This window comes from Bradyrhizobium sp. WSM1417 (genome assembly GCF_000515415.1).
Taxonomy (GTDB): Bacteria; Pseudomonadota; Alphaproteobacteria; order Rhizobiales; family Xanthobacteraceae; genus Bradyrhizobium.
Map to the genome: position 1 here is coordinate 1,898,844 of NZ_KI911783.1, position 57,671 is coordinate 1,956,514.

The 57,671-nt window shown below is 59.9% G+C and carries 42 protein-coding genes, 6 pseudogenes and 1 riboswitch (1 of these 49 only partly in view); of the genes and pseudogenes, 27 read left to right on the forward strand and 21 right to left on the reverse strand.

Translation table 11 applies throughout. The features are described from left to right. Positions 1-51, forward strand: a pseudogene (locus BRA1417_RS39710) (aspartate-semialdehyde dehydrogenase) (it extends 977 nt beyond the left edge of the window). Between the two features lie 646 nt (positions 52-697). On the opposite strand, the gene BRA1417_RS46145 reads toward BRA1417_RS39710, so the two are convergent. The 8 genes and pseudogenes from BRA1417_RS46145 to BRA1417_RS0109205 form a co-directional block, all read right to left on the reverse strand. Further along, positions 698-1,291, reverse strand: a complete 594-nt coding sequence (locus tag BRA1417_RS46145) for a GNAT family N-acetyltransferase (protein ID WP_371259981.1) — start codon at positions 1,289-1,291, stop codon at positions 698-700. A 232-nt stretch (positions 1,292-1,523) separates the two neighbouring features. Further along, a complete protein-coding gene (locus BRA1417_RS45350) occupies positions 1,524-1,988 on the reverse strand; it encodes a hypothetical protein (protein ID WP_245286160.1) in 465 nt (154 codons plus the stop codon). Positions 1,989-2,087: 99 nt separating this feature from the next. Further along, a complete protein-coding gene (locus BRA1417_RS45355; protein WP_245286161.1) occupies positions 2,088-2,456 on the reverse strand; it encodes a hypothetical protein in 369 nt (122 codons plus the stop codon). A gap of 83 nt (positions 2,457-2,539) precedes the next feature. Beyond that, positions 2,540-3,163: a coproporphyrinogen III oxidase gene (locus BRA1417_RS45360; protein WP_245286162.1), complete on the reverse strand. Its 624-nt coding sequence runs from the start codon at positions 3,161-3,163 to the stop codon at positions 2,540-2,542. Positions 3,164-4,588: 1,425 nt separating this feature from the next. After that, positions 4,589-4,831, reverse strand: a pseudogene (locus tag BRA1417_RS43695) (transposase); the annotation flags it as partial. Positions 4,832-5,597: 766 nt separating this feature from the next. Further along, positions 5,598-7,247 carry a chaperonin GroEL gene (gene groL / locus BRA1417_RS0109185; protein ID WP_027515570.1) on the reverse strand — a complete coding sequence of 550 codons (1,650 nt, stop codon included), beginning with the start codon at positions 7,245-7,247 and terminating at the stop codon, positions 5,598-5,600. A gap of 88 nt (positions 7,248-7,335) precedes the next feature. After that, positions 7,336-7,650 carry a co-chaperone GroES gene (locus BRA1417_RS0109190; RefSeq protein ID WP_027515571.1) on the reverse strand — a complete coding sequence of 105 codons (315 nt, stop codon included), beginning with the start codon at positions 7,648-7,650 and terminating at the stop codon, positions 7,336-7,338. 1,473 nt (positions 7,651-9,123) lie between these two features. After that, on the reverse strand, positions 9,124-9,840 hold the full coding sequence (locus tag BRA1417_RS0109205; RefSeq protein ID WP_027515574.1) for a hypothetical protein: 717 nt from the start codon (positions 9,838-9,840) through the stop codon (positions 9,124-9,126). A gap of 722 nt (positions 9,841-10,562) precedes the next feature. Here BRA1417_RS0109205 and BRA1417_RS45365 point away from each other — a divergent pair. Next, positions 10,563-10,854 (forward strand): annotated as a pseudogene (locus BRA1417_RS45365) (hypothetical protein). 372 nt (positions 10,855-11,226) lie between these two features. After that, positions 11,227-11,556, forward strand: a complete 330-nt coding sequence (locus tag BRA1417_RS0109215) for a GcrA family cell cycle regulator (RefSeq protein ID WP_027515575.1) — start codon at positions 11,227-11,229, stop codon at positions 11,554-11,556. Between the two features lie 193 nt (positions 11,557-11,749). Here the strand turns inward: BRA1417_RS0109215 and queD are convergent, their stop codons facing one another. The 5 genes from queD to fixL all read right to left on the reverse strand — a co-directional run bounded on the left by queD (position 11,750) and on the right by fixL (position 15,910). Continuing rightward, positions 11,750-12,112, reverse strand: a complete 363-nt coding sequence (gene queD, locus BRA1417_RS0109220; protein WP_027515576.1) for a 6-carboxytetrahydropterin synthase QueD — start codon at positions 12,110-12,112, stop codon at positions 11,750-11,752. A gap of 392 nt (positions 12,113-12,504) precedes the next feature. Then, a complete protein-coding gene (locus tag BRA1417_RS0109225; protein ID WP_027515577.1) occupies positions 12,505-13,203 on the reverse strand; it encodes a helix-turn-helix domain-containing protein in 699 nt (232 codons plus the stop codon). A gap of 84 nt (positions 13,204-13,287) precedes the next feature. Continuing rightward, positions 13,288-13,728, reverse strand: a complete 441-nt coding sequence (locus BRA1417_RS0109230; protein WP_027515578.1) for a response regulator — start codon at positions 13,726-13,728, stop codon at positions 13,288-13,290. A gap of 43 nt (positions 13,729-13,771) precedes the next feature. Then, complete coding sequence (gene fixJ, locus BRA1417_RS0109235; protein ID WP_027515579.1) at positions 13,772-14,389, reverse strand: response regulator FixJ; 618 nt, start codon at positions 14,387-14,389, stop codon at positions 13,772-13,774. Between the two features lie 3 nt (positions 14,390-14,392). Then, entirely contained in the window at positions 14,393-15,910 is a 1,518-nt protein-coding gene (gene fixL, locus BRA1417_RS0109240) for a sensor protein FixL (RefSeq protein ID WP_027515580.1), read from the reverse strand. 407 nt (positions 15,911-16,317) lie between these two features. Here fixL and BRA1417_RS0109245 point away from each other — a divergent pair, with 407 nt between their 5' ends. Then, positions 16,318-16,764 (forward strand): CBS domain-containing protein, encoded by a 447-nt coding sequence (locus BRA1417_RS0109245; protein ID WP_027515581.1) that lies wholly within the window; start codon positions 16,318-16,320, stop codon positions 16,762-16,764. Positions 16,765-17,885: 1,121 nt separating this feature from the next. Here the strand turns inward: BRA1417_RS0109245 and BRA1417_RS39725 are convergent. From BRA1417_RS39725 to BRA1417_RS46150, 4 genes and pseudogenes are all read right to left on the reverse strand, one after another. Next, a pseudogene (locus tag BRA1417_RS39725) lies at positions 17,886-18,515 on the reverse strand (cyclic nucleotide-binding domain-containing protein). A 457-nt stretch (positions 18,516-18,972) separates the two neighbouring features. Continuing rightward, positions 18,973-19,191: a hypothetical protein gene (locus BRA1417_RS41665; protein WP_027515582.1), complete on the reverse strand. Its 219-nt coding sequence runs from the start codon at positions 19,189-19,191 to the stop codon at positions 18,973-18,975. Positions 19,192-19,964: 773 nt separating this feature from the next. Beyond that, positions 19,965-21,320, reverse strand: a complete 1,356-nt coding sequence (gene hemN, locus BRA1417_RS0109275) for an oxygen-independent coproporphyrinogen III oxidase (RefSeq protein WP_027515584.1) — start codon at positions 21,318-21,320, stop codon at positions 19,965-19,967. Between the two features lie 66 nt (positions 21,321-21,386). Beyond that, positions 21,387-21,746, reverse strand: coding sequence for an SUMF1/EgtB/PvdO family nonheme iron enzyme (locus tag BRA1417_RS46150; protein WP_156949169.1), 360 nt, complete (start codon positions 21,744-21,746; stop codon positions 21,387-21,389). Positions 21,747-22,747: 1,001 nt separating this feature from the next. Here BRA1417_RS46150 and BRA1417_RS0109285 point away from each other — a divergent pair. Beyond that, positions 22,748-23,341: a hypothetical protein gene (locus tag BRA1417_RS0109285; protein ID WP_027515586.1), complete on the forward strand. Its 594-nt coding sequence runs from the start codon at positions 22,748-22,750 to the stop codon at positions 23,339-23,341. Between the two features lie 681 nt (positions 23,342-24,022). Then, the gene (locus tag BRA1417_RS0109295; protein WP_027515588.1) at positions 24,023-24,445 is read left to right on the forward strand and encodes a hypothetical protein; all 423 of its coding nucleotides are present in this window, start codon (positions 24,023-24,025) and stop codon (positions 24,443-24,445) included. Between the two features lie 102 nt (positions 24,446-24,547). Here the strand turns inward: BRA1417_RS0109295 and BRA1417_RS0109300 are convergent, their stop codons facing one another. Further along, a complete protein-coding gene (locus BRA1417_RS0109300; RefSeq protein ID WP_027515589.1) occupies positions 24,548-25,237 on the reverse strand; it encodes an IclR family transcriptional regulator in 690 nt (229 codons plus the stop codon). Positions 25,238-25,400: 163 nt separating this feature from the next. Here BRA1417_RS0109300 and BRA1417_RS0109305 point away from each other — a divergent pair, with 163 nt between their 5' ends. The 9 genes and pseudogenes from BRA1417_RS0109305 (at position 25,401) to BRA1417_RS39740 (ending at position 35,042) form a co-directional block, all read left to right on the forward strand. Then, the gene (locus tag BRA1417_RS0109305) at positions 25,401-26,192 is read left to right on the forward strand and encodes an ABC transporter ATP-binding protein (RefSeq protein WP_027515590.1); all 792 of its coding nucleotides are present in this window, start codon (positions 25,401-25,403) and stop codon (positions 26,190-26,192) included. After that, positions 26,176-26,946, forward strand: coding sequence for an ABC transporter permease (locus BRA1417_RS0109310; RefSeq protein WP_027515591.1), 771 nt, complete (start codon positions 26,176-26,178; stop codon positions 26,944-26,946). The genes BRA1417_RS0109305 and BRA1417_RS0109310 overlap by 17 nt, the downstream gene beginning before the upstream one ends. 55 nt (positions 26,947-27,001) lie before the next feature. Then, entirely contained in the window at positions 27,002-28,000 is a 999-nt protein-coding gene (locus BRA1417_RS0109315) for an ABC transporter substrate-binding protein (RefSeq protein ID WP_245286163.1), read from the forward strand. Positions 28,001-28,056: 56 nt separating this feature from the next. Next, positions 28,057-29,322, forward strand: coding sequence for a CaiB/BaiF CoA-transferase family protein (locus BRA1417_RS0109320; RefSeq protein WP_027515593.1), 1,266 nt, complete (start codon positions 28,057-28,059; stop codon positions 29,320-29,322). 55 nt (positions 29,323-29,377) lie between these two features. Continuing rightward, complete coding sequence (locus tag BRA1417_RS0109325) at positions 29,378-30,205, forward strand: citryl-CoA lyase (protein WP_027515594.1); 828 nt, start codon at positions 29,378-29,380, stop codon at positions 30,203-30,205. Continuing rightward, positions 30,202-30,435 carry a hypothetical protein gene (locus tag BRA1417_RS46155; RefSeq protein ID WP_027515595.1) on the forward strand — a complete coding sequence of 78 codons (234 nt, stop codon included), beginning with the start codon at positions 30,202-30,204 and terminating at the stop codon, positions 30,433-30,435. The genes BRA1417_RS0109325 and BRA1417_RS46155 overlap by 4 nt, the downstream gene beginning before the upstream one ends. Before the next feature lie 1,092 nt (positions 30,436-31,527). After that, a complete protein-coding gene (locus BRA1417_RS0109335; RefSeq protein WP_027515596.1) occupies positions 31,528-32,742 on the forward strand; it encodes an EAL domain-containing protein in 1,215 nt (404 codons plus the stop codon). A gap of 596 nt (positions 32,743-33,338) precedes the next feature. Beyond that, a complete protein-coding gene (locus BRA1417_RS42305; RefSeq protein WP_084462458.1) occupies positions 33,339-33,542 on the forward strand; it encodes a 4Fe-4S binding protein in 204 nt (67 codons plus the stop codon). 131 nt (positions 33,543-33,673) lie between these two features. Next, a riboswitch (cobalamin riboswitch) is annotated at positions 33,674-33,874 on the forward strand. 101 nt (positions 33,875-33,975) lie between these two features. Further along, positions 33,976-35,042 (forward strand): annotated as a pseudogene (locus BRA1417_RS39740) (hypothetical protein). Between the two features lie 803 nt (positions 35,043-35,845). On the opposite strand, the gene BRA1417_RS46160 reads toward BRA1417_RS39740, so the two are convergent. Further along, positions 35,846-36,256 (reverse strand): cytochrome c peroxidase, encoded by a 411-nt coding sequence (locus BRA1417_RS46160; protein WP_371259982.1) that lies wholly within the window; start codon positions 36,254-36,256, stop codon positions 35,846-35,848. Beyond that, positions 36,171-36,545, reverse strand: coding sequence for a cytochrome-c peroxidase (locus BRA1417_RS46165; protein WP_371259983.1), 375 nt, complete (start codon positions 36,543-36,545; stop codon positions 36,171-36,173). Before BRA1417_RS46165 ends, BRA1417_RS46160 begins: the two co-directional genes overlap by 86 nt. Before the next feature lie 2,766 nt (positions 36,546-39,311). Between BRA1417_RS46165 and BRA1417_RS39750 the strand changes: the two genes are divergently transcribed. Next, positions 39,312-39,680, forward strand: coding sequence for a helix-turn-helix domain-containing protein (locus BRA1417_RS39750; protein WP_027515600.1), 369 nt, complete (start codon positions 39,312-39,314; stop codon positions 39,678-39,680). Between the two features lie 520 nt (positions 39,681-40,200). On the opposite strand, the gene BRA1417_RS42315 is transcribed toward BRA1417_RS39750, so the two are convergent. Continuing rightward, on the reverse strand, positions 40,201-40,320 hold the full coding sequence (locus tag BRA1417_RS42315) for a superinfection immunity protein (RefSeq protein WP_084462147.1): 120 nt from the start codon (positions 40,318-40,320) through the stop codon (positions 40,201-40,203). A gap of 725 nt (positions 40,321-41,045) precedes the next feature. Here BRA1417_RS42315 and nifD point away from each other — a divergent pair. From nifD to gltB, 11 genes and pseudogenes are all read left to right on the forward strand, one after another. Beyond that, on the forward strand, positions 41,046-42,548 hold the full coding sequence (nifD, locus tag BRA1417_RS0109375) for a nitrogenase molybdenum-iron protein alpha chain (RefSeq protein ID WP_027515601.1): 1,503 nt from the start codon (positions 41,046-41,048) through the stop codon (positions 42,546-42,548). An 81-nt stretch (positions 42,549-42,629) separates the two neighbouring features. After that, positions 42,630-44,189 (forward strand): nitrogenase molybdenum-iron protein subunit beta, encoded by a 1,560-nt coding sequence (gene nifK / locus BRA1417_RS0109380; RefSeq protein ID WP_027515602.1) that lies wholly within the window; start codon positions 42,630-42,632, stop codon positions 44,187-44,189. A 117-nt stretch (positions 44,190-44,306) separates the two neighbouring features. Further along, complete coding sequence (nifE, locus tag BRA1417_RS0109385; RefSeq protein ID WP_027515603.1) at positions 44,307-45,950, forward strand: nitrogenase iron-molybdenum cofactor biosynthesis protein NifE; 1,644 nt, start codon at positions 44,307-44,309, stop codon at positions 45,948-45,950. Positions 45,951-45,959: 9 nt separating this feature from the next. Further along, a complete protein-coding gene (nifN, locus tag BRA1417_RS39755) occupies positions 45,960-47,366 on the forward strand; it encodes a nitrogenase iron-molybdenum cofactor biosynthesis protein NifN (RefSeq protein WP_051448292.1) in 1,407 nt (468 codons plus the stop codon). Then, entirely contained in the window at positions 47,363-47,758 is a 396-nt protein-coding gene (gene nifX / locus BRA1417_RS0109395; RefSeq protein WP_027515604.1) for a nitrogen fixation protein NifX, read from the forward strand. Before nifN ends, nifX begins: the two co-directional genes overlap by 4 nt. Before the next feature lie 10 nt (positions 47,759-47,768). Then, positions 47,769-48,239 carry a NifX-associated nitrogen fixation protein gene (locus tag BRA1417_RS0109400; RefSeq protein ID WP_027515605.1) on the forward strand — a complete coding sequence of 157 codons (471 nt, stop codon included), beginning with the start codon at positions 47,769-47,771 and terminating at the stop codon, positions 48,237-48,239. Positions 48,240-48,246: 7 nt separating this feature from the next. Then, complete coding sequence (locus BRA1417_RS0109405) at positions 48,247-48,447, forward strand: CCE_0567 family metalloprotein (RefSeq protein ID WP_027515606.1); 201 nt, start codon at positions 48,247-48,249, stop codon at positions 48,445-48,447. Positions 48,448-48,460: 13 nt separating this feature from the next. After that, positions 48,461-48,745 carry a ferredoxin III, nif-specific gene (gene fdxB / locus BRA1417_RS0109410; RefSeq protein ID WP_027515607.1) on the forward strand — a complete coding sequence of 95 codons (285 nt, stop codon included), beginning with the start codon at positions 48,461-48,463 and terminating at the stop codon, positions 48,743-48,745. Between the two features lie 142 nt (positions 48,746-48,887). Further along, a pseudogene (locus tag BRA1417_RS39760) lies at positions 48,888-50,718 on the forward strand (prolyl oligopeptidase family serine peptidase). A gap of 817 nt (positions 50,719-51,535) precedes the next feature. Then, positions 51,536-52,654, forward strand: coding sequence for a TlpA disulfide reductase family protein (locus BRA1417_RS39765; RefSeq protein ID WP_245286164.1), 1,119 nt, complete (start codon positions 51,536-51,538; stop codon positions 52,652-52,654). Positions 52,655-52,786: 132 nt separating this feature from the next. After that, positions 52,787-57,520, forward strand: coding sequence for a glutamate synthase large subunit (gltB, locus tag BRA1417_RS0109425; protein ID WP_027515608.1), 4,734 nt, complete (start codon positions 52,787-52,789; stop codon positions 57,518-57,520). Positions 57,521-57,671: the final 151 nt, after the last annotated feature.

The window sequence follows — 57,671 nt, forward strand, 5'->3', positions numbered from 1 at the left end:
GGCGCCGCGCTGAATGCCGCGCAGATCGCGGAGCTGTTGCTGGGCCTTTAATCAGGCGCACGCCGAGTCGACAGCTCTAGCTTGGGTGAAAACAAAACGCCTCGGGTCAGCATCGTGAGCCTCAATCCTTAGAAGCGGGCCGCAAACGACAGGACGCGTCGGGGGCCAGTCTCGACCACCTCCCGCCGTTAAGCTGAGTACTGCACTTATAGCCGTCCATAAGGACTGTTACGCGCCAGTTTGACTAGTCCGACAAGGCGGCCGTCGCCGGAGGGAAACGAAGACAGAGTAAGTTCTGCGAAATGATCCGCAAAGCCTCGGATCGCGGGTAGCCGCCGCGCAGCGGGAAGAGCCGCGACGAAGATGGATGTCCCGTACTGGCGCGCGAAGTCGCACCTCGCCCCGCGTCTCCGAAGCGTCAAATGCCATAGGCGAACCGAACTGCGTGTGTGGGCTCGCATCTCGCCGGTCAGCTCGCAATCCACAAGGTAGGCTCAGACCGCGGCTCTTACCAGGCTTCGACCTCGAGAGCTTGATCGGCCTCCGGCTGACATCCAAGCGGAGCCGCCTTGCCTTCCGGTACTGATGGGAGCGGTCGACGCAATGTTGAAATGGATATACTTACCGCGGTTCCGCGGCGCCGGTTTCTCCCTTGGTGGTCGCGCCGAAATACACCGTTTCCGCCCTCTTCAGCCACTCACGAACCTGGTCCACAGCGCAAAACTGGATTATTCGGCTCACGACCCTCATTTGGACACGTGGGGTCATTCTGGCCGATGAGCCGCTTCTCGTAGAACAACACTGCATATCCGTGCAATATCCCCTCCCTGCGGTGGACATAGCCAGCGGTCTCATAGGGCCTTTGAGCCCCTACTTGGATCGTTGTTGTGTCGAGCATTATCCACTCGAAACCGAGAGCGACAGCTCGCGACTCCAATTCACGAAGAACTCTTCTTCCAAACCCTCGTCGCTGAAAGACGGGATCGAGCCGCATACGTTTAGGTTCTGCGACATCATCATTAAAACGTTTCAGCCCACCCATAGCAGCGAGCCGGGGGCCAATATGCGCAACTACGAAGTCTCCGCCCGACCCCATGTATACTTCCCCGATATTACGTAAATCATCCTCCCAGGCCCCTTCCGGGCCACACACACCAACGTCCTGCGATGTGCTTCTGTGCAGATGCCATACACCATCGCTATCCCCGGACTCGAAGCGACGAAGGATCAGTTCGTCTTGAGATATGACTACGATCTCGCGACCGGTGTCGGACGTCCGCGCCCGTGGCATCGTTGTCTGTTTTTAGCTAGGCAGAGACGACCGTCAGCTCACCGACACACCTCTGTCAAGAGCCGCTGGGAAAGGACAGCCTCAACATTCTCCGATACCTCGACTCCGACAATTGGACGACCCGGCTCAACCGTATATTTTAAGGCCGTACTACGGTGCATCCGGGTAAACCGATCCAGTGCACAAATACAGGACGCGCGCAACGTTCGGATTTCGCCGCCGTGATGCTCCATCACTGGCGAAATGGTCGCAGCCCTGGGAAGTCCGCTTTCCCTTCTAGCCAACCTGGCTTGAGCGGCGCACTCCCCTTGTCTGACGACAGCCAGTGGAATACCTCATGAAGGCATCTCTGCGGATAATATTCAGAAAGCCGATATAGATCCCTATAAAATTGCGGTTTCTGGTTGAAGAGTTCTTCACCGACCAATAGCACCGAGACTGCCACGATCCGGGCAGAGAAGCGGCCGCTTGGACCAAGCGTGTTCTTATAAGGATTCTTTCCGTAAAACACGCGAAATTGGCCAAATAAGTCCGGCGACATATGTTCATAGAAGCGCGTCAGAACACAGTTTGCTGACTCAAGGCGCGCCAAGCATAGCTCAAGACATTGCCCCGCATCGACATCGGCCACATCACGCAAATTAAGCAGAGCGTCCATTGCTGACTGCAATTCGCTCTCGATGATCTGATGGCCCAAGCAAAAATCTCGCTCCTCGACCCGGCCGCCCCGAGGCAGTATACGCGTGGATCGTTCTGCAACGGATTCATAATGATCATATCTTCATAGGAGAGGACCTCAATGCCCGGTTGCCGGGTCACAACTCGATCGCGCAAGGCGGCTCAGCGCCTCTCCCACCGTCAGCTCGGCGTCCAGGGGATGAAGGCCGGCAAACGCAGACATCTGATAAGCACAATTTACGAGATATCGGATGTCTGTCTTAGCGATCTCGAACTGTGACTGCGGCAGACTTAGCAGCTGCGCAGCATGGTCCTTCTCGGCAGCCATCGCGTTGATGCTACGCCCAAGAGCCTTAACCGCCTTATCAGGTCGTTCACTGCGTTTGATCTCCGCAATGCAATGCGGCAGTTCATCGGCGACAAAATTGCTGACCAGCCCAAGCGGGCGCTCTCGCTGCCGCCGATCAATGCTATCGGTCAGATGCAAGAATATGTCCTGCGCCTCGCGGGGCGACCCTTGCGTGGTGGAAACGGAAAAAGGAGGGACCATAAACGAGCGCGCCCGCGACTTCATCGAAAAGCAACTTGCATTTCGGCACTTGACCCGTATCGAGCGGCCGGTGAGTAATCATGTTTTTCGAGCAGATCAGTTCGTTTGTCTGTTATCCTACTGTCGTTGTACGCGACCTTCTCAAGTATACTGTTCGAGAAAAATAGCAGCGATACGGCGCCCGAGTTGATAGTGCCGGCGGCAGTTAACGAAAGCAGACCATCGTTTGAAATGCAGATGAGTCCTGCCTCATTCAAGATTTCAAGCTCGCGCCCAAAGCATTTCTCAATTGAGACCCCAAACTCCCGCTCGAAGCGGGAGAGCAACACTCCACTACTTCGCAGGGCAAACATCACGGTTCTGCGCATGAGATCATCTTGCGACAGGACAACACCCTTCCACACTGGCTTCTCGCCCGCCTCAACCCTATACAGGTAGCGGTCTAAATCTGCCTCGTTGTAGAACTGGCACTGGCTCATGTAACCGAATCCGGCAACCCCAAACGGGACCAGATTATTGTCGTTCCAGGAATCGTATTTGCGGCTCTGTTGAACCGAGTGTGGCTGCGACTGCTTACTCCAATAGAAAATCGGCCCATGCCGATAGCCGAGTCTCGTGAGGATGTGCTCGGCCATAAAATGCATGATAATGCGCTCCTTAGCCCCAGCGAATTGATATCGTCCCCGAGCCAAATGGCGGGCTACGGGGTCTGTAGATTTAAACATCAATGGGAATACATTGAACTTCTCTATTCCCATATCCAGTAAGCCGATAAGCGAGTCGTACCAGCTTCGGAGCGTTTGCTGCGACAACCCATACATGAGGTCAAGCGACAGATTCTCAACGCCAGATCAATTGACGACGTAACCTGGAGCAACAACGTTTCCGCCTTCAGATCGCCCATTGCCTTGAGAGGCGGATACGTGCCGACGAGATAATCGTTATGCGTGTCAAGGTGCAAATTCCGTGACCTCAACATGTCAAGGTTGATGTCGTACGACCGGTCGATCGCGAACTCCAAGGCTTCGGAATAGGTCGGCGCGCGCATTTTGCTAAACTCCTCTAGCTTTCGTGTGAAGCAAGGCGCGATGGCACATCCGTTGTTCGCTTACATTGCACTCTTCAGCTCCGGCTCGATACCGAAGTCATGCATTTCGATCAAAGGCGCGGGTTCGTCAGCTCCCGCTCGAGGCATCCACCATGGATCACAACGAGGTCGCCACACGCTCGGTTACACGCGCGGGATGAATTGTGGTTCGGCGAGGATGACAGATGCTGTGGCTCAGGCGAATGTACTTCCGGTATCGCGAAACGGCACCCAGGCAGACTTCAGGCGCCGGGGGTGCGAATACTGTTCGAGAAAATGGTGCTCCAACTCCGACACAGCGGCACCCGTGAGGTACGCGGCAAAGCTTTAGGCCGGACCGCCTGCAATAGCCCAGCGTCCGTCGCATTGATGCGATCCAATCGCGCAAGTTTCATTTGAACTCCTTTGGCAGCGACTGCGAGGCCGTCATGGTCGTACGGATTCTTTAGGGTGTCCCAGCAATCCACGTGCCTGCAAGGCCATTTGCGCTTGAAGAGGGCAATACCATGTGCTTCGCGTCCACCGACGGAATACTCGCGCCTCAGTGTCTGGTCCCGGACAATAACGTCTTCAGCCGGACACGGCTGAACACGACAACGTGGAATGCCGAATGATGATGGCTGCCTCATGCCGAAGTCGAACATCTGCGCAATGGCGACCTTACGAGCGAATCGCTTGGTTGCAGGCAGCGTCTCGGCACGTGACGGATATCGGCGGGCCGACGCCAGAGAAATTCCGCCTGCTACTCTGCTTAGCGTTCACGCCTGAGCCCGGTGTGAGCAGACTGAAAGTTGTAGTGTGCCGCTTTGCAGGAAGTTGCGGACTGTTGGACGCGGCCCGGCGTCGTCAAGATTGCTGGCATCGCCTCGGGTGGATGGTGAAGACCTCGCCGTTTGCTCCCGTTAACAGGAAGGCACAGCCGCTCATCGACAAGCTCTGAAGGCACTGTGGGGAGGAGTCTCCTTGTCTTCGCTCCATGGCGAATCTCGGCGGCCACCTTTGGCAGCTTTCTCGTGAGAAAGTGTGTTGCTCCCATCCAATCCTTCGTCGTGCCGAACGGATGCTCCACTGTCTGACGGCGGACACCCATTGCGTTGGGATTGTGGTCGAGCCGATGCCGAACTTTCTCCAGAACGGCCTCGTGCTCCGAGCGTGAGATGTGGCGCTGGCGGCCTGTCGTGCGCTGAGCTTTTAGCGCACAAGTTTTGCAGGTGCTCGTCCAATAGCTTTGTGCACCGGACATTGCCCCCCCGTTCGGGGCAGGCGAAGCCCTCGTGCCATCATTCTCGGCGCGTCGGCCTCGTGTGCTGGCCACGCGCGAGTTTCATATTGAAGAGGCCGTCGAAACACGAAGCGCTCGATCTCGCCGAGATGCGCCGGCAGATCACGGCCCTGAGGTCCCGGCATTCGGAAAATCTACGGATCACCTACCTGTTGAAAGGCTGCTGATCAACTCGGCAGATCTCAGTGAACCGGAGAGCGCAGCTCACGCGAAGCAGCTGGGTGAAGCGTGCGCCAGAACGATGGCGAACATCCAGAAGCGCGTCACGAAAAACGCCGGCAAGCCATCGGGTAAGGCTAACAAGTGTAGATCACCTTGCACAAAGCAGTCGCCGGGTCGACGCTACGTGTAGCCGCGGAGGTGCGCATGTATCGCGCAAACGCGGCCTTCGCGGCTAGGGGCCGCTGCCGTAGCAAGCGGCGGCCGCGCCATGAGAAGCCTAGTAAGCGCGCCGCACTACTCGGTGTACAGAGGGGAAGTCTCCGAGAAAACCGGGTGGGCATCTTCGTGCCGATCGGCGATCAAACCGAATCGGGCACCTCCCCCACAGACTCACAGGCGGACACAACCACATGTCCTAATTGCGCACCATCGCCGGGCTGAGAGGCTTTCCGGCGCGCGGCAGTCTGGGTCCGGCTGACCGCCAGGAAATCAGCAAAGGCCCGGCATGGCTGCCGAGCCTTCTACTGTTGAACTGTGAATGTCGGACTTAGAAGTCCATACCACCCATGCCACCCATGCCGCCGCCCGGAGGCATCGCCGGACCGGCGCCGCCCTTCTTGGGCAGCTCGGCGACCATGGCTTCCGTGGTGATCAGCAGCGCTGCGACGGAGGCCGCGTTCTGGATCGCCACTCGAACCACCTTAGTCGGATCGATGATGCCCTTGGAGACCAGGTTGCCGTAATCGCCGGTCTGCGAGTCGAAGCCGTACGCGTAGGCCTTGTTCTCGAGGATCTTGCCGACGATCACCGAGCCGTCTTCGCCGGCGTTGATCGCGATCTGGCGGGCTGGGTAGGACAACGCCTTGCGCACGATCTCGACACCGGTCTTCTGGTCGTCATTCTTGGTGCGCAGGCCCTTGAGCTGCTCGGTGGCACGGAGCAGGGCGACGCCGCCGCCCGGCAGGATGCCTTCTTCAACCGCCGCACGGGTCGCATGCATCGCGTCGTCTACGCGATCCTTGCGCTCCTTCACCTCGACCTCGGTCGCGCCGCCGACGCGGATCACCGCGACGCCGCCAGCGAGTTTGGCGAGACGCTCCTGGAGCTTCTCACGATCGTAGTCCGAGGTGGTTTCCTCGATCTGCGCCTTGATCTGGGCCACGCGCGCCTCGATGTCGGTCTTCTTGCCGGCGCCGCTGACGATGGTGGTGTTCTCCTTGTCGATCATCACCTTCTTGGCGCGACCGAGCATGTTCAGCGTGACGTTCTCGAGCTTGATGCCGAGATCTTCCGAAATCGCCTGGCCGCCGGTCAGGATCGCGATGTCCTGCAGCATGGCCTTGCGGCGATCGCCGAAGCCCGGAGCCTTGACGGCCGCGACCTTCAGGCCGCCGCGCAGGCGGTTCACGACCAGGGTGGCGAGCGCCTCGCCTTCAACGTCCTCGGCGATAATCACAAGTGGCTTGCCGCTCTGCACCACGGCTTCCAGCAAGGGAAGCAATTCATTCAACTGGGATAGCTTTTTCTCATTGATCAGGACGTAGGCATCTTCCATTTCAACGCGCATCTTGTCGGCGTTGGTGACGAAGTAGGGCGAGATATAGCCGCGGTCGAACTGCATGCCCTCGACCACGTCGAGCTCGGTCTCCAGCGACTTGGCTTCCTCGACGGTGATGACCCCCTCGTTGCCGACCTTCTTCATGGCGTCGGCGATGAACTTTCCGATCTCGGCATCTCCGTTGGCAGAAATCGTGCCGACCTGGGCGATTTCCTCGTTCGAGGTGACCTTCTTGGAGTTTTTAACGAGGTCGGCGACCACGGCTTCCACAGCCAGGTCGATACCGCGCTTGAGGTCCATCGGGTTCATGCCGGCGGCAACCGACTTGGCGCCTTCACGAACGATCGCAGCCGCCAGAACGGTGGCGGTGGTGGTGCCGTCGCCAGCCGCATCGGCGGACTTGGAGGCGACTTCGCGCACCATCTGCGCGCCCATGTTCTCGAACTTGTCGTCGAGTTCGATCTCCTTGGCGACGGTGACGCCATCCTTGGTGATGCGGGGGGCGCCGAACGACTTGTCGAGGACGACGTTGCGGCCCTTCGGACCGAGCGTGACCTTCACGGCATTGTGGAGGATGTCGACACCGCGCAGCATGCGGTCGCGGGCGTCGACGCCGAATTTGACTTCTTTGGCTGACATTTTTGGTTCCCTGGGTTTGCTTAGTCTCACTCACCCTCGGCGAGGCGCCCGGCAGGCGCTCCTCAGGGGTGAGCGGTGCGAGCGGTGATTAGGCGGCCTTCTTCTTAGCCGAAATGTCGGTGAGAACGCCCATGATGTCGCTTTCCTTCATGATCAGCAGCTCCTGGCCATCGATCTTGACCTCGGCGCCCGACCACTTGCCGAACAGCACGCGGTCGCCAACCTGAATGTCGATCGGGATCAGCTTGCCGCTCTCGTCGCGGCCGCCCGGGCCAACGGCGATGACTTCACCCTGGGAAGGCTTTTCCTTCGCCGTGTCCGGAATGATGATGCCGCCAGCGGTCTTCTCTTCTGCGTCGATGCGCTTGACCACGACGCGGTCGTGAAGCGGACGGAATTTCATGCAGTCCTCCTATGTCTTGTCGCTTTGATTTTGGATCGAATAGCACTCGAAGCTAGCGAGTGCTAACCATCGCGAACATAAGCCGGCTTGGCCGGCATACAAGACAAAGCCGCGAAGGATTTCGAAAATACCTCGTCCTCACCGGTCCGCCAGAGCCCACCTAAGGGCCCCCTGCATAAAATGTGGGCTGGTTGGAGCAAGCCGCGGGGAAGGGATCGGCTTTTACCGCGCGCTGACGTGTTTGTTTGGCTAGTCATCTGGTCGCTAGTCGGGCCGGGTTGCGTGCTGTGGTTGAGCCCGCTCAGGTATGACGGTGCCGCTTCCAGCGGCAGTCTTGACCCGCAACGGTACGCCGAGAAGCCGGAATATCCCGTCCCTCAGATGCAGCGGGGGAGCAAATTGTTCTCTAGATTCTCTCCCTCCATGGACAACCAGGATCAGAAAAGCTTCCAATGTTCCGCAACGCAGTCGAATCCGCTTGTCGAGTTTTGCGGGTACCGAACTATGGAATTTGTCCACTGATAAGCTTTGCGACCAAACGTTTCGAAAGCCCCATGGGACCGCCCTCGATGATCCCGTATGTTTCCGCAGCTCAATGGCACGGGCGATGGCTAAGCGAGTGGAGATCTCCGACCGCAGTTATGCCCGGCTGCTCTGAAAGCGTCTGAAGCCCGGCTTTGATGGCGGCGGTGTCCTGCTCCGCCTGAGTGATCCACGACCATCGCGGGATGCAATGGAAATGAGAGCATCATCAAGGAGCGAGTCCGAGCGACCGCGATTACAATCGCAGCGGTAGCTTGCTAGCCCACCGCTTAGTCGTTCGTTCGAATCCGGCCGCCCAGGGATGACCTGACGAATAAGCCCGGCATTTGCGCCGGGCTGATCGCTAAGTGGTTCAGGTTCTTAGCACCGGACGCATTACAGAAGAGTCCTCGGGTCTCGTCGGTGCGGCTTCTGACATCGCGATGCTTGCCACGAGCGTCGCATATTCGTGTTGGTAGCATTCGAAACTCATATGAAGCCTAAACCGAGAAGACGGCGTGCCAAACTGGGCAGCAGAGCAGGAGCCGTGAACTAACTCGGCGGCGAGACCGGCCGTCTATTCTGGGCAGAGCGGTCGCCGATCTCCGTTCGACCTTGAAAAACAGCAACGAGCCGGCCACCTTCCCAAAGCTCGACGTCGTGCTCGCCGTATATTTCCTCAACTCGACGTCTCGCCGCCTGCTCGTCAATGCAGTCAAGCTTTGCGGCGCAGATCACTCGCCGGCCGCTGTCCATCACGAACACTTTGAACCGCATGATGGCAGTCCGATCCAAAAGGGGACTATCATCGTAACCGAATGTCGTTCTAAGGCAGCGCCAAACAAAGTGCAGGCGCGCGGAACCTTTGTACGTGTGGTAATGCGGCGACACCAGCGTGACCTCATCGATCGCGGTGGCCGCGTCAGGTAACCTGCCCAGTGTAGCGCGGCCTCAGTGGCGCAATCTCACCGCGTGCCGGAGCGTGCGGCTGGAGCTTAAGATCGAGATGCCCCCCAGCGTCATCAACAGCACACCTAGCCAGGTTACCGTCCAGGTGCGCGCCTCGTCGCGCACCGCTTCATTGCGCGCGCCCATTGGTATAGCTGGAGGTGAGTCGGCTCGCGCGGCCGAGGCAAGCTTCTCCAGGTCGACTTGGGGCGGCGTGAAGTGCTCGGGCGTGAGCTGGCCGCTGGGAAGAGCCGTAACGGGTGCCGCCGGCATCACGGCCTGCGTGTCGCCGTCGGAAACAGAAGCGGCGTCAGCCACCTTGACTTCGCGCGCCGGCGGAGCCCCCTCGGCCGGCGAAGAGCCTAGCAACTCCGCACGCGCATCGATCACCGGGCTCCGCGCTTGCCGCGAGGCCTCGTTCTTGTCGGAACTGGCGGCGCGGTTGGGCACACGACCAGGAACCGGTTTTCGCACCGTTACGATGCCCTCGGCCAAAAACCAGCATTTGCGGTGGCCGTCCCGCCGATACACCCAGTGCTGGCTTGGGCCAGGCGAATTGCCGGGCCGCGGCAAGCATTCCGGCTGTACCGAGGAGGTTGCAGCGGGCCGGCGAGGAGCAATATTGAACAAGTCGGTAAAAGGGTTGGAGCACGCAGGTGCCGTCGAAAGACCTCCAACAAGGACCAAACTGGCGAAGTAAAATCGCAAATGACCGGACATCCAAAACTCCCGGTGTTGCGCCCCACCCGGCACGAGCCTTCGCGGCGACATGGGACTCCATGCGACTTAAATCTGGCAGCGTGATGGATTAATTGTGCTCCTAGCCATTCGAATTAATGGCCCGTCCACCGCTTTCAGGTTGCAACACGCGACAGCGCCCCCGAACTTGATAGAGCGCTCTTCAGTGGTGCAATACTGACGCAGCGATTAGGCTTACCCGGGAGATCGGCTGCTGGTTGGTTATAGACCGGCGATCATTCGAAAAGCCGTTCCAAGCTCTACAGCCCTGCTGTCGGTTGCAAAAAACCGCCGTCCGAAATGCGCTCGAACTAAATGATGCCCTTGTTCGTGACCCGCAATAGCTACGAACGTAATACCCTTGTCGCTGAACGGTATCTCGTCTTACTTTGAGAAATTTTTTCTGCTCTTGCGCCACTTGTTTGCAGGCGTAAGCCTCGAGTATCGCGGAGCCTGTGCTTAGAACGAGCAGGTCACGCTTTCCATTGCGATAGACATAAAACACTTTTCGCCCCCGCTAATCCTGTCAAGGTAGACACGAAATAGGTTTCGATGCCCCCGCTTGCAGGGCGTGGAGGACGCATTGGAAAGGCGCGTTGCGCGGTCCGCGCCACCGGACACCGTGGCCCATCTCGGAAGTTGACCCTAGTCCGACCGGGACCGATATGCTTTGATGCGTTGGGGCGTGTGGTGGCCTCACGTACATGGTCATTCGCAAGTACACCAAGGTTCGTTCGATAGCGGACGCCGCTCGCCGCGCCAAGAGCGGCGTCTGCCAGATTCTAAGGCAATCGCACGGATTCCTTACCATGTGCTGGATGCGGGCGATGGTGTTGGTATCGCCGTCATGATACTTGACGACCGCGAAAGTGCCCAGCGTACGCCAAGATAGTGGCGTTTGTTCAAGCAAGTCTACATGACCTCGAGCTTGGAGTTCCCGAAATCACCACCGGCGAGGTTTTGGTGAACATAGAGCCGAACGAGTCCTCGGCATAAAGTAGCCGAAAATCGCTGCCATTTCGTGGCGGATGCCACCCGTTGCTCATGTCCTCGACTTGATGCCCCGTCGCGTTTGCAGCGATCGCGCCCTCGACACGCGCCTGCCGTCCGTCCGCAATATGCGAGTACGCGTAGTTTTCGAGGAGCAGTAGCAACATGAAGCAACACACCTGCGAAGCATTTTCCACCCACAACGATCTACTGGACACCGCTCGTGGCTATGGGCATCGCGATGCCGCCAAGAGATCCCGATGAAGACGAGGAGGACGAAGACGAAGAGGAAGATGATGCCGACGATCCGCCGGTCGTACGCGAGCCGGACGAAGACTAGACTAGCGTGTTCGGCAGTCGATGCTATAATATCTCCTCATGGGCTGGGATGCGAAAGACATAGCGCTCCTCAACAGGCTCTGGTCCGCAGGACAGAGCGCGGCGCAGATTGCGCGTCGTCTCGGGTGCAGTCGTAACGCGGTCTGCGGCATGCTGACCCGTCTGGGCTTGAAGCGCGGCCACAAGCCGCCCACAGCAACGCCCAAGATAAGGCCGCGCCCGAAGCTGAGGCCGACCTCGTCGGCAGCCTGCGCCCGTCCAGTCGCACGGAAGGTGTCGCGGAACACAGTGCAGAGGCAGCCGCCCAAGGAATTCAGCAAGCAGCAGCTCTACTCCATGCTGGCAGAGGCGGTCAGAAACACTGGCTAAGAGCTCACCGCGAGCGGTTGCGCTCCCGTCAGTGCCTGGCCCGTCGTCCGTGGGGCTGAGGCGATGTCGATGCGGCGCTGGATGTGGCGTCGTTGCTTGACCATCTTGACTGCCAGCTCACGGTCAGGCCCCCAGCGCGCCGCCGGTCTCAGTTCGGCTCCGTGTAGCTGTCATGCGATCGTGCCGGCTCATTTCAGTGATCGGGCCCCTCATATTCCGCCCAACAATCCGACGTCTCGTAGACCCTCACGATCGAGAGTTGCGCTAGGCGCGCTTTCGTGCGCTCCCAGATCCAGATGGCGATATTTTCCGCTGTCGGATTCTCCAATCCCGGAACTTGGTTCAGGCACTGGTGATCGAGCTTCTTTAGAACGATGCCGAACGATTCTTCTAGGTCGAAGAAATCGGCTACGAACCCGGTGTGCGGATCGACTGGACCGTTCAACACGATCTCGATCCGATAGGAGTGACCGTGCATCCGATGACAGCGATGTGTCTGTGGGACACTTGGAAGCCAGTGGGCTGCCTCGAACTTAAATGCCAGGGATATCTTCATCTGATGCCGAGATGCCTTCTTCACGTTGAGCTGCCATTCCGCATGAGCCAGGCAGTACGCGACGGCTTGCCGCGTGTCCTCGACCACGTCGGGGCCGTCCATCGTTGAAGCAGCAATTTTTCAAGCGCGTCTCGTCGAACCCGTCCGGCAGGGCTTCCGCTGTGGATACACGAGTTCGTGTTCGTGTCCGCAAGTGATGGCCAGCGCGGCGTTCCATTTCTTGGGGTTTGCAAATCCAACCGATGCCGGCCCGTACCGGCAGCGCGCCTTTCGCCTCGATAGGGGCGCGGAGACCGAGGTGATGGAGCGCTTGCGGGAGATCGTTGCCGACCGGCCGAAATGCGTTCGGCGCACCAAGTCGCGGAGGAGGAACATCCGCCGGGTGAAAGCGCTCATGCGTCGAGATTCCGCAGGCGCTGGCGATTGCGCAGCACGATCTGGCGAGCGCCACAAAAACCGAGAATGCCCTCAACATGAAGCTGTGAGAGTGCACGCGACACGGTTTCGACTGTGAGGCCGAGATAGTCACCCACGTCGCGGCGGCACATCGGCAGGGCCATCATGCCGGCGACAGCGAGGCGGCGATCCATTTGGAGCAGGAAGGTTGCAACACGCTCCATTGCCGTTTTGCGTCCGAGCAGCAACATGTGATCTTCGGCGTGACGCAGCTCGCCCGCCGTCATGTCCCAGAGCTTGCGGGCGACCTTTACGTCAGTGCCGGCCACCCTTTCCAGGCTGGCACGCTTCAGGAGGCGCACGCTGGTGTTGATGATCGCTTCGGCCGCAAAGCGATGCGTCTGGCGGGATTCGAGGCCGAATACGTCACCGGGAAGATGGAATGCGCCGATCTGGCGGCGACCGTCGGAGAACATCTTGTAGGTGCGTACAGCTCCAACTACAACTTGATAGACATGTTCGGCGGGCTCCTCCTCGCCATAGATCTCCTCTCCCTTGCGATAGGAGAACTCGGTGGCAACGAGGCCGATATCTCCGGCGATCGCGCCGAAGTGGTCACAGACCAGACGCGCGGGGGCGATCTTGCCATCTATTTGGGTATTGATCGCCTGGGTCTTGAGCGTCTGGATCAGCATCTGCGCCATCTCCGTTGTGATGGAGCATTGCTACGCGGGATCGTTCGGTTCGAAAATTTCGAGCGATATCTTAAGGAGGTTTACCTAAGGAGAATCCCGTAGGTCTGTAGCAGCACCTGTCCTGAAGGCGCGGCGGATGCATTTCGCCAGGCTTTCATCGAGGAGCGGCTTGAAAATCACGTGCTTGACGCCGGCCGCCGCCGCCCGCGCCGAGATATTTCCATCCGGATAGCCGGTGATCAGGATGACAGGTGTGTCGACGCCGGATTGGCGCAGCCGCCAAGCCAACTCGATGCCGTTGATCTCAGGCATCTTGTAGTCGATCACGTAGCAGTCCGCGCCCGGTGGGGTCGTCGTATTGAGCAGCGCCGTGGCGCTTCTGAAGGTCCGCACGGCAAAGCCCTCAATTTCCAGCAGGAAGCTCAGGGACGCCAGCACAGCGGCATCGTCATCGACCACGTAGACGGTGGGCTTTGCCGATTCCCAGCTTGAGAGCCGCTGATGGTGCGCGCCGATTTCGATCATGTGGCCTGGCTACCATAGGCCGGCGCAAGCGCATTGACCTGCCTCAATCCTTCAGCATGCCAGTGCGCATCGCCAGACGCAAAAGTTCCGACAGGCTATTGGCCTGCATCTTGGTCATCACATTGGCCCGGTAGACCTCGATAGTGCGCGGGCTGATGTCGTATTCGCGAGCGATCAGCTTGTTGGAGAGACCTGCGACCAGCCCCTCCATGACCTGATGCTCGCGCGGGCTCAAGGAGGCGACACGCGCGGCGATGTCCTGCGCGACGGCCTCGTTCTTGGCGGCTGGCTCCCCCTCGCGAACCGCGGATTCGATCAAGGTGATGAGGCGGTCGTCATCGAAGGGTTTTTCCAGGAAGTCAACCGCACCAAGCTTAATCGCTCCGACCGCGAGCGGGACATCGCCGTGACCTGTTATGATCAGGATCGGAAAAGGGCAGTGCTGCGCCTTCAGGCGTTTCAGAAGCTCGATCCCATCAAGCCCTGGCATGCGCACATCGGAGACGACGCAGCCGAAGGCGAGGCCGGGCAGGGCATTGAGGAAGCTCTGCGCGTTGTTGAACAGCGTGACGGCGAAGCCCGAAGATTCCAGCAGGAAGTTCAGCGAATCCCGCATCGCCTCGTCGTCGTCAATAACGTAGATGATTCCCTTGGTCGTCATGGATCAGTTCTCGTCGGCTGCCGGCAAGGTGAAGCGGAATGTCGCTCCACCCGATGCGTTGCTCGCGGCCCGCATGCGGCCGCCGTGAGCCTCGATGATCGAGCGGCTGATGGACAGTCCCACGCCCATGCCGGTGTCCTTGGTGGTGAAAAAACTCTGAAACAGGTTTGGCATGACGTCGTCCTGGAAGCCGGAGCCGGTATCGGAGACCTCGATCTCGATCATATCATCGGCGACGCGGCGGTTGGTGAGGACGAGCTCGCGCCGTGGTGACCGCGCCATCGCTTCCAGCGCATTGCGGAACAAATTGACCAGCACCTGCTGGATTTGCACCCGGTCGGCGAGCACCAGATCGGCCCCGGGATCGAGATCAAAGTGGATCTGCACGTTCTGTTCGCGCGCGCCGGCAAGCCCGAGTGCGCCGGCCTCGTCGGTCAGCTTGGACAGGCTCTCGACCCGCTTCTCCGACCCGCCGCGGGAGACGAAATCGCGTAGACGCCGTATGATCTCGCCGGCGCGCAATGCCTGCTCGGCGGCCCGGTCCAATGCGCTCTCGATCTTTAGCGTGTTCGGATCGCTGCTGCCGGCGAGCAGCCGTCGCGAGCCCTTCATGTAATTGCTGATCGCTGCCAGAGGTTGGTTGAGCTCGTGGGCGAGCGCGGAGGCCATTTCGCCCATCGCGGTCAGCCGCGAGACATGGACGAGCTCGGACTGCAATTCCTCGAGTTGCGCTTGGGTCTGCTGATACTCGGTGAGGTCGCGGATGAAACCGGTGAATAAAGGCTCGCCGCCTGAACGCATTTCGCCGATTGACAGGTGCATCGGAAACGTGGTGCCGTCGCGCCGCTTGCCGGTCACGATGCGGCCGATGCCGATGATGTGCGGATTGCCGCTAGTGCGGTAGCGGACGATGTAGCTGTCGTGGCGGGACCGGTCGGGCTCCGGCATCAAGATGCTGACGTTCTGGCCGGTGGCGTCATGCTCGGCCCAGCCGAACAGACGCTCGGCCGCCGTGCTGAAGAGCAGCATCTTGCCGCGGCCGTCAATGACGATCATCGCATCGGGGATGGTCTGAAGGATCGTGCGCAGGAGAGTATTGCGACGACGCAGCGCCTCTTCGACCTGCTTCTCCTCGTCGATGTCGAGCAAGATGCCGCTGAGATGTCGGGCGGCGCCGGCCTCGTCTCGAATGAGACCCGCCCGGGCGCGAATCCAGCGTCCCAGGCCCGAGGCACTGGGGACTCTGAAGGATACGTCGAAGCCGCCGCCGCGCTCGGTAACGTCCTTGATCGCGTTCTCCACTCGCTCGCGCTCCGCGGGCTCAAGGCGCGAGAGAAGGAATTCATAGCTTGCCGGTTGATCCCGTTCGATGCCCAGCAGCACTCTTGCGGTTTCCGACCACTCCAGCTCGCGTGTCCTGAGATCGAGATCCCAGGTGCCAACGCAAAAACCCTCGATACGCTCGTCAAAATGCTTGCCGCGACTGTCGGCTGGCGGATGGGTCACGCGTGTCGGCGCCAAACTATTGCTCCTATTCTCATGCGGTGGGCCCCCTGCTGCAAACGTGGCGGCAATTTCGCCCAAGGCCGGGCCGGAGGCAAGTTCGGATGTCCGGCATTATTGACGGACTTCTTTCGGCCGTTGCGACGAAATTTGATCTACCTCATTCCAGCGTTGCGTCGGCGCAGCTAGATTCTGTCGCATCTCGCTGCCCGGAGGCTCCCGATAACATATGCGACAGTGATGGTCAGCCTGGCGCTCGATCACGCTAACGACGGGTGTCTTCAGGTCCCAGACGGCTACGGCTATTCGCGGTGCCGCGAGTTGATCCTCGGCCATCAAATAGCATCTGTTGACGCAATCGGCCCCCTGCGTGTTTCTGTCGCACCGACGGCCGGCGAACCCAGACAAAGCGAGGAGAACGCGCCGTGTACAAGTTTCTTGATCAGACCGTCGACGGCTACATGACACGCAAAGTCCAGACGGCCAAGCGAGATTTCGATCTGCTCAAGCTGAGCGAGATGTTCGAGCGCGACGATTTCAACAGCTACCCGGTTGAGGATGATGGGCAGGTGGTCGGCGTCGTCACCAAATTCGACATTTTGAAGTGCTTCGCCTTTACTCCGAACCAGATGTTGCCGCGTTATCGTGATTTGATGAGCCGCAAGGTTGGCGAAGTGATGACGCCCGAGTTCATATATGTCAGTCCCGAAACGAGGCTGACGCGCGTGCTCCAGATTATTGTCGAGCACCGCATCCGGAGCACCATCGTGCTCGACAGCACCCAAAAGCTGGTCGGAATCATCGCCCGCGAGGACGTCATCACGGCGCTGAAGGCGACCGCGAGCGCGCGAGTGTCTCAAGCTAAGCGGTAGGGTTGCAGCCTCTGTCATTGCGAGCGAAGCGAAGCAATCCAGACTGCCGCCACGGAGAGATCCTGGATTGCTTGTGCGCCAGGGAAGCTGGCGTGTTCCTGCCGATGAAAGACCGGTCGGGGTAAGCCGTAGCGGGCGCCCGGTAGCGAGTGTTGCGTGTTCGCCGGTGACGGCGGCCGCGAAGCGTACACAGCGATCGTGTGGGGTGCGCTATTGAGCCGCAAAGCCAGAAAACCGCAGAGGCCGAGCCGGTAAGCAACGTCGAAGGCAACATGTGCGGTCCCGTTTTGCGAGGGGCTGACGCTCTGCCGTGGTCGAAGACCACATCACGCACGAAAGGAAGACGTCGGAACCTGGGAGGTCCCGCGTTCGACCGTTGGGCACATTGCCCCCAAGGTCCGCATCGGGAAGGTGAGGAGCCGAAGCCGATGATGCACGAACGCGGGACGTCGGACTCAGTCATAGTAGCTGTGAAGCCGGCGAACAAGGCGGAGCGATCTGCTACGGAGCTGGTGGAGCGAAGGGCTGGGGCCAAGGGAAATGTGGAGCGGCAAGGCACGCCCCGGACTCCGAGCCGGATAGGTGTGCGAAAGTGCTGCGCCACATACGGCACGGCTGCAATCTCCAGTTTGCTGTCATCATCCGAGGTGGGAGCCGTATGCGGGAAAGCCGCACGTACGGATCTGTGCGGGGGGCGTTCAGCAATTAACGTCCCTACCGCGACCGTCGCAAGAGCTCCTCGCAATGACGGGCGCGGGGCAGCAGGAGCACTTCATCTGGCTGCGCCGTAATGTACGGAGCCGTTCCCAAAATACCGCTCATACGAAGAACCAAAGACCATCTTGATCTCAATCAATTCTCTGCGAGGTGAATGTGGTTTCTGGCGGCGTGTTCTTTCAGAGAGAATCCGCGATGCCCCAGCCCTCCATCTCCAAGTCCATGACCTCAGGTGAAAGCGGCCTGGCGGCGTTGTTCGTGGTCACTGCCCTCCTGTGCTTGACTCCTCTGAATGGGAGAATCCCTTTCGTCAGCTTTCTTCCGCCGGCAGGTTTTTTGTCACCGCAGCCGGTGCATTGATGCGAACGAAATCAGCTTAACTGAACGAATGGGCGTTGCGGCAGTCAGGCGTTCATGTCGCGCAGATGCTTGCGAATACGCAGCATCGATCTGGCCCGCTCCAGAGAATCCGAGAACGCCTTCGACGTGAAGCTGAGACGGGGCGCGCGAAACCGTCTCCAGGGTGAGCCCGAGATAGTCGCCGGTGTCCCGGCGGCACATCGGAAGCGCCATCAGCCCGGCGCCGGCGGTCCTGGAATCCGTCGCGAGCAGGAGGGTCGCGATCCCCTCCAGAGCGTTCTTGCGGCCGAGCAGCAGCATGTGGTCCTCCGCGTGCTTCAGCTCGCCGGCTGTCAGGCTCCAGAGCTTGCGCGCGACCTGAATGTCGGAGTTGGCTGCATTGTCCAGGCTTGCCCGGTTCACCAGGCGCACCCAGGTGTGATTGATCGCTTCGGCCCTGAGACGATGGGCGGCGCCGGATTCAAGCCCGAACACGTCGCCCGGCAGAGCGAAGGCACCGATCTGACGACGGCCAAGGACAGCAGCTTGTAGCTCCGGACGGCGCCGGAGACGACCTGATAGACATATTCGGAGGGCTCGCCCTCGCCGAAGATCTCTTCGTCCTTGCCGTATGCGAATTCGCTGGCGACGAGCGCCGGCTGCCCGACCAACCCGCCGAATGCACTGGAGGGCACAGACGGGCAGCGGTTCGAGGAAGCCCGGGTGGCGTTGAGTATGGCCGCAAGCAGCTTCCATCTCCTTGTTGATGGCTCGATGATGCGGGAAACCGCGACACCATAGAATTCGGTGTCTTCGCTTAGGGGAACTTGCGTACCGTAGATCTACGGAATCCCAGTCACTCGGGTCGGTCGCTCTCCAGCTCGCTTCAAAGCGCTTGCATTGTCGTAGCGTTGAGGCAGTAACCTTCCAAGTCTCTGGTCTCTACCCCGATCTCAATATCGTTGTTGCACTGAACCTTCCGTTCGCATTGGCTGCAGACCCGCTCCATGTCGCGCATCACCGATGCCGAGAACCTTCAGTAGGGTGGACAATTTGTCAGCCGCATGCGTTCCTTGATGGACCAGCGTATCGCGGTCTGCAGGCGCGACGCGCAGATCTCGCGCTATTTTGTCCAATGTGCCGCGGTCGGGTTCACCTGTCCCGATAGACGAAAGCCGATCGGACCTCCTGATCGGCCGCATCCGCAAGCTCCCGCTGCAACGGTCTGCCGCATCCCGAGGAAGCGAAAGCCGGCAGCCCGGTCACAAGGGCCTGCATGACCTTGTTGAACGCTTCGTCATAGGAATCGACCCCCACGACAGTGTGCATCACTTCTTGCAGCATGTAGCCGCGAACGAGGCTCCTCAGCATGATAAGGCGTTCTCGACGGCTTCGCCGCACAGCCCGCATTCGGCGAGGACCACTGTCATCAGGGCTGCAGGCTTTGATCAACCTGGTGCCATTCGGGAAATCCGGCGGCGGTCCAGAACGCCGCGGCAGACAGAGGCGGCCTTTCCGCGTAGGAGCGCATCGCGCGGGCGATCGCAATCACGGCGTCTTCGGCGATTCTTTTTGCGCGAGCCTCCCACGACCGCGGCAGCAATTCCCGGTAACCTTGACGGCAAGAAAACGGCGCGTCTCGGCGCACGTTTCGCGCCTATCGCCCGTGCAAACCTCGATCTCGTGGGCGAGATCTTTCGCCAGCTTCCGGTCCCAGGCCACTCGCGAGTGGCCCCAGCGGAAGAAGCTGCTGATCCTGCTCACCGACGGCAAGCCGAACGATGTCGATCACGACGAAGGGCGCTTCGCCATCGAGGACGCGCAAGGCGGTGCAGGAGGCCGGCGCCTCGGCACAGCCATATTCCGGCATCCTGTCGCGATGGAGCTTAACCCTGCAGCCAAAACTCTATCATCATCTCGATACATCGTGTGCCGCCACGCCCGCGGTCGATTGGGTTGCGCACGGAGAGCGACCATGGAGTTGCAGCGCAGATATGCAGCTGAGAACTTTCAAGCAAATATCCGACGCCGATAACCGGCGCCGGATACTCGAGCTCGTAGAGCAGCAAGTGCCCTCCGACTGCTCGGTGAGACCTAGCGGGAACCAAAGGACGCAGCCTGGTTTGGGCACTCGGCGAAGCGCTTCAAACTCCGCGGTTGTTGACAGCCGCAGATCGGGCCAGATGAGCATCGAATGCGGATGCCACGCTCCGTACCAGAAACTCCGCGCCGTCCGAGACGAACAGTCGCTCCTCGCCTTCCATTGTCACTGCGCCGGCCGCGATGAGGCCCTCTAGACGGGACCGATCGACGATGGCCGTCTGCGGGGCGCAGCCATGGGAACGAGCAATCTTAGATAGATCGACTGCCATGTCGCACATCACCCGCTCAATCAAATCGGCCCGGAAGCGGTCGTCAGCCGTGAAAGCGTAGCCCTTCGTGGTGGCCAGCCGGTCCTCGGCGATGCGCGCCAGGTAGTCGCGGATCGCCATGACATTCTGTACGAATCCTTGCGGCATCCGACCGATGGCGCTTGCGCCGAGTCCGATGAGCGTTTCTGCGGCGTCGTCGGTGTAGCCCTGGAAGTTCCGGCGCAGCCGCCCCTCGTGCTTCGCCGCGGCGAGACTGTCGTGGGGCAGGGCGAAGTGGTCGAAGCCGATGCGCACGTAGCCGGCGTCAACGAGCGCCTGCGCGATCGTTTCGGATTGCAGGTGCCGCTCGATGTTGGCGGGAAGGGCGTCTTCATCAATCTTCCGCTGATGCTTCTTGAACGACGGAACGTGTGCGTAACCGAACACCGAGAAGCGATCCGGACGAAGTTCGATGCATTTGGCGACCGTGTCCAAGCACGATTGTACCGTTTGAAGCGGCAGACCGTAGAGAAGATCGAAGTTAAGCCGGCCGACCCCAGAACGCCTCAGTTGCTCGACACCCTTGGCGGTCTGCCCGAAGCTCTGCAGACGGTCGATGGCGCGCTGCACAGCCGGGTCGAAACTTTGTACGCCGAGACTGGCGCGGGTGACCCCGCTGTAGCCCAGGGCCTCGGCCATTGCCTCCGTCAGGGTGCGCGGATCGATCTCCACGGCGAGTTCGGCGTCGGGCAGCACGAAGTAGGAGTAGCGGAGCGCGCCGACGAGATCCGCAAAGGCCCCGGGCGTCATGATTGTTGGTGTGCCGCCGCCGAAATGGATATGGGAGATCGGCAGGCGGTGACCGATGGTTTGGGCGACGAGGTGGGCCTCGGTGCGCAGGCCCGAGGTGTAGACGGCAATCGGATCGTCCTTCTTCGTGACCGAGGTGTGACAGTCGCAATGACAGCACATGGACCGGCAGAAGGGGACGTGCAGGTAGATCGATGCGGATTTCCGGGGCGAAAGCGATTTCAGCCAATTTCGATAGTCGGCTTCCGCGATGGCCGGAGAAAAATGTGGTGCGGGAGGGTAGCTCGTGTAGTGGGGGAGCCTATCTTGTCCGTACGATTGCGCCAGATCGGATCGCATTCTCTGTCTCCTTCTGATCCGGATTGCTTACCGGCATCGTGAGAGAAGGACCTTGCTCTGGCGCAATTAGATCGATGCTGGATCGGCTTCTCCCGAGCAAGGTGGAGATGCTGCGGACAATGCCGGCAACGGCGGGCTCCGATGGCTCGATGACGAGCCGGAAGCCAAGATTGGGGGCGGAACGCCCGACGCGCAGCACCCCGTTTTGGCATCGCGGACGAAGTCGGTCATGTAGGCGCGATGGGCGCCTTCCACGACGCGCACGCCGCAGTTAGGGTTCGTGATGCGCTCGCGGCCATCATGGAGGGCGGTGCAAGTCTCGGTCCATTCCCGGGCGTTGCCGCCAAGATCGTCCAGTTCTTTGCTGTTGGTGCCAAACGCGCCGCCCGCCTGGGCGGCGCAGCCTGTGGACGATCCCGAGAAGATTCGGCATCGTAGCGGACGAGATCAAGTCCTGCGCGGGGTCGGACGTGCCAACGAGTGGCAGGACCTGGTCGCGCGCCTTCTCGCCGGCGGCGACGGCAGCCAATCCGCTGCGAATCGCAAGGGCACATGAGACCCCTTGGTGCTTGGCCGATCTGCACCTTCCTGAATCTCGGGAGCAGAACCGCAACGGTGGTCACGCCGGGAATGGTCCGGGCACTCCCTGCTAACCCGACGGAGCGCGTGGCAGACGGCTCGCTATCGGCTCACGGAGCCGCAGCCAGCGTCCTGCGGATGGTTTTTGTGGCGCGTCCAATCCCCACCGCAAACGAAGGAGCGGTTGACCAATGTAGGGGCAGGCAAGACCGAGATCGCGCCATCGGTGCACTGCATCACACTCTGCACGTCGGGAGCGAGCGGGGGAAAATCGATCAGAGCGAGCGCTGAGCCATTGTTTCTCGCCCGGGATGCTCAGTATCAGACTTTGAGCAAAATCACTTTTTGGGGGCCAGATGTGGAAAGGGCTTCAGCGCCGCTTTTATTCGACGATGTACTTTCTCGGTAAGTAGCCGCCGGCATCTGCCGCGATCGACGCAGCGTTCGAAAAGCTAGAGCGGGAAACAGTCGTAACGGCCGACGATCCATTGTGCGACTGTCAGGTGATCGCGGGGCGCACCACCATCGAATGCAAGACACGGAGAACGTCAGTCTGTGAGGCGATGGGTGAGATCAGGGTCGACGTCAATACGGTGCCGCACAAAGTGGGCTTCTGTGCCAGTTTGCGGGAGGGCGCGAGGTGAGGGAGATAGTGCGACAGCGGCTGTCTGCCTCTGGGTATTGTTTTCTGGCGTTTGGCTCTCTGGATGTGCCACGGCCGTTCCTAACTTCGACATTCCGGTCGATCAAAATGGACCGACGATACATTCCATCTCGCGTCGCGTAAGCTGCGAGCTGGTCTGATCGAGCGGGGCGACGCGATTTCAGATGCTCTGCTTGGTGACGACGTGGACGTCGCTGTTCAGTTGAACCTGACCGTCAACGATACGGGAGGCCTCAGCCCGTCGCTGACTTATGCCAATGCGCCCTTTGCGTTCAGTCTGGGCAGTACGCTCAGCCAATCGCGGGAGCAAAATTTCACGCAGAAGTTCTATTACTCGACGCGGGCGCTGTGGAAAGAGGCCGAGGCCGTGAGGAGGGCGGGCGGCAGTCTGGCGGAATGCTGGCCGATTGATACAAATCTCGCGGGTGAGCTGGGTCTGAAGAGAACCCTCGAGCTTGCCTTTACCTCGCAACATGTTGATTGGGGTAAGAAGCTTTCCGATGACGGCGGTGTCTTCGGAGGGTACGTCAATTTCGTCGTGACGAAAAATGTAAACGGCGGGCCGACCTGGACGCTGACCAGCTTTATCGGACCTGGGAGCAATCTTGGGTCCTTCTCCGAAGTCAACACTGACAAACTGACGTTTGCGTTTGCGCGAGGCGACAAGGCCGGAACACCATTCCGGACGTCTGGCAGAGCGAAGGCGGATCGGCTCATCGAGCAGATCAACATTAATCAACTTACAACGGAGTTGTCGGGAGTCCGCCCGCTCAGATGATGTCATTGCGCAGGGTACGTCAATGAATGAGATTTTTTTACTTCAAAGGGGCCGCGGAGGGGGGCGCAAGTTCGGCAAATCCGGGGCGGAAAGCTGGACAAACCGGTCTGCACAGCCAATCGCCTCATTTGTGGCGCGATGGACGTTGCCCGCACCTCCAGCCGTCGCGAATGGTCAGACGATTTACTTATTCAGCGGACTGCAGGATGCAGCCGGCGATCATATCGTTCAGCCGGTGCTCCAATGGGGGCCATTTCCGGCTCGCGGGCAGCACCAATGCGTGGGGGCTCGCGAGCTTTTGGGTCGGAGGCCAGAACGATCTGATGTTTACGACGCACTGGGAAGAGGTCGCTCCGGGCACGGTCGTGATTTGTCGCATGACGCTTACGGCGCAAAACAATGGGCTATTCAGCTGCACAGCTGAATTTGATGGCTATCCTGCCACGCAACTGACGTCCGAAAACCTTCCGGCCATGGTCGATTGCGTACTAACTTTGGAAGCATACGGTACGGGACCCAATGCGCCTTATCCCGAAGTCTCAGTCACGGAATTCAGTGCAATATCAATTGTCCCGGACTTCGTGGCGGCAAATGTGCGGTGGGCGGCAAGTGGAGTGCGGTGATAAAGCGGGACGGTGGTACCGACGCTTGTATCGATGTCGCCTATCCGGTGGCCGGCGCATGATGAGGACCGCTTTGCGGATTTCGACACAAGCGACCGTCGGGCAAAACGGCTGTTCGTCAGCGGCGAGAATGCGCGCCCCTGACACGATCACGGCCCAGGCGACGGCGAGCAAGTTCTCGGGATCGCTCACCACAATGGTTTTGATACCGGCTTTGGCGGCACAGTCCTTTGCGCTCGCAAGTGCGATCTCAATTGGCGCGGCTTTCTCGATCCTACCCGTCGATGTTCGTTCAGCCTCAATGGGCCTTCGGGCAGCACCTCTTTGGCCCGCTCCATGCCAGATCCCGTCAGGAAAATTCGCCATTTCGCGCTTCGATGAGACCTTCCTTCAACGCCTGCTCGAAGCACTTTCTGATGTGCTCTGCGTTCACCCCGATAGGCGGCAATTCCTGCCAATCCTCGACGGCTTGCTTCTGTAGCGGCTGTCCGCCCTCAAACAGGTGAAGATATCGTCGAGACCGGGCGTTTACGTGCAACACACGCTGAGCGGCGCACTATAAACAGAACCCTGCCATAGTAGCTCAGCGGTCGCTTGCAGGCAGCAGACCTACCAGCGCTTTGGCCTCGGACCTGAGAACGTCAATGGCAGCCTTTCGAGCATGTGCATCAAAGCGGGTCCGAATGGCGGAGACGGAGAGCGCCCCGCGCAATTTGCCATGAAGGTCGATCACGGGCACGGCTGCGGCCGCGACCTCAGAATCGCGCTCGCCGATCGAAACGTAGAAACCCCGATCTCTGATCTTCTTTCCATCAGCTGATGCAGAATCGCGGTAGGCGGCAAGAACACGGCCGGCGGCGCCGCGATCGATGGGCAATCGCTGACCTTCTTCGAGGTGATGCCGAACTGAACGCGGAGAATTGACCCGATAAAGGCAAATGCGCTCGTCGCCCTCGGCGATGTAGAAGGATGCGGTCTCTCCAGTTACCTCGACCAGACGATGGAGCGAGGGTCTGATGAGATCACCGAGATCGAGCCCGCGCTGATAAAGCGCCCCTAGGCGCCATAGCTCCGGTCCCGGTCGAAATAGCCGGTCGACGCCCCGCACCAGGAAGCCATCTGCCTCAAGCGATGCGGCAAGGCGAAGGACCGTGCTCTTGTAGAGGTCGGTTGCCTCCGCAATCTCCGTCAGCGTCATGGCCGCGCGCTCGGGGGCGAAGGCCTTGAGGATCGCCAAGGCCCGCCCAACAGCATCGACCCCCGTTTTTGCCATTCATGGCCCCTTGTTCTGCTATACAGAACAGATAGCCAGAATTGGTAGAAAGTCCAGTGCCCCATGGGGAATCTTCGTTTCTGTGCACCAGAACGTACTTGACTTCAGGGATACCGCCAGTTACCTATTTCGAACAGCAGAATAAATTCTATGGAGCGAAACAATGGCGGGGCGGCCGGCACTTGCCGTCGACTTGCGCGACGTGATGATTCGCTTCGGCGACTTCACCGCCGTGAAAAGTATGAACCTCCAGGTCGGCGAGACCGAATTCGTTGCAGTGGTGGGACCGACCGGCTGCGGGAAATCGACTATTCTCAACACCGTGACCGGACTGCTGGAGCCCGCCGCGGGGGACGTTCGCATCTTCGGCAAGTCGCTTACCGGCCTGAATGGTCAGCCCGGCTACATGCTGCAACAGGAAGGGCTGCTGCCCTGGAAGACCGCGCAGGACAATGTCGGGCTTGGACTCGTGTTTCAGGGCAGTTCGATCGAGAAGGCGCGCACGCAGGCTCGGCCCTGGCTCGCCAAAGTCGGCCTGAAAGGGTTCGACGAGCGCTATCCGCATCAATTGTCCGGCGGGCAGCGCAAGCGTGTCGCGATGGCCCAGACGCTGATCATGGAGCCGAAGATCGTCCTGATGGATGAGCCTTTCTCCGCGTTGGATGTTCACACACGTCGTCTCATGCACCGCATCCTGCTCGAACTCTGGCAGGCGGACCGGCGCTCCCTCGTCTTCATCACGCATGATCTCGACGAAGCGATCACGCTGGCGGACCGCGGTGTTGTGATGTCCGCGGGTCCCGCCAGCCGCATGGTTGGCGATGTCAGGATCACGCTGCCACGTCCACGCGATGTCTCGGCGCTCCAGACCACCGACGAATTCGTCGCTCTTTATCGTGAAATCTGGTTGCTGCTCGGCGCCGAAGTGGAGAAAAGCTATGCGACGCAGGGGTAAGGTCGCTCTCACGCAGTTCGCCATCTTCCTCGGTGTGATCCTGATATGGGAACTGGGTGTGAGGGGCGGGCTGATCGATCCTTTCTTCTTTCCGGCACCGTCGACGCTTGTCGCGAGAATAGGCGAGTGGATATCGACGGCGGACTTTTGGACCGATGTTGGCATAACGCTGTTGGAGACGGTCCTGTCGTTCCTCGCCGGTATCGGAATCGGCACCGTGCTTGGTATCTGGCTGGGCTTAAGCCAATTTGTGGCCGAAGTCGTTCAGCCCTTTATCAAGATGTTCAATGCCATCCCACGCATCTTGCTGGGACCCATTTTTGTCATCTGGTTCGGATTGGGGCTCACCTCCAAGGTCGCGCTCGGCGTGACGCCGGTTCTGTTCGTCGCATTCTTCAACACGTTCCAAGGAGTCCGCGAGGTCAATCCGGTCGTGCTGGCCAATGCCCGCTTGCGTGCATCGAAGTCCTCTCTGCTGCGCCACATCTACCTGCCGTCCGCCACAACCTGGATTCTGTCCAGCCTGCGGGTATCCGTCGGCATGGCCGTTCTGGGCGCGGTGGTTGCGGAGTATCTCGGCTCGTCCGCGGGATTGGGGCACTTGATTGCGCAGGCCGAGGGCGTCCTCGATGCCGCCGGGGTGTTTGCAGGAATCATCGTTCTCTCCGCCTTCGTCGTTGTCCTCGACGCCATCGTCGACCGCGCGGAAAAGCGGCTCCTGGTCTGGCGGCCAGCGCCTGCCCACGAAGGCTGACGGTAACGCTGTCCCGATAATCGCGGAGGTTCGCATGCACGTTTTCACACGCCTGATGCTGGTCATGGTGGCCGCTTTCTCGGTCATGTCCGCGAATGCCGCCGAGCCCGAGAAAACAAAGTTGAAGATCGCCGTGGGGTCACAGATCCTCAACTATATGCCTCTCGAACTTGGTGTGAAGCTCGGCGCCTTCAAAGACGAGGGCCTCGACGTGACCGTCGAGAACTTCCAGGCCGGTGGCTCAAAGGCGTTGCAGGCGTTGGTCGGCGGCTCGGTCGACGGCACTGTCGGATTTTACGATCACACCATTCAGATGCAAGCGCAGGGCAAGCAAATTTCCTGCGTGTTCCTGCTCAATGACATTCCAGGTGTGTTGCTCGGTGTCCGCACTGAGCTAGCCGATAAGGTCAAGACCGGCGCCGACCTGAAGGGTCTTAAGCTCGGGATCACGGCGCCGGGATCATCGACCGACACCATGGCGCGCTCCTACATCAAGAAATCAGGATTGGGCCCGCGCGATGTGAACATCATCGCGGTCGGCAGCGGCGCACCGGGCTTGGTGACGCTTGAGGCCAAGAACATCGACGCGCTCGTCTACTTCGACCCTATCGCAACGCTTCTCGCGCGCAAGAACGGGGCGATACCGCTGTTCGACGCGCGCACGGTCGAAGGCTCAAAACAGGCCTTCGGCGGAATCTATCCGACCGCGTGTCTCTACCTGCAGCAGTCCTTCATCGACAAAAATCCGGAAACGGTTCAGCGCCTGGTTAACGCCTTGCTCAAAACTCACCGCTGGATCAACTCCGTGTCGACGGAGCAGCTCGTCGATGCGATACCCCCTGGTTACAAGACTGACAATCGCGACGTGAATATCCAAATCATGAGCGCGTCGAAAGCGCTGTTCTCGCCAACCGGGCAGATGGACATCGAGGCGGCCAAGGTCCCATTGGCTGTTCTGAGCGACTTCGATCCAAAAATCGCTGCCGCAAAGATCGACCTGAGCAAGACCTTCACCAATCGCTTCGCCGAACAGGCCGCGCAGCAGCTGAAATAGCCGCACACAGACCCGGCCCCTCGCGATCGGATCATTTAAGAGGAAGGCTTCTTCAGATGTCTCTGCCGCTAACCGGCTTCCGCGTCCTCGACCTGTCCAACGTGCTGGCCGGGCCGTTCTGCGGTTACCACCTCGCGCGCCTTGGCGCGGAGGTGATCAAAGTCGAAAATCCGAACGGCGGCGACCTGGCGCGGCGACTCGGAGCCGATCCGCAAAGGTCAGAGCGCCTGCAGGGACTTTCATTCGTCGCCGTGAACGCCGGCAAGCAATCCGTGGCGTTGGACTTGAAGTCAGATTCGGGCCGCGAGGTGTTCTTGCGGCTCGTCAAGGAAGCCGACGTGGTGCTCGAAAGCTTCCGGCCGAAAGTGATGGAACGGCTTGGCCTGGGCGTAGATGTGCTCAGCAGGCAGAATCCGCGTCTTATTTACTGCGCGATCTCCGGTTTCGGGCAGAGCGGGCCGTGGTCCGCCCGTCCGGCCTATGACCAGATCGTCCAGGGTCTCTCCGGAGCCATGAGCGTCACCGGCGATACAGCTTCGGCTCCGCTGCGCACCGGCTTTCCGATCTCGGACACCATCGCGGGACTGACAGCTGCGTTTGCCATCGCCGCGGCTCTGGTCGAACAGCGGCACAGCGGCCGAGGTCGCTTCATCGACGTGTCCCTGCTCGAGGCCACGGTTGCAGCGATGGGATGGGTTGTCTCCAACCACCTGAACGCCGGCGTCGAGCCGCAGCCTATGGGCAACGAGAACTTCACGGCGGCTCCGTCCGGCACGTTCCGCACGGCAACAGGCCCGCTGAATATTTCCGCCAACGAGCAGAAGCAATACGAAGCGCTATGTGACCTGATCGGCCGACCGGACCTGAAGACGGACCCACGCTTCGCAGGGCGCGAGATGCGCAAGGTCAATCGCGCAGCGCTGAACGCGGAGTTGAACAAGGCACTGAGCTGCAAGCCTGCTGATAAATGGGAGTCCCAAATGAATTTGGCTGGTGTTCCCGCAGGCTGCGTGCTGACGGTCTCGCAAGTTTTGCAGCAGCCACAGTTGCTCGATCGCCGGTTCGTCGAGGCGCTGGTGCCGGAAGAGGCTGGTGCGCGGCCGTTACGAATCACGCGGCCAGGCTTCCGGCTGAATGAGGAGTTTCCGGTGCCTTCACCAGCTCCAGCACTCGGCGCCGACACTGAGAAATGGCTGAAGCGGCTCGGCTATTCGCATGCAGATGTTGAGAGGCTGGTGTCGAGCCGCGCGGTCGGCACGCCACATCAGGGCGAGACCGATCTTCCGGCAGCTCGCGTGGCCACGAACGGAACGGCATCATGACGCCCAACGGCTTGTAGCGGTTGGCGATCGGCAGGTTGAATGGATGGAGCCGGAAATGAGCGAACAAGAATTGCGACAGCAAGCCGCCCATTGGTGGCGAACCTCGATCTGCGATATCGTGCCCGGTCGCATCGCCTATCGGGGCTATCCGATCGAACAGTTAATCGGCCGGATTTCCTTTCCCGCCATGATTTGGCTGATGTTGCGCGGCGATCTGCCGACGCCCGCGCAGGAGCATTTGCTACAAGCTGCGCTGGTCGCGTCCATCGACCATGGTCCGCACGCGCCCTCCATCGCGATCGCGCAAATGGCGGTGAGCTGCGGCCTGCCCCTGAACGGTGCAATCGCCTCCGCAATCAATACGCTCGATGACGTACATGGCGGAGCAGGAGAGCAGGCAATCGAACTGTACGAAGATGTGTTGCGACGGCGCGATGGGCTGGAGATCGGCGAGGCCGCTTCCGCCGCGATCGACCATTTCACCGCAAGACGCGGCAAATATCTGCCCGGTTTCGGCCACCGGTTTCATCCGGTCGACCCGCGCGCAGCACCGCTATTGGCGCTGGTGGATGCCGCTGCCGACGAGGGCAGCGTCAGCGGCGATTATGCCAGGGCCGCCCGCGCGATCGAGCGCGCGATGCAGCAGCGCAAGGGCAAACTCATTCCGATGAACATTGATGGCGCCACCGCGGTCATTTACGGCGAGCTGGGCTTTGCGCCTGCGCTGGCGCGCGGGGTCTTCTGCCTGTCGCGTGCGGTTGGAATCCTTGCGCATGCGTGGGAGCAGACCGGGCGCAAGGATCGCAACAAGGGACCGATGCCCAAGCAGTTCGGCTACAAATATGAGGGCCAGCCGCGCCGCACATTGGGAGGCGCGTCATGATGTATCTGGACAAGCCGCCTCAGCTGGTCGAGCCTCGCGAGTTCTCCTCGATGCCGGCGCAATTTCGTCGCCCGGATGTTTCCTGGGACTGGGCTGATGCCAACCGCGGGGGTCATCTAGTGGATGGTTTCATCGAGGGGCCGTCGTTCGACAAGTCCGGAAATCTCTACGTCGTCGATACCCCTTCGGCCGCATTTACCGGATTTCACCAGACGGCGCCTGGTCTCTGATCATCGAATATGACGGCTGGCCGAACGGTTTGAAGATCGCACCGGATGGCCGGCTGCCGGTGGCGGACTACATGAAGGCCTCATGGAACTCGATCCGCAGTGCGGCACGATCCGGCCGTTGCTAGGCCACCGCAATGAGCGCAACCCTCCAACCCGATATCCCCGAAACGGCGCACCCGTTCTAAGCCCGGATAGCTATCCGGAGGCAACGCAACCTCAATCATCTGCCAGCCTCGGCACTTCGCCTCCGAATGTACCGCCTCGAGCAAACGCCGACCGTGGCGAGAGCTTCGGAAGTCGCGACAAATCCATGAATCCTGAAGCACGCCGTAGGCTCCGGCTAACTCTCACGGCCTGTACGGCCGAGATGGTGGCGACCCCTACAATCTGCCCGGTGGCTTGTTGCGCGATGACAAAAATGAACCCCTCTTCGGGATCCTGAATCAGGCACAAGGCCGCCTGCTTCGCGCCTTCAAGGCTGAACTCCGGTCCGGGGCCACCTAGTTCAGAAAGAGCTTTTCGACCACTTCTGCAATCGCGTCCTCAGCTCCTGGCACGCCTTTTGCGCAAAGCCGTGCCCCGTGGGACAGACCTTGCGCTTCATCTCCAACACGAACACCCGTAACGTTAGCCCCTCTTGAGGAAATTCATAGCCAGAAAGATACAGAAACCGCAAATGAGAGCAACTATCAAGCTCGGTAGAGAATGGGACTTCCGCACTCGCTATAAGCAGCAGAGCTGAAGAAAGTGCAAGTTGTCGCCGTAAGAGTGATTGCCGATCGTCACTCACAAGCGAGTCCATCAATTAGATCTCGCACCATGATGATCGCAGCACATAGGGCGCACCGGGTCCGCGCACCCGAAGGTGAGATTCCCGACAACCGCGTGCGTCACTCGTACAAAGTTGCGCGAAGCCGGCCAGGTATCATACGCATGCGCCGACAAAATCGTGTGAACAACACCGCGAAAGATTTTGCACGCTAGTGCACCATCTTAAGCTTACCTCGAAGAATCGAGAGATAATGCCAAGCACAGCTTGTTTGGACCTTCGCTCCTCGTTTAAGGGACCATCACGGAACGGGAGTGGTTGCGATGGGGCATGGGCAGGCCGAACTTGTCGGACGAAAACCTGTAATCTTCGGGCACCGTAAGGTGCGGCCGCGAGCGTGCGTGGCGGGCGGAAAGCGGCATCTGCGCGCCTTTCTTCGGGATGTGCTGGAGGGTATGGGGTTTGTTATCAGCGAATGCGGCACTGCTGACGAGTTGTCGCACGTACTCTGCACGGAGTTCCCTGATCTGATCCTGCTCGGCATTGGCTCGGATCGCATCGAGCCTGGACGATTGCTCGAGATACTCGTACGCGAAGAATTTGCGGGCAAAGTGCTGGCGTTCGGCGCCCGCGAGTCGATCGTCATGACGGCAGTGCAGCAGGTGGGGGGCGAATATGGACTTGCTATGCTGCCGCCGCTGAGGACGCCGTTTGCAGCTGAGACGTTGCGCGATCGGGTCGCCATGCTCTTGCCCAGAGAGCCGGCGCCCCGTCCGGCGGTCCATGTCGGAGAAGCCTTACACGCTGGCTGGCTTGAGCTCTGGTATGAGCCGAAGTTTGACGCGTGTACCCTCAGCCGCCGCGGCGCCGAGGCGCTTGTGCGAATGCGGCACCCGACCTGGGGCGTTGTTCCACCAGCCTATTTCATCCCGGAGCCTCACGATCCGCATTTTAGGGAGTTGTCGCAGTTCGTGATCGACCGCGCCATCAGGGATTGGCACTATCTTCTGGAGCACCAAACTTCGATCGATCTCTCCATCAATCTCCCGGCCGCATTCCTGATTGACCCGCAGGGGGTACGTGATCTCTGTCAGCGCATGCCGTCGCACCCGGATTTCGGCGGCTTGACGATTGAAATCGCGAGCAAGGAGGCCATCCAGAACCTAGATCTCCTGATCGAGGTCGCGCGTGAGGTTCGCTTTCACAACATTGGCCTTGCAATCGACAATGTTGGCACCAATTGGCCGCAGCTCATGGGGGTGGAGAAATTCCCGTTCATGAAGTTGAAAGTAGACCGGAAGTTCATCTCTGGTTGCGGAAATGGGGCCCTGAAGCGAACGGTGTGCCGCCATATCGTTGATCTAGCCAAAGAGTACAGTGTGCGCACTGTCGCCGAAGGTGTGGAGAGCGAGGCCGACCTGATTGCTGTGACCGAACTCGGCTTCGACCTTGCGCAGGGCCATCTGTTCGGAAAGGCCATGCCGCTGAAGCAATTTGCACAATCATCCTTCAGCCCTCCTCCACTTCGTCCAAAATAGTTGCACGACAGGTGGCTAAGCACGGCCAGGCAAAGCGGACCAGCGCTCGTCCGCACTGCTGCGCCTACTGTACCAGGCGTGCTGATAGGCGGTCACTTTGCAAAGCCAGTGTCGCTCCTCCCAGCGCAACTTCATTTCTCTCCGAAGCGCCGACGCGGAGCGTTTTGTAGCACAGACTGTTTTTGGCCAGTCTCAGCCAGTTCCGCGGAGATAACGTTGCAGCCATCAGCGAGGTTTGCAAAAAACCTCCGGTCAGGGCGTGTGACCGAAGGTCTGCCGAGATCCGGCGTAGACGCGTTGGCTCGCGGCTTTTAGTCGCGCCGCCGGTTCGGAATCGTCGAGCCTCGGTTGGTCCCGCGCTGCCGTGACAGACAAACCTGGAAGCGCGCACTGGTTGAGTCGCGACTGGCTCTCGTGCAGGGTGCGAGGGCTCGTATAGCTCGAAATTGAGACGGCCTGTTGCTGTCGCAGATGTAACATGGTCTCAGACCCGGGCAGCACAATTGCGCGAATTGCCCAGCATTGAGCGCGTCTGTTTGGCACGGCCCTTGAAGGGGATCGCGAATCGCATCGTTCGCCCAAAGGAGTCGGAAGGTATGGCTTACAAGATCGTCGCTTCGCAATGTACGGTTTGTGGTGCATGTGAGTTCGAGTGTCCCAACGCGGCGATCAGCCTCAAGCGTGACATTTACGTTATCGACGCCAAGAAGTGTACGGAGTGCGAGGGCCATTGCGACACGCCGCAATGCGCGGTCGTCTGTCCGGTGCCTGACACCTGTGTCCCGTCTAAGGCAGCATAGCCAGCCCCGTGTCGAGAAACCTTCATCGCTCGATTTCGCCTCAGATCGTCATAGCCTACCTAGTACGGCTCGCAATGACTTGGGCAACATCGCAGCCAGGCTCGGTAGGTTGGCGCATCGATCCCCGTCCGCATAATGCCGGAAGTCGTGGTCTCCGGATTTCGTTTGATCCGGAGCTAAGAGGGAAGCCGGTGTAATCCCAGCGCTGTCCCCGCAACTGTGAACGGCGAGCCGCTGTCCAACGAAGTCACTGAAGCCATGCGGCTTCGGGAAGGCCGGACAGCAGCGACGACCCGCGAGCCAGGAGACCTGCCTCGACAAGATATCGTCCACGGGCGGGGTGTCCCGGTGGTGCGCCTAGCAGCTGTCGTTCACGCGACATTCGCTGCACGCGTCCGACATGGCCTTTGCCCCCAATCATGGGGTCTAAGTTATGTCTATTCGGTCGCTTCCCGTTGCCACACTGGGGACGTCACGCATCGGCCCACGACGCGAGCTCAAGTTCGCGCTCGAGAGCTACTGGGCGGGAAAGTCCAGCGCAGCCGAGTTCCTCGAGGCGGGAAGTGGACTTCGTGCCGCGAATTGGCACGGCAGAAATCCCGCGGCGCGACCGTCATTCCTTCAAATCACTTCTCGCTCTACGACCATGTGCTCGATACTAGCGTAATGGTCGGTGCCATTCCCGACGTATACGGCTGGACCGACTGTCCTGTGTCGCTCAAGACCATGGCACGTGGCGCTCAGGACGGTGGTCACGCTCAGCATGGGCCTGGCGTAGCCGCGCAGGAGATGACGAAGTGGTTCGATACCAACTACCACTACATGGTGCCGGAATTTCACCAGGATCAAATCTTTAAGTATTCCTCCCGAAAGCCGATCGAGGAGTATGAGGAGGCAAAAAGTCTCGGCTAGCAGACGCGCCCCGTCCTGGTTGGCCCAGTCACTTTCCTGAAGCTCGGCAAAAGCTCAAATCCAGCATTCAATCCGTTGTCGTTGCTTGATCGACTCTTCCCAGTCTATGTCGATGTTCTCCGCGAACTAGCCTCGCGCGGTGCTGAATGGGTTCAGCTCGATGAGCAATCCCTAGTGATGGACCTGGATGAGGCATCTCGGGCGGCTGTCCGCCGGGCCTATGCTCATTTCGCAAAGGCCGTGCCGGCGCTTAAAATCATGCTGGCCACTTATTTCGGGGCTATCGGCGACAATCTTGAAACAACCTTGGCCTTGCCCGTTGCCGGGCTTGATGTGGACCTGGTTCGGGCGCCCGACCAGTTGGACACAATTGTCGCCACAGCTCCTAGAGATCTCGTGGTCTCGCTAGGCGTCGTCGATGGTCGCAACGTGTGGCGCTCCAATCTTCCGCCGCTGCTCCGCCAACTTGCCCCTCTGGTCCAAAACCTGGGTAGGGACCGTGTTCAGGTTGCTCCCTCCTGCTCGCTGCTTCATGTTCCGATCGACATTGAGCTAGAGACCGATCTCGATCCCAATGTGAAGACGTAGCTGGCGTTCTCAGTTCAGAAGATCAAGGAACTTTCGTGCCGATCAGGTGACATATTCCATAGTCATTAACGCTGTACGCGAACCGCAGCCCGACTGTTTCATTTATCCATCGCGTGGATGTGTGCCATCATAACAATCAATTTTACCGCCCTTACGGAATGTCATACGAAAATTGGCGCTTTGGCACGATGCTCGGGAAAGATAATCGAGCGCTGTTGGTGCTTGGGGATGCTGCTGCGCCAAGCAAACGGCGGCTTGAGTTTCAGGGCACGGCACCGAAACCGGTTGCGCGAAGGATCCCAGCTTGAGCAAGGCACTGCCTTGCCAACCGGACAGCGGGCGAGTGGTGGTCAAGTCCTGAGATTTCCCACAGGAGTGGAAGGCAAGAGGCTCCAGATTTCGCGCGGAGCGATCTCCGCTCCTCGTTGTTTGACGGCGAATGCCCTCGCCGTAAATCGATCGCCGGTAGTCCTCCCTACCGACGAAAGCTGGTGCGATTCATAAAGCAGCGTCGCTCCGGCGTGACTTTCGCCCGGCCTCCCGAGGAGGCCGGGCGTTTTTTTAGTGCACGAGATCGGTCAGGGTCGTTGCACCGCATCTGGAGGCCAACGCATGGGGCCGGTGCGTTAACCTATTTGTCTATAGAAGGCTCTGGTGTGGTGTTCGTACGCGTGGGTAGTATCGGATACTCGATCTTAGGCAGCCGCCGGGTCAGCGAATTTAGAAACGCTACGATATCGTTCTCTTCCTCATCGCTAAGCTTGGCGCCGAGCTGGAATTCACTCATCAGGCAACAGCTTGCTTCAGATTCCAAACCTGACCCGAATGGAAGTAAGGGGCTCGCAAGGCGACGTTCCGCAACGGCGCCGCGCGGAAGACATATTCGTCGGCGGCCGCCTTGGTGACCGCGAACCGGCCCCGTCGGCGTCCGGAAGCACCCTTGGGTCCGGCTTTTTCATCGCGCCGAATGGGAAATAGGCCTGTCCACCGACATTAATTCCATTGTGGCAGGTGGAGCACCCCTTCTCCATAAACAGCGCCAAGCCTGACTTCTCCTGATCGTTGAGAGCATGTGTATTGCCCCCCAGATACTGATCGAATGGGGCCGCAGGCGTAATGAGAGTTGCTTCAAAAGCCTCGATTGCCTTTGCAAAGTTTTCGAAGGTGACCCGGTCTCGCTTCGTTCGGGAAAGCGTTTTTGAACAAGTCGACATAGCTTGCCATTGAGTTCAAGGTGTCGAGCACATGATCCGGAGTCGCATTAATTTCGGCACTCGCCTGCACAGGGCCGGTGGCTTGCGCCTTGAGGTCCACGGCGCGTCCGTCCCAGAATTGCGCCGTATTGAACACTGCATTGTAGAGGGTGGGGGCCCGACGTAGGCCGACCTTCCAGCCGTGACCGACGGAGGTCGGACCGGCATCGACTCCGCCGGTGGCGAGATTGTGGCACGTATTGCAGCTGATGATCTCGCTTGCCGATAGCCGCGGATCGAAGAACAGCATCTTGCCAAGCTGAATCTTTTCATGCGTGATTGGATTGTTCTTTACCTCAGGAACGACTGAGGAATCGGATGGAAGATCTCCTTGGCGGTTCTCATCAGATCATCGTCGGCGTTAGCTCCTGACGACATCAGCAGCCCGATCGCCAAAACAGATGCTTCAGCTAAAGCCGAAGCTCCCGGATCGATTTGTTCATACCCCCGCCTCATCAGTTCTGATTGTTAATCAAGGAAACAGTCGAAAGCGATGCGAGCCCCCGTTCCCTCGACGGGCCGGCGCAGCATGCACCGGATCTTCTGACGCGAGGCTGCATCAAGCTGTGCCTTTCGAGGTGCTCGCTGCCGGCGTTCGTCCACGAAGCTTTCGGCCCATATTTGATTGGCGAGTTCGCTTTGAGCTAGATCACGGCGGTCGTGTTGGTAGATCAGACTAATCTTGCTGGTCGATCTGACAACAACAGGTGTACCGCAAAAGGGTAAGCTGTCCGGTGGCCGCATCGGTGCTCCATCAAGCGATTGGGTGCCCAATACGCTCCCGCAAAGCTGATGTATCCGTCTTACACCGCTGTCGCACTCAGCGCTTACGGTGTTACTGGGCAATAGCAACTGGGATGCCAGTTGCATCTGACATGCAAGCTACTGATTTCGGTGACGAGTCCGGGCGAACAAACAAAGTCGGATGTCCTGGTTTGATGACTACATTCAGTGTCCCAGATGCGACAAGCTCCAGTCCCGGCTGAAACTTTTGTGATGAGATCAAATTGCCAGCTTGCGGGCCGCACGCGGGTCGGCAGGTAATAAGATCTGCGCACGAGACACTGAGCCGAGGCGCCCAGCGCTTCGCGTCGCTCACGATTCGCCGAGCCCTGCCGACTAAAGTCTCTCCGACTGATGTCCGGCCGCTCTGGCGCGCCGCCGCCGCAAAATCCCGCTCGTTTGTAACAGACGAGCCCCGAGTCTGAACATGGCCTGTCTTCAATCCCACCTGAAGTTCGCTGGCATGGCAATTGCTGATCTCAAATCTGAAAGGCGCGGTTGCCCAGAGTTGGGCGGTGCGACCGTCCGATTACTCCTACTCCCATTCGACACCAGCTTGAATGGGCGGCCTGATACCTGATCTGGCCGGGTGTTGGTTGGAATAAGATAGCTATTCGGCCGACTCGCGGACGAACGGCAGCTTTTGAAATCCTGCGCGTTGATGGCAAAAAAGCTGAATTTCTGCAGAAGGAGTCATCACTTCGTGCTCTTGCGTTGAAAGACTGCGATACAAAGAGAACGTGCTGGGACGAAATCGTGACATCGTGTCCGCAGATTGCCAGGTCGTGAGATCTCATCGGCGTCTTACGACAGGACGTGATTGACCATTGTCCATGGCTGGTTCAAGTTGGATACCGTATCCATGATGGCTTCGATTGACGATCGCTTGTATGAGATCAGATACGTGCGGAATGACATTTGGCGCTGTCGCAGACGGCTTCAAAGCGAGCTAAGTGATCTCGAGCGTAAGATCCTCGAAGAGCGTCTGCTTGAACGTCAGTCTGCCTTTGAACGGCTCCTAGCGACCACGTTTCCTTTTACATTGACACTGAAGCGAAATTCGGGACCTGTGCCGCGGGTCATGGAAGCGGAAATGGCATCCGCCCACAGAACGCCTGCGCCTGCGTCAGGAGCGTAGCGCTCCGACGCCGCGGCTCGTCGCACCCCTCATGGCTGCCGCTGAGCTGAAAGGCATCGGTCCATAGCGTTAGTTCACCGACGTGCTGTCTGCGCGCCGTGAGCGCCGCAGTGAAATGGTTCGGGCACCCATCCAGGGGCCAGGGGAAACCGCTCGCCTCTTTGTGCGACACCGCGGTCGCGGTGAGTGTCCTTCGTCCGACAGAGCGATCGAAGAAGCTTGAATCGGCCGTAGCGTCAGATTGTACAGAGCAGGCGAACGATATTCCAGACCAGGTGCAGCCGAATGATAAGATCCGTTCTCGCTTTTGTGTTATGTTCCGCTATCGAGTTGTTCGGGCCAAGCACGGGCGCGGTTGCGGATACAAGGCGGTACGCGTGCACGATCACCGCCGCCGATCGAGAGCCCGTCGGAGTTCGCAATGAGCGGGTCGTTCTCACGGTTCAATATGGCTGTCGGATCACGGATGGCAGCGACCCGGGGATTACAGCGGTGTCGGTTAGCGAGTGGGCTGCTGACAAGGGAACATACTTGGCGTCCCTGGAATTTCACGGCGCGCCGGAGGGAGTTGCAATTGGGCAACTCTCCGAGGCGACCGGCTTCTCTAGCTTAGAAGGCGAGCAAGGAATCGCGGTCGCAGCTTCCGGTACAGCAGTATTCAACTTCGCGTCTGGCTCATTGGCAGCCCTTTCAGGGAAGACCCTTAAATTTACGACCAAACTCACTGGCCTGCGTAGCTTCGAGTTGGAGTTCACAGATTGGCCAGAAACTCTTCTATGGAAGTGACCCGTGTCTTACACTGATTTCAGCAGGCGCTCGGACGCACGAATTACTGTCAATACTCTTAGCCTCACACAATACGTGCTCCCCGCCTGTGTGCCGTCCTCCAAGACGAGCAAACCCCACAACAAATTAAGCTAAATCTCCGAAGGCACTCGAGCCCGGTAGAGCGTTCAAATTGACCTTCACCCGAGCCGATCAGCAGCTCTTTAGAGCGCTGATCAGCATCAGGGACGAACTAGCCTCGCAGAAGGGGCATCTCTTCGACAGCGCCTGCGCGACACCGAAGCGATCCACAAGGAAAAAACCAGCCTGATGATGAGCGCGAAGAAGAAGCTGCCCGCCCACAGTCGGGGCTCCGGCAACATTTTTACTGATCTCGGCCTGCCGAATGCCCACGAGCACCAACTCAAGGCAGCCCTCGTCGTACAACTGAAACGGTTGATGGCGGAGCGGAAGATGACGCAGGCCCAAGCCGCGAAACTGGTGGGCGTGAAGCAGCCCAACTTGTCCAAGCTGCTTCGGGGCCAGTTCAGGCTGGTTTCGGTGGTAAAACTGCTGCGTATGCTGACAGCGTTCGACCAGGACGTCGAAATAACGGTAAAGCGACATCGGAAGCGCGGCAGAGCGGGCCGGATCACGTTTATTCAGGCCGAGGAGTTGCCGAAAGGGGAGGGGGCATGACATCTAACGCGACGGCGGCCAGATGCGCTCATGAACCCACTCTGCAGTGCCCGATCTGCAACCATGGGATTCGGCTAACTGAATCCCTCGCCGTCCCTTTTCTCACCGAGAGCCGCCAGCGGTTCCGGGAACACCTGGGCGAGCAAGGACGCGGAGGTCGCCCGAGAGACCGAAGCGCTCCAGGAGGAGCGCGAGAAGGTCAAAAGGGGTCGTGAGCAGGTCGAACGCGAGGGCGTGAACCGACTGGCGGCTGAGTGCAGCCAACTCGTCGCTTCAGAAGCGAGGAAGGCGCGCAATGCAGCTTGATGGACACGGCTGATTCCACCGGGCTCTCTCTCTTTCGAAGGCGAAGATCTCGGCTTGCAAGACGGGCAGCTTCCATACGGAGCGCAGATCGTAATTGGGCACCGTTGAGCCGGATCCCCGGCTGGAGTCTTCGCCAGGCCGGGTGCCGAATGCTGTGACCTGGCGGCCAATGCCGATTCCAAAGACAAATCAGCGCCCGCACGAAGAACCCAAGTCAGCCGAGCACGGGGGAGCCAAAGACGACGTTCAGGATGGCCAACGCCCAGGCGTAGTGATGCCGAAACTTGAAGGCGATGATGGTTGGCAGAAGGTACGCCGCGGCCAGCGGGATCATTCAGACAAGTCCGGCGGACATGCTCATCAAAGCGGAAAGCGCGACCATGGCAGCGATGATCCAACCCGAAATGCCGGTGCTCGGTGATGTCCAAGGTGAGCGATGTCTCCTTGGCGATATCTTTCTTCGTCCCTGACTCGACCTTCAATGCGGCGAACAACCTATCTTTGGCGGCGTCGATTTCGCGGAGAGCGCACTTGCTTGTTTTGTTTCAGACACGGCGCTAGCGGGTACGCCTGTCGGTGCCAGACAGGGTCAGGTTTCTAACAATCCGCGTCCTACCAGCTATCTAGCTCTACAGACGTGGGTTTTTGTATTGAGCCCGCGCTGGCACACTCGTTGCAGACCCCTGCGCAACAGGCGGCTGTTAGCCCTTTGCATCAACATGCAGAGGGACACGCCCCTGATGGCAGGCAGTGAGTAAAGAAGCCGATATGTCCAACCGCTGGAGAGCAGGCATGACTTCACCGAGACGCGTCGTGGTCAGCGATCCCGTCGACAAATCAACAGCGTCACACACACGGCGCTCGCAAGCGCTCAGCCGAGACGAACTACAAGATCGTGGACGACCGCTGCCGCATGATCCAGAAGACAGCGAAGTTGCGATCGGTAGGACCGGTCACGGAGATTGCACGCTGTACACCTGAACGCCGGATCGGAAATCCGTCGGTCTGCCGGAGAAGCGTCGCTTCTTGATTTGAGACGACAATCGAAAGGAAATTTGTATGAGCCGAGCAACTACCCAGAGCGTCGCTGAGATCAAGGCGCGCAACAAGCAGCTAATCGATGAGGTGTTGAAGGTCTACCCAGAGAAGACCGCCAAAAGGCGCGCCAAGCATCTCAGTGTTCACGAGGCGGGAAAGTCGGATTGTGGCGTCAAGTCGAATATCAAGTCCATTCCGGGCGTGATGACCATCCGTGGTTGCGCCTACGCGGGCTCCAAGGGCGTGGTCTGGGGGCCGATCAAGGACATGATCCACATCAGCCACGGTCCGGTCGGTTGTGGTCAGTACTCATGGGGCTCGCGGCGCAACTACTACATCGGCACGACCGGCATTGACACCTTCGTGACACTGCAGTTCACCTCCGATTTCCAGGAAAAGGATATCGTGTTCGGCGGCGATAAAAAGATTACCAAACTCATCGACGAGCTCCAGGAGCTATTTCCTCTCAACAGGGGCATCACCATTCAGTCCGAATGTCCGATCGGTTTGATCGGCGACGATATCGAGGCAGTCTCGAGAGCAAAGTCAAAGGAATATGGCGGCAAAACCATCGTGCCGGTGCGGTGCGAGGGGTTTCGTGGCGTGTCACAATCGCTCGGCCATCACATCGCGAACGACGCCGTTCGAGATTGGATCTTCGACAAGAGCGCCCCAGAGGCCAGCTCTAAATTTGAGTCGACGCAATATGACGTTGCGATCATCGGCGACTACAACATCGGCGGCGATGCCTGGTCCTCTCGGATCCTGCTCGAAGAAATGGGCCTGCGCGTCATCGCCCAGTGGTCCGGGGATGGATCTCTCGCTGAATTGGAGGCGACGCCGAAGGCGAAGCTCAACATATTGCATTGCTATCGCTCGATGAACTACATCTCACGGCATATGGAGGAAAAATTCGGAATTCCCTGGTGCGAGTACAACTTCTTCGGGCCGTCAAAAATCGCGGAGTCGCTGCGCAAGATTGCAAGCTTCTTCGATGACAAGATCAAGGAAGGCGCCGAGCGGGTCATCGCCAAGTATCAGCCGCTTGTCGATAAGGTGACCGCGAAATACCGGCCGCGGCTCGAAGGCAAGACTGTAATGCTGTTCGTCGGCGGCTTACGTCCTCGCCACGTCATCGGCGCCTACGAGGACCTGGGGATGGATGTTGTCGGCACGGGCTATGAGTTCGCGCATAACGATGACTACCAGCGCACCGCTCAGCACTACGTCAAAGATGGCACGCTGATCTACGACGATGTCACCGGCTACGAATTCGAGCGATTCGTTGAACACATCCGGCCAGACCTCGTCGGCTCCGGTATCAAGGAAAAGTACGTCTTTCAGAAGATGGGCGTGCCGTTCCGCCAAATGCACTCCTGGGACTACTCGGGTCCTTACCACGGCTATGACGGCTTCGCGATCTTCGCCCGCGACATGGACATGGCGATCAACTCCCCGATCTGGGGAAAGACCAAGGCACCTTGGAAGGACGCTCCGCGGCCGAGCCTCATGGCGGCGGAATAGGAAAGCCGGCGCCTGGTCCCTTTCTTCCGCAGAGGAGGGGAGGGGCAGGAGAACAAACACAAGAACCTAAAGAGTGCCATGATGACACAGAACGCCGAACACATACTCGACCACTCTGAGCTTTTCCGGGGAGACGAATACCAGCAGATGCTGGCCAACAAGAAGGCGCTATTTGAGAATCCGCACGATCCCGCCGAAGTCGACCGCATCAGAGAATGGTCCAAGACGCCCGAATACCGCGAGAAGAACTTTGCCCGCGAGGCGCTAACCGTTAATCCGGCGAAGGCTTGCCAGCCGCTCGGTGCGGTGTTCGCCGCGCTCGGGTTCGAGCGCACACTGCCGTTCGTCCACGGCTCCCAGGGTTGCGTCGCGTATTATCGCAGCCATTTGTCGCGACACTTCAAGGAGCCGACCTCGTGCGTCTCCTCGTCCATGACGGAAGACGCGGCAGTGTTCGGGGGGCTCAACAACCTGACCGACGGGCTTGCCAACAGCTATAACATGTACAAACCGAAGATGATCGCGGTCGCCACGACCTGCATGGCGGAAGTCATCGGGGATGATCTCAACGCCTTCATCAAAACATCTAAGGAAAAAGGTTCAGTCCCCGCGGACTACGACGTACCATTCGCTCACACTCCTGCATTCGTGGGCAGCCACGTTACCGGCTACGACAACGCGCTCAAGGGCATCCTCGAGCATTTCTGGGATGGCAAAGCCGGCACGGCGCCAAAACTCCAGCGCAAGGCGAACGACACAATCAACTTGATCGGCGGATTCGACGGCTACACTGTCGGCAACGTCCGTGAGATAAAGCGCATCTTCGAGCTGATGGGGATCGGCTACACGATCCTCGCGGATAACAGCGACGTGTTCGATACCCCCACGGATGGCGAGTTCCGCATGTACGATGGCGGCACCACACTAGAGGATGCAGCGAACGCAGTCCACGCAAAGGCAACGATTTCCATGCAGCAATATTGCACGGAGAAGACGTTGGCCTTCGTCAAGGGGCACGACCAGGAGGTCGTCGCCTTCAATCACCCGCTGGGCGTCAGCGCCACAGACGATTTCCTGATGACGCTGTCGCGTATTACCAACAAGGCAATTCCAAATGCGCTGGAGCAGGAGCGCGGACGTCTGGTAGACGCAATGGCTGACTCTAGCGCGCACGTTCACGGCAAGAAGTTCGCGATCTACGGCGATCCCGACCTCTGCTATGGCCTGGCCGCATTCTTGTTGGAGCTCGGCGCTGAGCCGATCCACGTGCTCTCGACCAATGGAAGTAAGGCCTGGAAGCAGAAGATGGAGGCGCTGTTCGCGAGTTCGCCGTTCGGTAAGAACTGTCGCGCCTTTCCGGGCAAGGATCTCTGGCACATGCGTTCGCTTCTGTTCACAGAACCCGTCGATTTCCTGATCGGTAACACCTATGGCAAGTATCTCGAGCGTGACACTGGAACACCGCTAATCCGCATCGGGTTTCCTATCTTCGATCGCCATCATCATCATCGTTATCCAGTGTGGGGCTATCAGGGTAGCATGAATGTGCTGGTCAAGATTCTCGATAAGATCTTTGATGAGCTCGATAGAAAAACCAGCTCGGTTGGCAAGACAGACTACAGCTTCGACATCATACGTTAAGGCGAGCGCCCCGCCTCATCGTCCGCGGGAACAGCGGCGCTGTGGCGGGGATCACATGTTATCCGGCGGCCATCCTCTTGGTCTGTGCGGTGTGTTGACATCCCCGAAAGAGGCACCATGAGTTCGCTTCCCACGATCATACAGGACGTCTTTAACGAACCGGGCTGCCCCAGGAACGCGAGCAAGTCGAAGGTCGAGCGCAAGAATGGATGCACCAAGCAGTTGAAGCCGGGCGGCGCCGCCGGCGGGTGTGCCTTCGATGGCGCCAAAATCGCACTGCAGCCCTTCACCGATGTCGCCCACCTTGTGCATGGTCCAATTGCCTGTGAGGGCAATTCCTGGGACAACCGCGGTTCCGCCTCCTCCGGCTCTGATCTGTGGCGCAGAAGCTTCACCACTGACATGAGCGAGACCGACGTCGTGTTCGGCGGCGAGAAGCGGCTGTATAGGGCAGTCAAGGAGATCACAGAGAAATACGATCCACAGGCCATCTTCGTCTACCAGACGTGCGTGCCCGCGATGATCGGCGATGACATCGATATGGTCTGCAAGGCGGCCTCCGCCAAATTCGGCAAACCCGTCATTCCCATCAATTCACCGGGATTTGTGGGGTCGAAGAACCTCGGTAACAAGCTCGCGGGCGAAGCACTGCTGGAGCACGTCATCGGTACCGGAGAGCCGGATTACACCACGCCGTACGACATCAACATCATCGGCGAATACAACCTGTCCGGCGAGCTCTGGCAGGTCAAGCCGCTGCTCGATGAGCTCGGAATCCGTATCGTTTCGTGCATCTCAGGGGACGGCAAGTATCGCGAGGTCGCTTGCTCGCACCGAGCCAAAGCCGCGATGATGGTCTGTTCAAGAGCGATGATCAACGTCGCACGCAAGATGAGGCAGCGCTACGGCATCCCGTTTTTTGAAGGCTCGTTCTACGGTATTGAGGATTCCGGCGATTCACTGCGCCAGATTGCGCGCATGCTGATCGAACGTGGCGCGCCGGCTGAGCTGATGGAACGAACGCAAGCCCTGATCGCACGCGAAGAGACCAAAGCCTGGACTGCGATCGAACGTTTCAAGCCGCGCTTTGCCGGCAAGAGGGTCGTTCTCATCACCGGTGGCGTGAAATCCTGGTCGATGGTGGCCGCTTTGCAGGAGGCCGGGCTCGAAATCGTCGGCACGTCCGTGAAGAAATCGACCGAGAAGGACAAGGAACGTATCAAGGAATTAATGGGTCAACACGCCCACATGATCGAGGACATGTCACCTCACGAGATCTACAAGATGCTAAAGGACGCAAAAGCCGACATCATGCTCTCGGGCGGCAAGTCGCAATTCGTTGCACTAAAGGCGGCGACGCCATGGCTCGATATCAACCAGGAGCGCTGCCACGCCTATATGGGCTATGTCGGGATTGTCAAGCTCATGGAGGAGATCGAGAAAGCGCTCTACAATCCGATATGGGATCAGCTCAGGCAAGCCGCGCCCTGGGATGAGTTCGATTGGAAGCGTCAGGCAAAGACGGTTGCGCAGATGCATGCGCAAGCCGTTGATCCAGTTCGGGGCGCGAACACGAACGGCGTCAAGACGATAAGTTTTTCCAACAAAACTGAGATCGGCGATGGTGAGAGCGCTGTTGCGGCGCATGGCCCGAACCCCGTCGAGGCCGCCAAGCCGTGCACCGAGTCCACCGCAAGGAGCCTTGCTTGTAAGGACATTTGTTCCGATCTCCAGCCCCCAGCGCTGCAGGCGGCTGAGTAGGAGAACGACATGGCGATCGTCACTGCCTCGAAGAAAGCCTGTTCGGTCAATCCGCTCAAGATGAGCCAGCCGATCGGCGGCTCATTTGCCTTCATGGGCCTGCGCGGCGCGATGCCGCTTTTGCACGGCCCGCAAGGTTGCGCCTCGTTCGGGCTGACGCTGTTCGTGCGCCATTTCAATGAAGCCGTGCCGATGCAGACGACCGCCATGAGCGAGGTTGCCACCGTGCTCGGCGGTCACGAGAATCTCGAACAGGCGATCCTCAACATCTACAATCGCGTCAAGCCCGAGATCATTGGTATCAATTCGACTGGCGTCACCGAGACCAACGGCGATGACGTCGAGGCCTTCATCCGGTTGATCCGTCAGAAGCATCCGCAGCTCGAAAAGCTTCCCCTTGTCTACGTCTCGACGCCGGATTTCAAGGATGCCTTTCAGGATGGCTGGGGCAAAACAGTGGCGCGGATGATCGAGGTGCTCGTGGCTCCCGTCGACGCAGTGAGATCGCGCGATGGCTCCCGCGTCAACGTGCTACCTGGCTGCCACCTCACGCCCGGCGATCTCGACGAGCTTCGCACGATCTTTGAGGATTTTGGGCTCAAGCCCTCCTTCCTGCCGGACGTTGCCGGTTCGCTGGATGGCCACATCCCCGACCAATTCACGCCGACCACGATCGGTGGCATTGGAGTGGACGAGATCGCGACCATGGGGCAGGCGGCCTGGACGATCGCCATCGGCGCGCAAATGCGCCGTGCGGCCGAGATCATGCAGGCGCGGACAGGCACGCCGTTCCGTCTGTTCGAGCGGCTCTGCGGCCTTATTCCAAACGACGAATTCATCGCGTTTCTGAGCGAGATCAGCGGCCAGTCGGTGCCCTCGAAATATCGCCGGCAGCGTGGACAGCTGGCAGACGCCATGCTGGATGCCCATTTCCATATCGGCGGCCGCAAGCTCGCGATCGGCGCCGAGCCGGACTTGTTATTCGATCTCTCCAGCTTCCTCCACGAGATGGGGGCGCAGGTAACGGCTGCGGTGACGACGACGAACTCACCGGTGCTTCAGCGGGTCAGGACCGAGGACGTCCTGATCGGCGATCTGGAGGATCTTGAAGAGCTTGCCAGGTCACGTGACTGCGACCTCTTGATGTCGCATTCACATGGTCGCCAGGCCGCTTCGCGACTCAATGTTCCGTTCCTCCGGGTGGGCTTTCCGATGTTCGATCGCCTTGGCGCTGCGCATCTCACGACCGTTGGCTATCGCGGCACGCGCGATCTGATCTTTGATATCGCCAATCTGATCATCACCGACCGCGAAACCAACCATGGGCCGACGCCCGACACCTGGCCATCAGCTGCGGTGAGCTGCAGGTCCATCCGCCCCAGTTGCATTGAGCAGGGAGAGAAAAAACACGGATGAAAGTTGCATTCGCCACTCAGGACTTGAAGCACGTCGATGCGCACTTCGGCTGGGCCAAGAACATCGCGATCTACGAAGTCGGCCCGGACGGGCATCGGTTTATTGAGGCGGTTCAGTTCGGCGGTGATCTCACCGAAGACGGCAATGAGGATAAGCTGGCGCCGAAGATCGACGCGATCAGGGACTGCGCAATCCTCTATGTTGCGGCGATCGGCGGCTCGGGTGCTGCGCGAGTCGTCGCGAGTAGGATTCATCCTATGAAGGTGCTGCAACCAGAACCCATCGACGAGCTTTGCATCAAACTGCAAACCGTGCTGAAGGGTTCGCCGCCGCCCTGGCTGCGGAAGCTGCTCACTAAAAGCCCGGAACGTACGGTGGATTTCGAATCCTGAAGGAAAGAGGATGCCCGATCAGTCTGAAATCACTCCAGCCGCCGCCGCGGCGGAGCGGCCATTTCTCAAAGAGCTCATCAAGATCTGGCGCGCCCAGGACACCCACGGCGCCTGGGAGGGCAAGAAGGACCTCGACCTGCTAGAACCCTACATTCTCGACAAGCGCAAGCGCCGCGCGCTGCCGATCGTCGGCAATCCCGACCCCGACACGACATGGCGACTGCAGTTGTTCTTTGACGCCATTGCGCTCTCGATCGAGAAGGCGACGGGTGTGATGATCTCGCCAATGCTGAAGATGCATCATGAAGGGTTCGGCCGGATCGTGCTGATTGGGGGCCGGCTCGTTGTCGTGAGTAAGCAGCTACGGGACGTGCATCGCTTTGGTTTCAACAATCTTTGTCATCTTGCCGAGCAAGGCGACAAAATCGTCAGCAGTGGTGTTGAGATGATCCGCGAGTTCCCGGAAGTGGCGAATTATTGAGGCAAGTATGAGCGATGTTGAAAGCCTGAAAGCGGAAATAAAGAAGCTGTCGGCCAAAGCGACCCAGGCCAAGATGGACCTCCACGACCTCTCCGAGGATCTGCCTGTCAACTGGACCGCGATCCTGAGCGTGGCGCAGAAGGCCCACGACGCCTTCAGCGAGCTCGAAAGCAAGCGCCAAGATCTCCAGGCACTACACAAAGGATAACGGACCTCAAGCCATGTCATTCAGGACCCGCGACGGCCGCGATTGGAGGCCGGACTACCTGGTTTGGATCGATCCAAACAAGTGCATCGGCTGCGGCCGCTGCTACAAGGTCTGCGGCCGCGAGGTCATGACGCTGAAGGGCCTGAGCGAGGACGGCGAGATGATCGATCTCGATGAGGACGACGATGAGGTCGAAAAGAAGGTCATGGTGATGAAGGACGAGGGGGCCTGCATCGGCTGCAGCGCCTGCGCCCGGGTCTGCCCGACAAACTGTCAGACCCACGCGCCAGCTGCTTGAACCGACGTTTTTCTCGCTATGAACAGGGGTGGTTTGTCAGAGACAAACGTAGCGGGAGATCCGGCATCGAGCGGCGACATGTACGGCGCGAAGCCTTGAACCCTATCGAAAGTGCGCGTCAATGCTAAGCTTGGAGTGAATCATGGTCAAAAAAAGGTGTGCCTTGAAGTCGCGGATTGAAAGGCCAACGGCCTCGACTCCAGATGATGATCCCTATCTATGGTTGGAACAGATCGAAGGCGGACGGGCGTTGAACTTCGTCGAGCGGCAGAATAGCAGAACGGTGCGGGTGTTTGGCGGAGCGGCGTTCGAGCGCGACCGCGATACGCTCGCCGCGATCTACGATCGGCCCGACAAGATCCCCTATGTCAGCCGGCGCAGCGAGCATCTGCACAATCTCTGGAAGGATGCCATGAACCCGCGCGGCCTGTGGCGGCAAACCTCCCTCGCGGAGTTTCGCAAACCGCGGCCGGCGTGGGAGACCGTGCTGGACATCGACCGGCTTGCGGCGAGCGAGGGAAGACTGGCTGGTGAGCTCGATCAGCTCGCGGCCGGGAAGTTCGCGAGTCATCTTGAGCCTGTCGCGCGGCGGCAGCGACGCCGTCACCTTGCGGGACTTCGGCCGATCATATGGGGATCTTTGGCAGCGTGGACGATACCGGCGCGAAACCGCGCGCCTGGATCATCGACTAGATCGACTTTTTCAATTGCGGCATCTGGCTGCGCGACGACGCCGGCACCACAACGAAGCTCGACAAGCCGACCGGCATCTGGATGCAGGCGCATGGCGACTGGTTTGCGATGAAACTGCGCACGGACTGGGCGATCGAAGGACGAACCTACACCGCCGACGCCGTGCTCGGCAGCTCGCTCTCGGCGTTCCTCGCCGGCAGTCGCGACTTCACAATTCTGTTCGAGCCCGGACCGCGCCGGGCCTTGCAGGGTTTCTTCTGGGCCGCGGGCAAGCTGGTGCTGTCGATCCTCGACGAGCTGAAGCCGCGATTCGAGATCCGCACACCATCCGCTGCGGGGTGGAGCCGCGAGACTTGGCGGTCTTCCTGAGATTGGCGTCGTCGATGTCTGGCCGCTCGATCGCCATTCCTCCGAGAGCAATGGCGACCTGCTCGCCAATGTGCAGGACCTGCTGACGCCGCCGTCGCGCCGACGGCCTCGTGGTGACGCAGCACGAGGCGATCTCGGTTGACGGCGAGCGGATTCCCTATGTGCAGACCGGCCCGGCCAGCGAGACCGGCGATGCGCCGGTCTACATGAGCGCCTATGGCGGCTTTGGGCTCGCGGTGAAGCCGCACTACAATTCGTCGCTCGGCAAGCTCTGGCTGGAGCGCGGCGGTACCATCGTGCAGGCGAATCTGCGCGGCGGCGGCGAGTTCGGCACGCGCTGGCACGATGCCGGCCGTTTCGCCGGCAAGAAATTGTCGCATGATGATTTCGCAGCCGTTGCCGCCGATCTCGTCCGCCGCGGCGTGACGCAGCCAAAGCGCATCGCCGCGCAAGGCGGCTCGAACGGCGGCATCCTCATCACCAACATGCTGGTGCGATACCCCGAGCGCTTCGGCGCGCTGTTCTGCACCATCCCCCTGATCGACATGCGCCGCTACACCAAGCTGCTCGCGGGCGCGAGCTGGATCGCGGAATATGGCGATCCCGACAAGCCCGAGGAATGGGAGTGGCTCAAGACCTACTCCGCCTATCACAACGCAAAGGCGGCCCAGCCCTATCCGCCGATCCTGATCGGGACGACACGGCGCGACGACCGCGTCCATCCCGGACACGCGCGCAAGATGGCAGCAAAGCTCCAGGGGATGGGCTACGAGGCTTATTTCTACGAGCCCGGGGCGGGTGGCCACGGCTATGGCAAGGACAACAAGGAGCGCGCCGGCTTCGAGGTGCTCGGCTTTGAATTTCTGAAGAGCAAGATTGGCTGGCAGGACGGGGAGGCGTCACCGAGCTAACGCAATTGCCAAATGACATTCGTACGATATCGACCAGGGCGAGGGCGATCTGACCGACGTCCAGTCCTCCCGCACGACCGATTCGAGATCCTGGCGCTTGAACCAACGCATGGTGGAGTTAGTGTCTCGCCGGGACTTTGATAAGGACGGTTTCTCTTCACCAACTCTATGACCTCACTTGCGTGCTGAATCTCATCCCGGTGCTGCGCGTGATCTTCCAGGACTGTGACTGGACTGCGTCTTGTCTGCCCTTTAGAATGTATCGTCACAAAAGCTCGCCATTCAAAGTTCGAACCACCATTTGTAATTTGCGCTGGCGCTCAATTCGGCTACTGGATTATCTTCCAGCGGCGGCAGCCGCGGTCGCACTTTCCTTAGGAAGCAGGAACACCGAGTAGGAGGAGCGCAATCAGACCGGCAGAGCGAGCGAGGCTCATACTCACGGCTATTTGCCGGTTCCGGACCCGGGCTTACGGCCGCGCTCATCCAAACGTCAGGTGCGATCGTCATGATGGACGGGGCATAAAACGCCACGGCTCGCAGCGCACAACCCGCGTCTGATGTCTGACATCGAACGAGACCGCCAGCTACAAACGCGCCGTCGTGTTGAGCCGCCGAGTGATTTTAGACCGAATCAGGTGCGTGATGTTCGTTGCTGGCGTTGGCACGGCCATTGCTGCTGGGATTGAGCACGGTGTCAGGCGGAGTGGATGCAGACGCGCTCTCTCGTTCATTGAACTCGTGCCCCGTTTCTTAGAGACAAACGAGCTTGCGCATACGATCGCGCGAAGGTTTGGGAATAGCTTTGGAGAACAACGTGATCCTTCGTATGGAGTCGCCAGCTCCTCCGATCAGGGTGGAAAGCTGGGTACGTGGCGAGCCCCTCACCAACTTTAAGCTGGGTACGCTGTATGTTGTCGAGTTTTGGGCGACTTGGTGCGGCGGATGTGGGGCGGAGATTCCCCATCTCGCGCAGCTGCAAGAGAAATACAACCATAGCGCAGTTGAGGTCATTGCAGTTGCAGCTTCCGAGCGAGGCTCAACGGCCGAGGAGGCGCGAACAAGCTTGGACGCGTGGTTGACCGAGAAAGGCTCCAAGCTGAAATTTCGGATCGGGTTCGATTACGCCGGAAAAATGAAGAAGCTCTGGATGGCGCCCAGTTTTTCTACCACTATCCCCACCTCATTCGTCATCGACCGCGACGGTCACGTCGCCTTTATCGGTCACCCGATGCAACTGAATGACGTGTTTCCAAAAATCGTAAATGGCACTTGGCGCACCAGCGATGAAGCCAAAGCAGCGGATGCGGAGCGAATCGCTAAAGCAGAATCTAAAATGCGCGAGAAAGCCCGGATGCAAGCGTTCTGGGGCAAACTTGGACCGGCGCTGAAGGCGCAGGATTCGTCGATGACGCTTTCGGCCGCTAAAGAGGGCGTCGCAATGATGCCGGACGACATCAACGTTCGCCTCGTTCATGCGGATCTGCTCCTGCACAAAATCCATGACATGCAGACGGGGTTACCCGTTGTGCGTCAATTGGTTGGCGATGCGATCGAAAAACAATCCGAGTTGTGGAAGGTGCAAGAGATCCGCCAACTCTCTAATTCAGCGGAGGACAACTCTGATTTCCCGCATTCTGATCGCTTTGCGATGAGCAAGGAGTTGGCCGAACACATCGTCGCGCTGAACTCTCCAGAAGGCCGCGGCCGCCCCAAGTTTCTGTCCTATGTGGCGGTCGCTCAGTATTATTTCGAAAGCGGCAACAGGGATCGTGCGGTCGAGTTAGTCGAGTCGGCGGTGAAGTCGCTGGACGGCCCGAGGCCAATGGGGGCTGAAGAGAAGGCGCACTGCCTGCGGCTGTTGCTTAACGCCTTCGCCAAGTACGAGGATGAGGAGGCAAAGCCGTTCTCGGGGACGAAGAACGTCTTGGCCTGAATTCTTGACCTGAATTTAAGAAAATGCGGCTCACGAGCGGACGAGCGGTGACCCAGAAGCGGGTGCCGCGGGACGCCCAAGGTGCGCCGAAGATGGCGGTGAGGCAGCTTGCCGCATGGAGAGGACGAGGACATGAACGGGTCGCAAGTCGAGCGCGGAAACATCGTGGCAGAGCAACTGTCGGCGACGGTCGCCTCGAAAACGACTGATCCGATTCAGGAACACAATTCACGCCCGCCGGCCGTAGGCTTGTACGATCCGAGCCTGGAAAAGGATTCCTGCGGCGTCGGCTTCATCGCCAACATCAGGGGCAAGAAGTCGCACGAGATCGTCGCGGACGCGCTCAGCATTCTCTGCAACCTCGAGCACCGCGGCGCCGTCGGCGCCGACCCGCGTGCCGGCGACGGCGCCGGCATTCTGGTGCAGATCCCGCATGCCTTCTTCAGCCGCAAGGCGAAGGAACTCGGCTTCGCGCTGCCCAATCCCGGCGAATACGCCATCGGCGCGCTGTTCATGCCGCGCGACACCGCCTGGCGCAACGTCATCAAGAGCATCATCGCCGACCAGATCAAGGAAGAGGGCCTGACACTGCTCGGCTGGCGCGACGTGCCGACCGACAATTCCTCGCTCGGCGTCACCGTGAAGCCGACCGAGCCCGCCTGCATGCAGGTGTTCATCGGCCGCAACGGCACCGCCAAGACCGAGGACGATTTCGAGCGCCGGCTCTACATCCTGCGCAAGTCGATCTCGCAAGCGATCTATCAGCGCCGCGACCGCGGCCTCGCCGGCTATTATCCCTGCTCGATGTCCTGCCGCACCGTGATCTACAAGGGCATGTTCCTCGCCGACCAGCTCGGCAAGTACTATCCCGATCTGCACGAAAAGGACTTCGAGAGCGCGCTCGCGCTCGTGCACCAGCGTTTCTCGACCAACACCTTCCCGGCGTGGTCGCTGGCGCATCCCTACCGCATGATCGCGCATAACGGCGAGATCAACACGCTGCGCGGCAACGTCAACTGGATGGCGGCGCGCCAGGCCTCGGTGAACTCCGAGCTGTACGGCAAGGACATCAACCGGCTCTGGCCGATCTCCTACGAAGGCCAGTCGGACACCGCCTGCTTCGACAACGCGCTCGAATTCCTGGTGCAGGGCGGCTACTCGCTGCCGCACGCCGTCATGATGATGATTCCGGAGGCGTGGGCCGGCAATCCCTTGATGGATGAGAAGCGCCGCGCCTTTTACGAATATCATGCAGCCCTGATGGAGCCGTGGGACGGCCCCGCCGCGATCGCCTTCACCGACGGCCGCCAGATCGGTGCCACGCTGGACCGCAACGGCCTTCGGCCCGCGCGCTATCTCGTCACCAAGGACGACCGCATCGTGATGGCGTCCGAGATGGGCGTGCTGACGATTCCCGAGGACCAGATCATCACCAAGTGGCGCTTGCAGCCCGGCAAGATGCTGCTGGTCGACCTCGAGCAGGGCCGCCTGATCCCCGACGACGAGATCAAGGCCGAGCTCGCCAGAAGCCATCCCTACACGGAGTGGCTGGAGCGGACTCAGATCGTGCTGGAAGATCTGCCGAAGGTGCCGACCACCGGCGTGCGCTCCAACCTGTCGCTGCTCGATCGCCAGCAGGCGTTCGGCTACAGCCAGGAAGACATCACCATCCTGATGACGCCGATGGCCTCCACCGGCGAGGAAGCCGCAGGCTCGATGGGCAACGACACGCCGATCTCGGCGCTGTCGGCCAAGGCCAAGCCGCTGTTCACCTACTTCAAGCAGAACTTTGCGCAGGTCACCAATCCGCCGATCGACCCGATCCGCGAGGAGCTGGTGATGAGCCTCGTCTCCATCATCGGACCGCGGCCGAACCTGTTCGACCTGCAAGGCCTAGCCACTACCAAGCGCCTCGAAGCCCGCCAGCCGATCCTGACCGACGCGGACCTCGAAAAGATCCGCTCGATCTCCGAGGTCGCTGAGTCGCACTTCAAGTCGCGCACGCTGGACACCACCTTCCACGCCGGCCTCGGCGCGGCCGGCATGGACCAGGTGCTGGACGAGCTCTGCGCGCGCGCCGAGAGCGCGGTGCGCGAGGGCGTCAACATCATCATCCTGTCCGACCGCATGGTCGGCACCGACCGGGTTCCGATCCCGTCGCTGCTGGCCTGCGCCGCCGTGCATCATCATCTGATCCGCACCGGATTGCGCACTTCGGTCGGCCTCGTCGTCGAGTCGGGCGAGCCGCGCGAAGTGCATCACTTCGCCTGCCTTGCCGGCTACGGCGCGGAAGCGATCAATCCGTATCTGGCGTTCGAGACCATCATCGCGATGAAGGACCGCCTGCCCGGCTCGCTCGACGACTATGAGATCGTCAAGCGCTACATCAAGTCGATCGGCAAGGGCCTGCTCAAGGTGATGTCCAAGATGGGCATCTCGACCTACCAATCCTATTGCGGCGCGCAGATTTTTGACGCGGTTGGTCTCAAGGCGGACTTCGTCGGAAAATTCTTCGCCGGCACGCACACCCGCGTCGAAGGCGTCGGCCTTGCCGAGATCGCCGAAGAGGCCGTGCGCCGTCACGCCGACGCGTTCGGCGAGGGGCTGATCTACAAGACCGCGCTCGATGTCGGCGGCGAGTATGCCTACCGCAGCCGCGGCGAGGACCATGCCTGGACCGCGGAGTCGGTCGGGCTGCTTCAGCACGCCGCCCGCGGCAATTCGCTGGAACGCTACCGCGCTTTCGCCAAGATCCTGAACGAACAGTCGGAGCGTTTGCTGACGCTGCGCGGCCTGTTCCGGATCAAGAACGCGGACGAAGAGAAGCGCAAGCCCGTGCCGCTCGACCAGGTCGAGCCGGCCAAGGACATCGTCAGGCGTTTCGCCACGGGGGCCATGTCGTTCGGCTCGATCTCGCGCGAGGCGCACACCACGCTCGCGATCGCCATGAACCGGATCGGCGGCAAGTCGAACACCGGCGAAGGCGGCGAGGAAGCCGACCGCTTCAAGCCGATGCCGAACGGCGACAGCATGCGCTCGGCGATCAAGCAGGTCGCCTCGGGCCGCTTCGGCGTCACCACGGAGTATCTCGTCAACTCCGACATGATGCAGATCAAGATGGCACAAGGCGCCAAGCCCGGCGAAGGCGGCCAGCTGCCCGGCCACAAGGTCGACGCGACCATCGCCAAGGTCCGGAACTCGACGCCGGGCGTCGGCCTGATCTCGCCGCCACCGCACCACGACATCTACTCGATCGAGGATCTGGCGCAGCTGATCTACGACCTCAAGAACGTCAACCCGGACGGCGCGGTCTCGGTCAAGCTCGTCTCGGAGATCGGCGTCGGCACGGTGGCCGCGGGCGTCGCCAAGGCGCGCGCCGACCATGTCACCATCGCGGGCTTCGAGGGCGGCACCGGCGCTTCGCCGCTGACCTCGATCAAGCACGCGGGGTCACCGTGGGAGATCGGCCTCGCCGAAACCCACCAGACGCTGGTGCGCGAGCGGCTGCGCAGCCGCATCGTGGTCCAGGTCGACGGCGGTTTCCGCACCGGCCGCGACGTCGTGATCGGCGCGCTGCTCGGCGCCGACGAGTTCGGCTTCGCCACCGCGCCCCTGATCGCGGCCGGCTGCATCATGATGCGCAAGTGCCATCTCAACACCTGCCCGGTCGGCGTCGCGACCCAGGACCCCGTCCTGCGCAAGCGCTTCACCGGCCAGCCCGAGCATGTGATCAACTACTTCTTCTTCGTCGCCGAGGAGGTCCGCGAGATCATGGCCTCGCTCGGCTTCCGCAGCTTCAACGAGATGATCGGCCAGGTGCAGCTGCTCGACCAGACCAAGCTGGTCGCGCACTGGAAGGCCAAGGGGCTCGATTTCTCCAAGCTCTTCGTCAAGCAGAAGGAAGAGAAGGGCCAGAAGATCTATCACTCCGAGCGCCAGAACCATCATCTGGAAGCGGTGCTGGATCGCACCCTGATCGAGCAGGCGACGCCTGCGCTCGACCGCGGTGCGCCGGTGAAGATCGAGGCCAAGATCAACAGCACCAACCGCTCCGCCGGCGCGATGCTGTCGGGTGCGGTCGCCAAGATCTACGGCCATGCCGGCCTTCCGCATGAGACCATCCATGTCAGCCTCAAGGGCACCGCGGGCCAGGCCTTCGGCGCATGGCTGGCGCAAGGCGTCACCTTCGAGCTCGAAGGCGAAGCCAACGACTATGTCGGCAAGGGCCTCTCGGGCGGCAAGATCATCGTCAAGCCGCCGGCCAACAGCGGCATCGTGCCGGAAGAGAGCATCATCGTCGGCAACACCGTGATGTACGGCGCCATTCAAGGCGAGTGCTACTTCCGCGGCATCGCCGGCGAGCGTTTTGCCGTGCGCAATTCCGGCGCCGTGGCGGTGGTCGAGGGCGCGGGCGACCATTGCTGCGAATACATGACCGGCGGCATCGTGGTCGTGCTCGGCAAGACCGGGCGCAATTTTGCGGCCGGCATGTCCGGCGGCATCGCCTACGTGCTCGATGAGATCGGCGACTTCGACGGATTGTGCAACCTCCTGATGGTCGAGCTCGAGCCGGTGCTGTCGGAAGAGCTGATCAACGCTGGCACCTATCACCACTCCGGTGACCTCGAGGCGCATGGCCGGGTCGACGTGTTCAAGAACCTGCTCCATTCCGACGTCGAGCGTCTGCACGTCCTGATCACGCGCCATGCGAAAGCGACCGGCTCCAGGCGCGCCGCCGACATCCTGGCCAACTGGAAGGACTGGCTGCCCAAATTCCGCAAGGTGATGCCGGTCGAGTACCGGCGCGCGCTGCGCGAACTGGCCGCCAACGCGGACGCCGAGCCGAAAATCGCGGTCTGGGCGTAAGAAATATCAGCGCCCGTCATTGCAAGCGCAGCGAAGCAATCCAGATTATCTCCGGAAAACGGCGGGATTAAAAGTATCGGCGGTTGTTCAGCTCTTTGCTCGACTGCAGACCAGCTCTTCGTCCCGACCGCGGGGACCTTTCGGATGACGC

Excerpts from the sequence above, each read along its gene's own strand:
- nifK (WP_027515602.1), top strand. The coding sequence starts at position 42,630 with ATGACACAGAACGCCGAACACATACTCGACCACTCTGAGCTTTTCCGG.
- BRA1417_RS0109295 (WP_027515588.1), top strand. The coding sequence starts at position 24,023 with ATGATGAGGACCGCTTTGCGGATTTCGACACAAGCGACCGTCGGGCAA.
- nifE (WP_027515603.1), top strand. The coding sequence starts at position 44,307 with ATGAGTTCGCTTCCCACGATCATACAGGACGTCTTTAACGAACCGGGC.
- fdxB (WP_027515607.1), top strand. The coding sequence starts at position 48,461 with ATGTCATTCAGGACCCGCGACGGCCGCGATTGGAGGCCGGACTACCTG.
- BRA1417_RS0109315 (WP_245286163.1), top strand. The coding sequence starts at position 27,002 with ATGCTGGTCATGGTGGCCGCTTTCTCGGTCATGTCCGCGAATGCCGCC.
- BRA1417_RS0109190 (WP_027515571.1), bottom strand. The coding sequence starts at position 7,650 with ATGAAATTCCGTCCGCTTCACGACCGCGTCGTGGTCAAGCGCATCGAC.
- BRA1417_RS0109205 (WP_027515574.1), bottom strand. The coding sequence starts at position 9,840 with ATGTCCGGTCATTTGCGATTTTACTTCGCCAGTTTGGTCCTTGTTGGA.
- queD (WP_027515576.1), bottom strand. The coding sequence starts at position 12,112 with ATGAAGATATCCCTGGCATTTAAGTTCGAGGCAGCCCACTGGCTTCCA.
- groL (WP_027515570.1), bottom strand. The coding sequence starts at position 7,247 with ATGTCAGCCAAAGAAGTCAAATTCGGCGTCGACGCCCGCGACCGCATG.
- fixJ (WP_027515579.1), bottom strand. The coding sequence starts at position 14,389 with ATGACGACCAAGGGAATCATCTACGTTATTGACGACGACGAGGCGATG.
- BRA1417_RS0109215 (WP_027515575.1), top strand. The coding sequence starts at position 11,227 with ATGGGCTGGGATGCGAAAGACATAGCGCTCCTCAACAGGCTCTGGTCC.
- BRA1417_RS0109305 (WP_027515590.1), top strand. The coding sequence starts at position 25,401 with ATGGCGGGGCGGCCGGCACTTGCCGTCGACTTGCGCGACGTGATGATT.
- BRA1417_RS0109405 (WP_027515606.1), top strand. The coding sequence starts at position 48,247 with ATGAGCGATGTTGAAAGCCTGAAAGCGGAAATAAAGAAGCTGTCGGCC.
- BRA1417_RS0109230 (WP_027515578.1), bottom strand. The coding sequence starts at position 13,728 with ATGATCGAAATCGGCGCGCACCATCAGCGGCTCTCAAGCTGGGAATCG.
- BRA1417_RS41665 (WP_027515582.1), bottom strand. The coding sequence starts at position 19,191 with ATGCTGAGGAGCCTCGTTCGCGGCTACATGCTGCAAGAAGTGATGCAC.
- BRA1417_RS46155 (WP_027515595.1), top strand. The coding sequence starts at position 30,202 with ATGATGTATCTGGACAAGCCGCCTCAGCTGGTCGAGCCTCGCGAGTTC.
- BRA1417_RS0109225 (WP_027515577.1), bottom strand. The coding sequence starts at position 13,203 with ATGCTGATCCAGACGCTCAAGACCCAGGCGATCAATACCCAAATAGAT.
- BRA1417_RS0109325 (WP_027515594.1), top strand. The coding sequence starts at position 29,378 with ATGAGCGAACAAGAATTGCGACAGCAAGCCGCCCATTGGTGGCGAACC.
- BRA1417_RS0109310 (WP_027515591.1), top strand. The coding sequence starts at position 26,176 with ATGCGACGCAGGGGTAAGGTCGCTCTCACGCAGTTCGCCATCTTCCTC.
- hemN (WP_027515584.1), bottom strand. The coding sequence starts at position 21,320 with ATGCGATCCGATCTGGCGCAATCGTACGGACAAGATAGGCTCCCCCAC.
- nifX (WP_027515604.1), top strand. The coding sequence starts at position 47,363 with ATGAAAGTTGCATTCGCCACTCAGGACTTGAAGCACGTCGATGCGCAC.
- BRA1417_RS46165 (WP_371259983.1), bottom strand. The coding sequence starts at position 36,545 with ATGCTGTTCTTCGATCCGCGGCTATCGGCAAGCGAGATCATCAGCTGC.
- BRA1417_RS45360 (WP_245286162.1), bottom strand. The coding sequence starts at position 3,163 with ATGCATTTTATGGCCGAGCACATCCTCACGAGACTCGGCTATCGGCAT.
- BRA1417_RS42315 (WP_084462147.1), bottom strand. The coding sequence starts at position 40,320 with ATGATCCCGCTGGCCGCGGCGTACCTTCTGCCAACCATCATCGCCTTC.
- BRA1417_RS46160 (WP_371259982.1), bottom strand. The coding sequence starts at position 36,256 with ATGTCGACTTGTTCAAAAACGCTTTCCCGAACGAAGCGAGACCGGGTC.
- BRA1417_RS0109320 (WP_027515593.1), top strand. The coding sequence starts at position 28,057 with ATGTCTCTGCCGCTAACCGGCTTCCGCGTCCTCGACCTGTCCAACGTG.
- BRA1417_RS42305 (WP_084462458.1), top strand. The coding sequence starts at position 33,339 with ATGGCTTACAAGATCGTCGCTTCGCAATGTACGGTTTGTGGTGCATGT.
- BRA1417_RS46145 (WP_371259981.1), bottom strand. The coding sequence starts at position 1,291 with ATGCCACGGGCGCGGACGTCCGACACCGGTCGCGAGATCGTAGTCATA.
- BRA1417_RS39750 (WP_027515600.1), top strand. The coding sequence starts at position 39,312 with ATGATGAGCGCGAAGAAGAAGCTGCCCGCCCACAGTCGGGGCTCCGGC.
- nifN (WP_051448292.1), top strand. The coding sequence starts at position 45,960 with ATGGCGATCGTCACTGCCTCGAAGAAAGCCTGTTCGGTCAATCCGCTC.
- BRA1417_RS0109400 (WP_027515605.1), top strand. The coding sequence starts at position 47,769 with ATGCCCGATCAGTCTGAAATCACTCCAGCCGCCGCCGCGGCGGAGCGG.
- BRA1417_RS0109335 (WP_027515596.1), top strand. The coding sequence starts at position 31,528 with ATGGGGCATGGGCAGGCCGAACTTGTCGGACGAAAACCTGTAATCTTC.
- nifD (WP_027515601.1), top strand. The coding sequence starts at position 41,046 with ATGAGCCGAGCAACTACCCAGAGCGTCGCTGAGATCAAGGCGCGCAAC.
- BRA1417_RS0109300 (WP_027515589.1), bottom strand. The coding sequence starts at position 25,237 with ATGGCAAAAACGGGGGTCGATGCTGTTGGGCGGGCCTTGGCGATCCTC.
- gltB (WP_027515608.1), top strand. The coding sequence starts at position 52,787 with ATGAACGGGTCGCAAGTCGAGCGCGGAAACATCGTGGCAGAGCAACTG.